Origin of the sequence: Microbacterium sp. Mcb102, from assembly GCF_024519805.1 — a bacterium.
Lineage (GTDB): Bacteria > Actinomycetota > Actinomycetes > Actinomycetales > Microbacteriaceae > Microbacterium.
In genome coordinates this window covers 55,691-112,973 of record NZ_JALJRG010000007.1, presented here as the reverse complement: position 1 = coordinate 112,973, position 57,283 = coordinate 55,691, and the positions used below count along the sequence as shown (strand labels likewise).

Sequence of the window (57,283 nt, the reverse complement as noted above, 5' to 3'; positions counted from 1 at the left end):
CTCGACACGGAGATTGCCGCCCCCATCGCGGCCGAGATCCGTGCGCACGGCGTCGACGTGCGTCTCGGCGTGGAGGTCGTTCGAGCCGGTTCCGGAAGCGTCACGCTGAGCGACGGCGCCATCGTCCCCGCAGAGCTCGTCGTCGACGCCTCCGGGGTGGTGCCGGAGACCTCGCTCGCGGCCGACGCCGGAATCCTGCTCGGCGAGACCGGAGGTATCCGGGTTGATGCTTCCTGCCGCACCAGCGCTCCCGACGTCTACGCCGTGGGAGACGGAGTCGAGAAGCTCGACCTCGTCGGCGGAGACGCGGCACTGATCACCATGGCCGGTCTCGCGAACCGGCACGGGCGAATGGTGGCAGACCTCATCGCGGGGCGCGCGGAGTCGGCGCGACCCGCACTCGGCACCGGGATCGTCCGCGTGTTCGGGATCGTCGCAGCGAAGACGGGGTGGAGCGAACGGCAGCTTCGATCGGCGGGACGCGAGTTCTACGTCGTGCACGTGCACCCGGGATCCCACGCCGGCTACTACCCCGGAGCCGAGACCCTGTCGATGAAGCTGCTCGCCGACTCGGACTCCGATGCCATCCTCGGTGTGCAGATCGTGGGACGCGACGGTGTCGACAAACGCATCGACGTGGTGGCGACCGCCATGCAGGCCGGCATGCCGGCCGCCGAGCTCGCGCATCTCGAACTCGCCTACGCGCCGCAGTTCGGCTCGGCGAAGGATGCGGTGAACATCCTCGGCTACGTCGCGGAGAACACTCGCACCGGAACGACTCCGACGGTCCAATGGCATGAACTCGAAGCCGCGCGGAGGGCGGGAGCGACGCTGATCGATGTCCGCGCGCCGTCGGAGTTCGCTGCCGGCGCGATCCCCGGTGCGATCAACATGCCGCTGGATGAGATCCGTGACCGGCTCGGCGAACTCCCCGGCGGTCCGATCGTGGTCCACTGCCAGGTGGGCCTGCGCGGGCACATCGCCACCAGACTGCTCCGGCAGCGCGGGGTCGACGCGCGCAACCTCGATGGAGGTTACCGGACCTGGAGCGATGGCGTGCAGGGTCGCGACTAGATCAGGCGGGCGGTCGTCCCGCGCACGTTCAGCTCGTACGGCAGGGCCGACGGGATGTGCACCTCGTCCGGGGTGGTGAGCTTCGCCAGCACCGCATCCGCGGCCCGCTCGCCCTGCCCGAGCGGGAACTGGTCGACGGTGGTCAGGCGGAAGAATTCGCCGAGCTCGTGCCCGTCGATGCCGACGATCGACAGCTCATCCGGCACGCTGAAACCCAGGTCGCGGGCCGCGAGCAGCGCCCCGATCGCCATCTCATCGGATGCCGCGAACACCGCGGTCGGTCGGGGGCCCGGCCGTCCGAGCAGCTGCTTCGCCGCGCGGTAGCCGCCCTCGACCGTGAAGTCCGCCGGCTCCAGGAAGGCGTGGTTCAGAGGGATCCCGGCCTTCGCCAGGGCCTTCTCGAACCCGAGGCGGCGGTTGGTGGGGATGTGGAAGTCGATGTCGAACTCGGGGTTGGCGCCGATGTGCGCGATGTCGGTGTGGCCGAGGCCGATCAGGTGCTCGGTGGCGAGCTGGGCGACCGCCACGTCGTCGACCGTGAGGGTGTCGAGCTTCGGGTTCGGGCCGCCGATCGCGATGACCGGCAGGCCGAGGTCGAGCAGATGCTGTGTCTCGTCGGCGTCGAGTTCGATCGACACCGCGATCACGGCGTCCACACGCTGCCGACGCAGGAACGTGTCGAACACGTGTCGACGCACGTCCTTGTCGGCGGTGATGTTGTAGAGCGTGATGTCGTAGCCGGCGCGCATCAGCGCGGCCGAGACGCCCGACAGCACCGTGCTGAAGAACCACCGGTCGAGGAACGGGACGACCACCCCGATGTTGCGGGTGCGCCCCGATGCGAGGCTCGATGCGCGCGAGGAGACGACGTAGCCGAGCGACTGCGCCGCGGCCTGCACCCGCTCCCTGGCGGACTCGGACACGTGGCCGCGGCCGCTGAGCGCGCGCGAGACGGTCGCGGTGGAGACCCCGGCGAGCCGGGCGACCTCATCGATGCTGGCCATGTGTTCCTCTGAGAAATCGTTCCGGTCGCGGCTCCCGTTGTCTCACGACGTGGCGAGCGACGGGATCCGCGACCGGAACGGGGTGTGGGGCGGGTCAGACCGTGGTGTACCAGACGGCGGTGTCGACCGGGATCGACGAGCCGTCGAACGGCTGGCTCTTCAGCATCACGCTCGCGTCGGCCGGCAGCTCGATCGGTGCGGTGCCGAGGTTCGCGACCACGTGCACGTCGCCGCGGCGGAAGGCTACCGTGTCAGGGCCGGCATCCTCCCAGACCAGGGAACCGGCGCCGAAGCCGTGCTCGCGACGAGCCGCGAGCAGACGCTTGTACAGGGCGAGCGTCGAGCCGGGGTCGACCTCTTCGACGTCGCGGGCGTACGTCGCCCACTCGGTCGGCTGCGGGAGCCACGACAGTCCGGTCTCGTTGAAGCCGAAGGCCGGAGCCTCCGCCTCCCAGGGCAGCGGCACGCGGCATCCGTCGCGTCCGTAGCGCTTGCCCCCGGTGCGGAACCAGGTCGGGTCCTGACGGAACTCGTCGGGGATCTCCATCGCTTCGGGCAGACCGAGCTCTTCGCCCTGGTACAGGTACGCCGAGCCGGGGAGCGCGAGCATGAGGGTGGTCGCCGCGCGGGCGCGGGCCAGGCCGATCGCGGTGTCGGGCTTGTTCGGGGTGTTCGGTCCGATGCCCTCGCCCTGGGGGTTGTCGGCCGTGAGCGCGAGGCGCGAGGCGTGCCGCACGACGTCGTGGTTCGAGAGCACCCAGGTGCTGGGCGCTCCGACGCCGCCGAACTCGTCGAGCGACTCGCGGATGACGTCGCCCAGTTCCTTCGCGTTCCACGGCGTCATCAGGTACGGGAAGTTGAAGGTCTGGTGCATCTCGTCCGGACGCACCCAGAGCGCGGTCTGCTTGAGCGTCGGCATCCAGGCCTCGCCGCACAGCGCACGGTCGCCGTCGTACTCGGCGAGCACCTTGTGCCAGTCGCGGTAGATCTCGTGGACGCCGTCCTGGCCCCAGTACGGCACGTTCGATTCGCCGCCGCCCATGGAGTCGGCGTCGGTCGGCGGGGTGTAGTCCGGAAGGCCCTCGGTCTTGATCATGCCGTGGGCGACGTCGACCCGGAAGCCGTCGACACCGCGGTCGAGCCAGAAGCGCAGGATGGAGCGGAACTCCTCCTGCACCTCTTCGTTGTTCCAGTCGAAGTCGGGCTGCGTGGCGTCGAAGATGTGCAGGTACCACTGGCCGGGGGTGCCGTCGGCCTCGGTCACGCGCTGCCACATGCCGCCGCCGAACACCGACTCCCAGTTGTTCGGCGGGAGCTCGCCGTTCTCGCCCTTGCCGTCGCGGAAGATGTACCGCGCGCGCTCCGGGCTGCCCGGCGCCGCCTTGAGTGCTTCCTGGAACCACACGTGCTGGTCGGACGAGTGGTTCGGGACCAGGTCGACGATCACACGGATGCCGCGGTCATGGGCCTGGGTGAGCATCTCGTCGAAGTCGGCGAGCGTACCGAACAGGGGGTCGACGTCGCGGTAGTCCGCCACGTCGTAGCCGGCATCGCGCTGCGGGCTGGTCATGAAGGGGCTGAGCCAGATCGCGTCGACGCCGAGTTCCTGCAGCGAGTCGAGGCGGCTGGTGATGCCCGGGAGGTCGCCGATGCCGTCGCCGGAGGCGTCCGCGAAGGATCGGGGATAGATCTGGTAGATGACGGCGCTGCGCCACCACTCGGAACCGGGGGCTGCGATCTGCTCAAGCTGTGCCATGCGAACAGGCTACTGCAAACGCTTACAGTCGTGCCAGAGCGGGTATCGAATCGGTTCGAAGACCTTGTCGGCGCGGGCGAGGAGTAGCCTGACGGCATCCGATGAGTGGAGGCTGTCATGGTTCCCGAGATCAACTACTGGGCGGTGCTGCTGGCCACCGCGTCGAGCATGATCGTCGGCTCGATCTGGTACGCCCCGAAGGTGTTCGGCACCCGCTGGTCGAAGCTGGCGAACGTCGACATGGACCGTCCGGCGGCCACGGCGATGTGGCCCATCATCACCACGGTCATCGTCAGCTTCATCACGGCATGGGTGCTCGCCGGGGCATCCGCCATCGCCTGGCATTTCTACGGCGGCGCGTTCTTCTGGGGCACCATCGTCACGGCGGTCACGCTGTGGGCGGGCTTCACCGCCGCACGTTTCATCACCCACGATGCGTTCGAGGGTCGCTCGACGAGGCTGACCACGCTGAACATCGCGCACGAGCTGGTCACGGTCGTGGTGATGGCCGTGATCATCGGCGTCTGGCCGCCGGCACTCGGCTAGGTCGTGCGGGGGCGTCGGCGGGGAGCCCGTCGACGACCCCGCGCGGTCACGGCGTCGGCATGCCGCCGTTGACGTTCAGCGTCTCGCCGGCGACATAGCTCGACTCCGCCGACGCCAGGAACACGTATGCCGGGGCGAGCTCGGCGGGCTGTCCCATCCGGCCGAGCGGGGTGTCCTCGCCGAAGCTGTCCAGCTTCTCCTGCGGCTGACCGTCGCTCGGCTGCAGCGGTGTCCAGATCGGGCCGGGCGCCACCGCGTTCACACGGATGCCCTTCGGGGCGAGCTGCTCGGCAAGCCCCTTCGTGAACGCGTTGATGGTCGCCTTGGTCGAGGCGTAGTCGACGAGGATGCCGGACGGCGAGTACGCCTGGATCGACGTGGTGTTGATGATCGTCGAACCGGCGGGGAGATGCGGCAGCGCCGCCTTCGTGATCCAGAACATCGCGTACACGTTGGTCTTGAACGTGTCGTCGAACTGCTCGTCCGTGATGTCGATCAGCGACTCCTGGTAGACCTGCTTCCCGCCATTGTTGACGAGGATGTCGAGCCCGCCCAGGGCGGCCACCGCATCGGCGACGAGTGTCCGGCAGTACTCGGGGTCGCGGAGGTCGCCCGGCAGAGCGGCGACCTTCACGCCGGCCTCGCGGAGGATCCCGGCGATGCGGCTCGCATCCTCCTCCTCTTCGGGCAGGTACGAGATCGCGACGTCGGCACCCTCTCGGGCGAACGCGATCGCTGTGGCCGCGCCGATACCGGAGTCGCCGCCGGTGATCAGCGCCTTGCGGCCGGTGAGCCGTCCGGTGCCGCGGTAGCTCTCCTCGCCGAGGTCGGCCTTCGGGGCCAGGTCGGCGTCGAGGCCGGGCTCCGGCATGTGCTGCTTCTCGGGTTCGATGTCCGCGTAGAGCTCGGCAGGGTTGGTGAAGGTGTACTGGTCGCGGGGCATGATGCGTCCTTTCGACAGCGGCTGATCGTCTCCGCCACCCGTGAGCTGCGTGTGCGACGCGGGCACGGGTCCGGGCGGCGCGTGGACTCCCAGAGTGCGGGCGACCTCCCCCTCGGGGCAAAAGCCTTGCGCACCTCGGCCCCGGTTGCTATGCGGCCGCCGTCGTGAGGCGTCTCCGCCGGGCGGAGAACTAGACCTTCGCCACTTCTGCGGGGATGTTCGATGTGCGAATGTTCCTATCGTGGCCGTCCGGCCGCCCACGGACCGCGAGCGGACCGTGTTCCTGCCAGAGGGGTTCCGATGCCCGGTTCGTCGCGTCGAAGGATGCCGTCGGTGGTCACCGCCGCGCTCGTCGCCGCGGTTCTCGCGGCCGCCGTGCCCGCCGTCTCGGGGGCCTTCGCCGCTGCCGACGGCTCCACGTCGGGGGAGGGCGCGCCCGACCCTTCGCGCTCGGTCGCCCTGGCCTACGAGTTCCTCGACGCGCGCGTGGATCAGTTCTGCGACGGCGCAGGCCGGTGCCTGCCGCGCAGCTATGAGGGCGGATTCTTCACCACGCCGAGCTGGGACTTCACGCCGTCGTTCGTCTACGACGACGCCTTGGTGATCATGGCGTACACCGCCCGCGGTCTGCCGGACGACATCCGACGAGCGCGGACGATCGGCGACGCCCTCCTCTTCGTGCAGGAGAACGACCCGATCGGTGATGGGCGCACCCGCGCATCGTACGAGCCGCACGGCATCCGGCAGGGGCGAGTGGAGATCACGGGTCCTGGCGCCTTCACCGGCAACCAAGCCTGGGTCGGGATGGCCCTCACTCGACTCGCGCACACGACCGGAGACCCGCGGTACCTCGAGGGGGCGCTGCGCGTCGGTCAATGGATCCAGGACAACACGGCCGACATGGCCCGGGCGCCGCACGGCTACACCGGCGGGCAGCGCGAGGACGGCACGTCACTGACCTGGAAGTCCACGGAGCACAACAGCGACGTGGCCGGATTCTTCACCCAGCTGGCGCAGCTCACCGGCGATACGGTGTGGGCGGATCGGGCGGCCGTCGCCGCGGGATTCGTCGCGGCGATGCAGAGCGCCGACGGCCACGTGAACACCGGCACCGGCCTCGACGGCTCGACGATCAACACCCGGCCGATCCCTCTCGACGCGCAGACGTGGAGTGCGCTCGCCACCGGCGACCCGCGTTACGGGGCGGCGCTGGATTGGACCCTGGAGAACCTGATCGCGACGGATGGACCCTACACCGGGCCCTCGATCAGCGAGGTCGACGTGTCGAAGGCCTGGTTCGAGGGCAGCGGACACCTGGCACTGGCCCTCCGGTTGCGCGACGGTGCCGGCGATGCCGCGACAGCGGAGACGCTGCTGGACAGCATCCGTCTGGCGCAACGCGACGCCCCGAACGGCGACGGCAAGGGGATCGTCGCGACCTCGAACGACGGTCTCGATTCGGGCTTCGGCGACCTCTACTACGCGAGCCTGCACACCGGCGCGACGGCGTGGTATCTGCTCGCGTCGGCGGAGGACAACCCGTTCGTGCTGCCGGTCGACCCGGCCTCTTGAGGACGAGCCGCCCCCGTGCGTGCAGACGCAAGGGGCTGGTTCGAACCGAAGGGGGTGGGTCGGGTTATGCGGCGACGCGGGCGACGGCGGCGATGGCGCTGGTGAAGAAGTCGAGTCCGTCGACGCCGCTGCGCATGGCGGCTGCGGTGTCGGGGCCGAAGCCGGCTTCGGTGGCGTGCTCGGGGTGCGGCATGAGGCCGACCACGTTGCCCGCTTCGTTCGTGACACCGGCGATGTCGCGGAGCGACCCGTTCGGGTTCACGCCGGCGTAGCGGAACGCCACGAGACCCTCACCCTCGATGCGGTCGAGGGTCTGCTCGTCGGCGATGTAGCCGCCGTCGGCGTTCTTGAGCGGGATCACGATCTCCTGGCCGTTGCGGAACGCGTTCGTCCAGGCGGTGTCGGAGTTCTCGACCGTGAGGCGCTGGTCGCGGCGCACGAAGTGCTGGTGGTTGTTGCGGATCAGTCCGCCGGGCAGCAGGTGCGCCTCGACGAGCATCTGGAAGCCGTTGCAGATGCCGAGCACGGGCATGCCCTTGGCGGCGGCATCCTTCACTTCGGACATGATCGGCGAGAGCGCGGCGATCGCGCCGGCGCGCAGGTAGTCGCCGTAGCTGAAGCCGCCGGGGAGGACGAGCGCGTCGACGCCCTCGAGGTCATGCGAACCGTGCCACAGGGCGACGGGCTCGGCGCCGGCGATGCGGACGGCGCGCTGCGCGTCGCGGTCGTCGAGCGAGCCGGGGAAGGTGATGACGCCGATGCGCGTGGTCACTCCGCGACCTCGATGCCGACGACGTCTTCGATCACGGAGTTGGAGAGCACCTCGTCGGCGATGCGCCGGGCCTCGGCGAGGACCTCGTCGGTGACCTCGCCCTCGACGGTGAGCTCGAAGCGCTTGCCGATGCGGACGTCGGTGAAGCCCTCGACGCCGAGGCGGGCGAAGGCGCCGGAGACGGCCTTACCCTGCGGGTCGAGCAGTTCGGGCTTGGGCATGACGTCGACGACGATGGTGGGCATGACGGCTCCAAGAGTCGCGGGCGGACGGGCGCACCCAGTCTACCGTCCCCGCCCGTCGACTCTCCTCCGCCGAGTGCACGGCTTGCTGCCGAGTGCGCGGCTTGTTCGCGTGAGGAGGCCGTGCGCTCGGCGAGAAGCCGTGCACTCGGCGATGGGGCGGAGTGGGGCGGAGTGGGCGGAGTGGGCGGAGTAGGCGGAGCGGGGGCCCGGGCTACGCGGAGTGGAAGACGGTGTGCAGGTCACCGACGGCCTCGCGACCGCCGAGGCCGTCGATCTCGAACAGCACCGAGATGCCGACGACATGGCTGCCGAGGCGCTCGACGAGTTCCCGTCCGGCGGCGAGGGTGCCGCCCGTGGCCAGCACGTCATCGATGAGCAGCACCCGGGAACCGGCGGGCAGGTCGTCGTGCATCTCGATCGTTGCGGTGCCGTACTCGAGGGCGTAGTCGACGGATGCCGCGGGGCGAGGCAGCTTGCCGGCCTTGCGGATCGGGATGAGGCCGACACCCGCGGCGATCGCGGCGGCGCTGGCGAGGATGAAGCCGCGCGCCTCGATGCCGGCGATCACGTCGAACTGGCCGGCGAAGGGCTCGATGATCGCCTCGGTCGTGACCCGCAGCGCCTCGGCATCGGCGAGGAGCGGCGTGATGTCGCGGAATATGATGCCCGGCTGCGGGTAGTCCGGCACGTTGCGGATCAGGGTTTCGGCGCGGACGAGGGCAGGAGACAGGGCGGCTTCGGGCACCGGACAAGGGTACGCCGCTCGACCTGATCTGGACGATTCGCCGACCGGGCGACGATCAGCCGAGGTTTCCGCGGCATCCCTCCGGTGGGTCGTCACCACCTCGGCCGATCGTCACCAACCTTGGCCGATCGTCGCAACCGGCGCGGCTTGACACCGTGGGAGCGCTCCCATAGAGTGACTGCTCAGTCCGTGGGAGCGCTCCCACGGCGTCCCGAAAGCAGCAAGACCGCACGACCCCCACCACAAAGGAGTGAACCGTGAACACACGTGCCCGCCACCGGATCCTCGCGATTGCCGCCGTGGCATCCGTCTCCGCCCTCGCCCTCGCCGGCTGTTCCGGCAACGCCGACGGCGCCCCCGAAGGCAGCGCCGACGAGGATGTCACGCTGACCGTCACCACCTTCGGCACCTTCGGCTACGACGACCTGTACAAGGAGTACGAGAAGGCGCACCCGAACGTGAAGATCGAGGCGACCAACATCGACACCGGCGGCAACGCCCGCACCGATGCCTTCACCAAGATCGCCGCCGGCTCCGGCCTCAGCGACGTCGTCGCGATCGAAGAGGGCTGGCTCGGCGCCATCATGGACGTCTCCGACACGTTCGTCGACCTCCGCGACTACGGCATCGAAGACCGCAAGGCCGACTGGGTCGACTGGAAGTACGGTCAGGCGACGGATGCCGAAGGCCGCGTCATCGGCTACGGCACCGACATCGGCCCGAGCGGCATCTGCTACAACGGTGCCGCGTTCGAGGCTGCCGGCCTGCCGAGCGACCGCGAGTCCGTCGCCGAGTTGCTCAACGGCGACTGGGAGAACTACTTCAAGGTCGGCGCCGACTACACGGCCAAGACCGGCAAGGCCTGGTACGACCACTCCGGCTTCGTCTGGAACGCCATGGTCAACCAGCTCGATGAGGGCTACTACACGACCGACGGCAAGCTGAACGTCGAGGACAACGCCGAGCTCAAGGAGCGCTTCGAGCTGCTGGGTGCGGCGACCGAGGGCGGCCAGTCCGCTGCACAGACGGCCTGGGACTGGAACGGCGGCAAGTCGTTCGTCGACGGCACCTTCGCGACCTTCGTGTGCCCGGGCTGGATGCTCGGTGTCGTGCAGGGTCAGGTCGAGGCCGGCGGCGGCGACGCCTCCACCGGCTGGGACTTCGCCGACGTGTTCCCCGGTGGCGCGGCCAACTGGGGTGGCGCCTTCCTGTCGATCCCGGAGTCTTCGCAGCACAAGGAGGCTGCCGCTGAGCTCGCCGACTGGCTGACGCAGCCCGAGCAGCAGGTGAAGCAGTCCGCCGCCGCGGGCAACTTCCCCTCGACGATCAAGGCGCAGGAGACCCTGGCCGCCGACGCGACGCCAAACGAGTTCTTCAACGATGCTCCGACCGGTGCCATCCTCGCGGAGCGCGCCAAGGGAGTCGTCGCCCAGTTCAAGGGCGCCGATGACTCGGTGATCCAGGAGAACGTGTTCGGCCCGGCCCTCAGCAGCCTCGACCGCGGTGAGACCGACACGCAGGGTTCCTGGGACCAGGCGATCAAGCTCCTGAACGAGCTCGTCGACTGATACCCAGCGGACGTTTCGTCTCGCTCGGCTCCGCCGCGCTCGCTCAACGACCAGTCTTCATCCGGTCGTTGAGCGAGCGCAGCGAGACGAAACGTCTCCCTGCACCTCAAAAGGACACCCCATGACTCTCACCGCCCCGCCTGCGGAGCAGCAGCGCACGGCATCCGGTTCGGCGCCGGCCGCCCCGCCGAAGCGCCCCTGGCGCCACCGCGTCTCGCGGTTCGACCAGAACGCCTCCCCGTACTTCTACATCTCGCCGTTCTTCCTGCTGTTCGGGCTGGTCGGCCTGTTCCCGCTGCTCTACACCGTGTGGGTGGCCGTGCACGAGTGGGACCTGCTCAAGGGCGAGGGCGACTTCGTCGGCGTGGGCAACTTCGTCGAGATCCTCGGCGACGCCATGTTCTGGAACTCGATCGGCAACACCCTGAGCATCTTCCTGCTCTCCGCGATCCCGCAGCTGGCCGTCGCGCTCGTGATCGCCTACCTCCTCGACCGGGGGCTCCGCGCCCCGACCTTCTGGCGGATGAGCGTGCTGATCCCGTTCGTCGTCACCCCGGTCGCGGTCGCCATCATCTTCTCGAGCATCTTCAACGAGGCGGACGGCCTCGCCAACAACCTCCTCAACCTCATCGGCATCGCCGACCAGGAGTGGAAGCACAACACCGCCCTGTCGCACATCGCGATCGCCGTGATGGTGAACTTCCGCTGGACCGGGTACAACGCCCTGATCCTCCTCGCCGCCATGCAGGCGGTGCCGCGCGACCTGTACGAGTCGGCCGCCCTCGACGGAGCAGGCGCCGCCCGCCGCTTCTTCTCGATCACGATCCCCACGATCCGTCCGACCCTGATCTTCGTGATCATCACCGCGACGATCGGCGGCCTGCAGATCTTCGCCGAGCCCCGCCTGTTCGACGTCTCGACCGCGGGCGGCATCGGCGGCAGCGACCGGCAGTTCCAGACCACGGTGCTCTTCCTCTGGGAGCTGGCGTTCTTCCGCCGCGACCTCGGCGAGGCGTCTGCCGTCGCCATCCTGCTGTTCCTGCTGATCGTCGGCATCGGAGTGATCAACTTCCTCATCTCCCGGCGCATCTCCACGGGGGACGGGCCGAAGAACCGTGCGGCCCGACGCCGAGCCCGCACTGCCGCTGCGGCGGCGGCCACCGCAGCCGCGTCCACGACGATCGCCACCACCACCGAGGAGAACGCGCGATGACCGCCACCCAGGCGCTGAGCGTCCCCGAGAAGATCCGCCGGCGTCGTGCCGTCGGAGGAAACGCCGGCATCGGCAGCCGCCCCGGATTCCTGACCTACGGGCTCCTCGCCGCGTTCATCATCGGCAGCGTCTACCCGCTGTGGTGGTCGGTCGTGGTCGCCAGTGGCACGAACGCCACCCGCGGCGAGACCCTGCCGCTGATCCCCGGCGGGAACTTCCTGGCGAACGCCGCCAAGGTCTTCGATGCGATCCCGTTCTGGCTCGCGCTGGGCAACTCGTTCCTGATCTCGGGCATCATCACGATCTCGGTCGTCACGTTCTCCACCCTCGCCGGCTACGCCTTCGCGAAGCTGAAGTTCAAGGGCCGCGACGGGATGATGATCTTCGTTATCGCCACGATGGCGATCCCGACGCAGCTGGGGATCATCCCGCTGTTCATGCTCATGCGGGAGCTCGGGTGGACCGGCTCGATCGGCGCGGTCATCGTCCCGACCCTCGTCACCGCGTTCGGCGTCTTCTTCATGCGGCAGTACCTGGTCGACGTCATCCCGGACGAGCTGATCGAAGCCGCCCGCATGGACGGCGCGAACCAGTTCCGCACGTTCCTGACCGTCGGACTCCCCGCGGCCCGACCGGCGATGGCGATCCTCGGACTCTTCACCTTCATGACGGCGTGGACCGACTACCTGTGGCCGCTGATCGTGCTCTCCCCTCAGAACCCGACCCTGCAGACGGCGCTCAGCCAGCTGCAGTCGGGCTACTACATCGACTATTCGATCGTGCTCGCCGGTGCGGTGCTCGCGACCCTCCCGCTGCTCGTGCTCTTCGTGGTCGCGGGTCGGCAGCTGGTCAGTGGCATCATGGCGGGCGCGGTGAAAGGATGACCCGTATGACCCGCTCCTTCCCCGAGAACTTCCTCTTCGGCGCTGCGACCGCGGCGTACCAGATCGAAGGGGCGGCGTTCGAGGATGGGCGCACGGCATCGATCTGGGACGCGTTCGCCCGCGTGCCCGGCGCCGTGATCGGCGGCGACAACGGCGACGTGGCCTGCGACCACTATCACCGCTACCGCGACGACGTCGCCCTCATGACCGAGCTCGGGCTGCAGACCTACCGCTTCTCGACGTCGTGGTCACGGGTGCGGCCGGACGGCGGTGCCGTGAATCCGGCGGGCGTCGACTTCTACGAGCGCCTGGTCGATGAGCTGCTCGCGGCCGACATCCTGCCCTGGCTGACGCTGTACCACTGGGACATGCCGCAGGCGCTGCAGGATGCCGGTGGCTGGACGAACCGAGACACGGTCGACCGGTTCCTCGAGTACGCCGGCACCATGCACGACGCGCTCGGCGATCGCGTGAACGTGTGGACGACGCTCAACGAGCCCTGGTGCTCGTCCTTCCTCTCTTACACCGGAGGGGAGCACGCTCCGGGGCACACCAGCGTCGCCGAGGGGCTGCTCGCCTCGCATCACCTGCTGCTCGCGCACGGCAAGACCGTGCAGGAGCTGCGGGGACGCGACGCCTCGCTCAACCTCGGCATCACCCTGAACCACACGGTCGCCGATCCCGCCGATCCGCAGAACCCCGCGGACGTCGATGCCGCCCGCCGCGTGGACGGGCAGTTCAACCGCTGGTTCCTCGACCCGATCTACCGCGGCAGCTATCCGGCCGACATCGTCGAGGACATCCGCGCGGTGGATGCGGACGCCGTCGCGCAGTTCGAGGCCGCGGTCCACGACGGCGACCTCGACACCATCTCCCAGCCCATCGACACGCAGGGTGTGAACTACTACCACGGCGACTTCCTGTCGGGCACGGCTCCGGCTCAGGCGCCGGTCTCCGGAGGTCCCGCCACCGAGCGGCCCGGGCGCAGCCCCTACCCGTCGAGCGACGGCATCCACTCGGTCGAGCGCGGGCTGCCGCGCACGGCGCAGAACTGGGAGGTGCAGCCCGAGGGCCTCACCCGGGTGTTGCAGCGGGTCTGGAGTGAATACGCCGAGCCCGCGGGCACCGTGCTGTACATGACCGAGAACGGCGCCGCCTACGACGACGTCGTGGTGGTCGAAGACGGCGAGACGCGCGTGCACGATGCCGACCGCACGGAGTTCCTGCGCCTGCATCTCGGTGCGGTGCTCGATGCCGCGGAGTCGGGTGTCGACGTGCGGGGCTACTTCTACTGGTCGATGTTCGACAACTACGAATGGGCCTGGGGTTACGACAAGCGCTTCGGCATCGTGCGCGTCGATTACGACACCCAGGAGCGGAGCCTCAAGGACTCCGGTCGGGAGTACGCGCGCATCATCGCGGCCCGCTCGCTCTAGCCGCAGGGCGTTCGAATCGGGTTAATGGTCCCATCCGGGGCCCGGATGGGACCGTGTGCGCGATTCGAAGCGCGAACGTCGGTGAGAATAGGGCGATGGAAGAGTGCGTACGTTGATGTCGCCACGAGCGACCATCGAAGAGGTGGCCGCGGCAGCCGGTGTCTCCCGGTCGACCGTGTCGCGGGTCGTGAACGGGTCGACGGCGGTGAGCCCGGAGGCGCTCGCCGCGGTGCGCGCCGCGATCGACGAGCTGAACTACGTGCCCAACCGCGCGGCGCGCTCTCTCGCCTCGCGGCAGACGCACGCGATCGCCCTGATCGTGCCGGAAGACACGAACCGCTTCTTCGGCGACCCGTTCTTCGCCGCGATCGTCGCCGGCATCACGGGTGCCCTCGGCGGATCCGACTACCTGCTCAACCTGCTCATCGCGAGTGACGACCCGGGCGACAAGATGACCGGCTTCGTGCGCAACGGCGGCGTCGACGGCGCACTGATCGTCTCGCATCACACCAGCGACGCGTTCATCGACCGGGTCGCGGACGCCGTGCCTGTCGTCTACGGCGGTCGGCCCGTGCGCCGGCTCGAGGGCGACTACGTCGTCGACGTCGACAACGTCGCGGGTGCCCGCACCGCGACCCGTCGACTGATCGACATCGGACGCACGCGGATCGCGACGATCTCGGGCCCGCTGACCATGGTCTCCTCCGGCGACCGCATCCAGGGTTTCCGGGCCGCCCTCGCCGAGGCCGGGCTGACGCCGTTCGCCGAGGAGCAGGGCGACTACAGCGAGGCCAGCGGAGCCGATGCCGCACGGCGCATCCTCGAAACAGGTCGACCGGACGCGATCTTCGTCGCCAGCGATCTGATGGCGCGCGGCGCGCTGACGGTGCTGCGCGCCGCCGGTGTGCGCGTCCCCGAGGACATCGCCCTGGTCGGGTTCGACGACTCGTCCGTCGCGATCACGACCGATCCGCAGCTCACGACGATGCGTCAGCCGATGTACGCGCAGGGCGAGACCATGGCCCGCGTGCTGCTGTCCCGTCTCGCCGGGCAGGATCCGCCGCAGACGACGATCCTGCCGACCGAGCTCGTGGTCCGCGCCTCGGCCTGAGGTCGGTCTTCGGCCATCCGGTGAGACACGGGCGCGCCCCTGACGCCCCCTCCTGGCCAGGGACGCACCCGTGCGTTTGTGTTGCACGACGTCGTGATCGGCGGCGAATCGCCCCCCGAAGGATGGATGCCGCGGCGTGGCGCCTCGGATCTCCGAAGTCGTGCTCGGCTGAGCGAGCCAGCCGAAGATCGAATCCATTCATAGGTTGAACGGACATTCAGTGATTAATCTATACGGAAGGGGGAGCATTCGGGAAAAACAGGCCGGCTGAGCTCAGGAGGTGGATGCCGCGTGGCACGCTCCGACGAGCAGAACCGGCTGGCCCGAGAACGCGCCAGGGAGGCCATCCTGGAGGCCGCCATCGAGGTCTTCAGTGAACGAGGTGTCGCGGGCGCGAGCATCGCCGCGATCACGACGCGGGCGGGGGTCGCCCAGGGCCTCGTGAACTACCACTTCGGCGGCAAGGAGCAGCTCGTCGCCGCCGTCATCGACCGATGGTTCGAGACGGTGCTCGGCTTCGCCCGCGTGGAGGGCACCCCGGACGAGATGCTCGCCGCCGTGATCGACGGAGCCCTCACGGCCACCGCCTACGCGATCCCTCTGCAGCGAGCGGTGCTGGCGATGCAGCAGCAGCCGGCCACGCATCGACTGTTCGCTGAGTCCGAGGCTCGGCACGAAGTGCGCGCAACCGCGGCGGAGGATGCCGTGCGACAGCTGTTCCGCGCGCGCGGCGCCGAGGATCCCGCACTCGAAGAGGTCATGCTCCGCAGCACCCTCGAGGGTGTCTTCGTGAAGTTCGCCGTGTTCGGCGACACCTACCCGCTCGAGGAGGCCCGGCGCTGGGTGCACCGCCGCTACGGGCTGCCCGAGCCGACGACGCCCATCGCTGCGCCGGTTCCGCTTCGCGACGGCGAACCACGCCCGCGTGCGACGGCGGCTCTGCGGGCGGAGCCGCAGGGGTGATCGCATGACGTCGATCGACCTGAACTCGGACCTCGGCGAGAACGTCGCCGACCGGATCGTCAGCGATGACGCGAGCATGCTCCGCCTCGTCACGAGCGCGAACGTGTCGTGCGGGTTCCATGCCGGTAGCCCGGAGGGCATCCGACAGACGCTCGCCGCCGCCGTGGAGGGCGGCGTCGTGATCGGGGCGCATCCCGGCTATCGCGACTACGAGAACTTCGGTCGCACCCGCCTCGACCTCGACTCGGCCACGCTCCAGGCGCACGTCGAGTACCAGCTCGGAGCTCTCATGGGGCTCGCCGCCGCGGTGGGCGGGACGGTCTCCTACGTCAAACCGCATGGCGCGCTCTACAACGCCATCGCCCGTGACGAGAGGCAGTCGAAGGACGTGGTGGCGGCGATCCGCGCGATCGCCCCGAGCCTGGTGCTGCTGGGACTCTCCGGGGGTGTCGTGCTCGATGTCGCCGAGCGGGCCGGGCTCGCCGTCGCCGCCGAGGCCTTCGCCGATCGGGCCTATCAGCCTGACGGGCAGCTCGTGTCGCGCACCGAGGCGGGTGCCGTGCTGCACGACCCGGCCGCGGTGGCGGAGCGGATGGTTCGCCTCGCCGCCGACGGTGTGATCCGGGCGATCGACGGCACGGACGTGCCCGTGGTGGCGCATTCGATCTGCGTGCACGGCGACAGCCCCGGCTCAGTGGCGATGGCCGCCGAGACCAAGCGGATGCTGCAGGACGCGGGCATCACGATCGCACCGTTCGCGGGCTCCCGATGAGGCGACCGGCGCAGGTCGGCTGATGCGCATCCTCACGGCATCCGATCGCGCTCTGCTCGTCGAGGCGGCCGACCTCGACGAGGCGATGCGCCTGAACCTCGCGTGGGAAGGGCTGCCCGGCGTCGTCGAGCGCGTCCCCGGAGCTCGCACGGTGCTCGTGCGGTTCGACCCGCTGCGCGTTTCGGCCACCGAGCTCGCGCGCACGTTGGCGGCGACGGAGGTCGACGCTGCGCATCCGTCCGGCACCGGGGAGGTCACGATCCCCGTGCAGTACGACGGTGAAGACCTCGACGAAGCGGCATCCGCGCTCGGCGTCTCGGCGGAGGAGCTCGTGAACCGGCACCTCGCCGCGGACTGGCGGGTCGCGTTCTCGGGGTTCGCTCCCGGATTCGGATACGTCGTGAGCAGCGATCCGCTCTTCGACGTGCCGCGCCGCTCGTCTCCGCGCACACGTGTGCCCGCCGGTTCGGTCGCACTCGCCGGAGCGTTCACCGGCGTCTATCCACGAGAGAGCCCCGGTGGCTGGCAGCTGATCGGCCGCACGGATGCCGTGATGTGGGACATCGACCGCGATCCGCCAGCCCTGCTGGCTCCGGGGACCCTGGTGCGGTTCGAACGGGTGCGGGACCCGGCTCGACTGGGCGCGGCTCACGTGGGCCGAGACGGAGACGGTCCGGCCCGCGCCCGGCGCGTCGCGGAACAACACGCCCCAGCGGACGCGGATGCTCCGGGTTTCGGCACGGCATCCGCGGTCGAGGTCGTCCGGCCCTCGCTGCAGCTGCTGGTGCAGGATGCTGGGCGCCCGGGCTTCGCGGCACTCGGGGTGTCGGCATCCGGGGCCGCCGACCGGCGCGCGATGCGGGATGCGAACCGCGCCGTGGGGAACGCCGCCGCAGCCGCGGTGCTCGAGAGCGTCGGGGGAGCGGTGCTCCGGTTCCACGGGGCGGGTGTCGCGGTCGTCACGGGTGCGATCGGCGCGCTCGCCCTGACCGGAGCCGAGGGCATCGCCCGCCCGATTCTCCACGGTGAGCCCTTCGCCACGTTCGACGGCGACGAGCTCCCCCTCGGGTATCCGGACCGCGGTCTGCGCTACGTCATCGGGGTCCGCGGCGGAATCGATGCAGCACCCGCACTGGGCAGCCGTGCGACCGACACCCTCGCAGGACTCGGCCCGGAGCCGCTCTCGGCCGGAGTCGTGCTCCCGATCGGTGATGCCGCGTCGCACCCCGTCGAGCCTGGTGCCGTGCCGCGCGACCTCCCGGCCTCCGGTGACCTCGTCGAGCTCGAGATCACGCTCGGGCCTCGTCACGACTGGTTCACGGCGGAGGCACTCCAGGTGCTCACGACCCAGGAGTGGACGGTCACGCCGCGCTCCGACCGCGTCGGCATCCGTCTTCGGGGCGAGGTGGCGCTGGAGCGTTCCGTCGGCGGCGAGCTGCCCAGCGAGGGAGCGGTCACCGGCGCGATCCAGGTGCCGCCCGACGGGCAGCCGGTGCTCTTCCTCCCCGACCATCCGCTCACCGGCGGGTACCCGATCATCGGCGCCCTCACCGACCGCAGTCTCGACCTCGCGGGTCAACTGCCGCCGGGTGTGCGCCTTCGATTCGTCCTGCAGCCGCGCTCGGCCGGCTGAGTGCCGCCGCCGATCGGTTCACAACTCAGGAAGAACCGAGTGAATCCGACGAGAACCGCCCTCACGGGTGAGTCTCGGCGAGGTTCTCCTGAGTTGCGAACGCGATGCGCGTCCCGCTAGGCGGGGTCGCCGCCGAGCGGACCGACCGCCTCGAGCGGCTTCGGGTCGTCGGCGCCGGTCTTGCGCAGACGGGCGATCAGGTTGCCCAGGTGGTAGATGAGGATCGCCGCGACCGTGGCGATGACGATGCCGCCGAGTTCGAAGCCGGATCCCTCGTCCTTGATCATGAACCCGCCGACGGCCATGATCAGGGCGACGGCTGCCGTGTACTGGTTGACCGGGCGCGAGAAGTCGACGCGGTTGTCGACCCAGATCTTGATGCCGATGACGCCGATGAGGCCGTACAGCGCCGTGGTCACGCCGCCGAGCACTCCGGCGGGCACCGAGTTGATGACCTCGCCGAACTTGGGCGAGAGGCTGAGCAGGATCGCGGCGATGCCGGCGACCCAGTAGGCGGCCGTGGAGTACACGCGGGTGGAGGCCATCACGCCGATGTTCTCGCCGTAGGTCGTGGTGCCCGAACCGCCGAAGAAGCCGGCGAGGGTGGTCGAGACGCCGTCGGCGATCAGCGCCTTGCCGGTCTGCTGGTTCACGCTCGCGTCGCCCGTCATGGTCGCGACGCCGCGCACGTGTCCGACGTTCTCGGCGATCAGCACGAGCACGACCGGGAGGAACATGGCGAGGGCGGTGAGGGTGCCGGGCTCGGTGAAGTTCGGGAAGGTGAAGGTGGGGAGGCCGACCCAGTCGGCCTTCTCCACGGCCGAGAAGTCGAGCTCGCCGCGGAACGCCGCGAAGATGTAGCCCGCGATGACGCCGAGGAAGATCGAGATGCGGCCGAGGAACCCGCGGAACACGACGGCGAAGAGGATCGTGATGGCGAGCGTGAACGTCGCGGTCACGGGGGCCTTGGCGTAGTTGTCGTGCGCGGCGCCGGCGAGGTTGAACCCGATGAGGGCGACGATCGTTCCGGCGAGCACCGGCGGCAGGAAGCGGTCGACCCACTTGACGCCGACCGTGTGCACCACGACTCCGATGATCGCGAGCAGCACGCCGACGGCGACGATGCCGGCCAGGGCGGTGCCCATGTTCGCGGAGGCGGTGGCCGCCGTGACCGGCGCGATGAACGCGAACGACGAGCCCAGGTAGCTGGGCAGCTTGTTGCGCGTGACGAGCAGGAACAGGATCGTGCCGACGCCGCTGAACAGCAGGGTCGTCGCGACCGGGAAGCCGGTGATGATCGGCACGAGGAACGTCGCGCCGAACATCGCGACGACGTGCTGGAGTCCGATCGCGATCGTCGCAGGCCAGTTCAGGCGCTCGTCGGGACGGACGACGGCGCCGGGCTCGACCGTGCGGCCGTTTCCGTGCAGCTTCCACAGGGCCATGCGGGCTCCTCAAGGTTCGGGGGATGGCTGGAGTGCCGGAGCAACACTATCGATTCCTGAGTTTTCCCTGAGCGCTTCTACCATGGTAGACGCAGAGGTAGAATGGTAGACATGAGCCTCAATATCAAGAATGAGACCACGCATGAGCTCGTGCGTCGGCTCGCGGCGTTGACCGGTCAGAGTCAGACGAGTGCCGTCGAGGATGCGGTGCGGCGCCGTCTCGCCGAGTTGGAGCAGCAGCAATCGGCCGACGAAGAGGAGCGTCGTCGCCGCATCCGTGCGGTGATCCGCCGGGCGCAGCAACTTCCCTCCACCGGGCGCACGACCGAGGAGATCATGGATGAGCTCTACGACGAGACGGGGATGCCGCGATGATCGTCGACTCCTCGGCGTTGGTCGCGGTGCTGATGGCTGAGCCGGAAGCCGAAGAGATGAGCGACCTGTTGGAGTCGCGGCCCTTCGCCTTGTCCGCGGCCACGCTCACGGAGTGCACGATCGTCCTCCGCAGCAGGGGCGGCGAAGCGAAGGCGCTTGCGCTCGACGAGCTTCTGGAGGTGACGCGATCGGAGGTCGTTCCCGTCGATGAGGTGCAGGCGCGCCTGGCGAGCAGGGCACACGCCCGCTACGGCCGAGGGTCAGGGAGCCGCGCTCGCCTCAACTACGGCGACTGCTTCTCCTATGCGCTCGCGATCACCCGCGACGAGCCGCTGCTCTTCAAGGGAGACGACTTCGTCCACACTGACGTGCGGCTCGTCGAACCGGTCTGACGGGTCAGGCGCCGAGGCGGTCGATCAGCTCGCGGTAGCGGTCGGCGGTGCGCTCGACGACATCGGCGGGAAGCGCCGGCGGCTCGCCCTGCTTGTCCCAGTTCGCGGCCATCCAGTCGCGCACGATCTGCTTGTCGAAGCTCGCCATGCGTGCGCTCGGGGTGCTGCCGGTGCGCCAGGCCTCGGCGTCCCAATAGCGCGAGGAGTCGCTCGTGAGCACCTCGTCGGCCAGGCGCAGGGTGCCGTCGGCATCCGTCCCGAACTCGAACTTGGTGTCGGCGAGGATCAGGCCCTTCGCCTCGGCGATCTCGGCGGCACGGGCGTAGATCGCGAGCGAGGTGTCGCGCAGCTCGGCCGCGCGCTCCGTCCCGACCAGTTCGACGGTGCGCTCGAACGTGATGTTCTCGTCGTGCTCGCCCATCGGCGCCTTGTAGGCCGGGGTGAACAGGGGCTCCGGCAGCCGGTCGCCGTTCTGCAGGCCGGCGGGCAGCGGGATGCCGCACACGGTGCCGCTCTCCTGGTACTCGGCCCAGCCGGAACCGGTGATGTAGCCGCGCACGACGCACTCGATCGGCAGCATCTCCAGCGACTGCGCGAGCATGGCGCGGTCGGCGACTTCCTCGGGCAGCTCGCCCTCGGCGATGTGGTTGGGGAAGTCGGAGAGCTGAGCGAACCACCAGCGGCTCAGTCGCGTCAGCAGAGCGCCCTTGTCGGTGATGCCGGGGGAGAGAACGAAGTCGAAGGCGCTCACGCGGTCGGAGGCCACGACGAGGATGCGCGTGTCTGCCGGATCCTCGGAGGCGTAGAGGTCGCGGACCTTGCCCGAGTAGATGTGCCGCCAGCCGGGGATGCTCTGTGCCGTGCCTTCTGAAGGAGTGCTCACCCGCCCATTATCCCGGTTCCGTCCGACCGCGACCGCAGCTCGCGGCCGCACTCGGCTGATCCGCCCCGGTCACCGGTCTTGTCGCTGTCGGCGGTCCGGCGTATAGTCCACATGGACTATTTGAGCGCGACACCCGGGGAGGGGCCATGCAACGACTGACCCCGATGGGGGCGATGATCCTCTCCCTGCTGCGCGAGGGCGACATGCACCCCTACGAGATGGTGCGTCTCATGCGGGTTCGCCGCGACGATCGGCTGCTGACCCTCACGAACGGCACGCTCTATCACACGGTCGCCCGGCTCCAGCGGGCCGGGCTCATCGACGAGGTCGGCAGCGACCGCGAGGGGAACCGCCCCGAGCGCACGACGTACTCCCTGACGGACGCCGGTCGAGACATCCTCATCGCCTGGCTGCGGCGCGAGCTGTCGACGATCGATCGTCCCGCCGAGTTCCGGATCGCGCTCGCCGAGGCCCACAACCTCGAACGCGGAGATGTGCTCCAGAGCCTGCGCTCGCGTCGCGTCGCCCTCGACGAAGAGCACATCGCGTATCGCGATGGACTGATCGACGCGAGACGCGATGGCGTGCCCGAGCAGGTGCTCGTGGAATACGAACGGCAGGAGGCGCTGCTCGAGGCCGAGTTGCGCTGGCTCGATGCCCTGATCGCCCGCCTCGAAGCCGAAGACCTGCCGTGGGGACCCGCGGCATTCCCGAACTCAGAACGCTACCGCGCTCAGCGAAAGGCTGCACAGCAATGACAGACACTCCCCGCGACGGAGACCGCCCGCCGGTGTCCGTGCCCTCCACCTCCGGTCCCTCGACCGGAACGTACTCCGTGGGGCACAAGCCCACCAGCCCCTGGCCCGCCCTCTGGGCACTGGTCATCGGCTTCTTCATGATCCTCGTCGACACCACGATCGTGTCGGTCGCGAACCCGGCGATCAAGGCGGCGCTCGACCCGAACACGAACAACCTCGACAACGTCGTGTGGGTCACGAGCGCGTACCTGCTCGCCTATGCGGTGCCGCTGCTGATCACCGGACGCCTCGGCGACCGCTTCGGGCCGAAGAACATCTATCTGATCGGCCTCGCGATCTTCACCCTCGCCTCGCTGTGGTGCGGACTGTCGAACTCGCTCGAGGGCCTGATCGTCGCGCGTGCCGTGCAGGGGCTGGGCGCGGCGTTCATGACGCCGCAGACCATGGCCGTGATCACGCGCACCTTCCCGCCGGAGCGCCGCGGTGCCGCCATGGGCCTCTGGGGTGCGACGGCCGGTGTCGCGACGCTCGTCGGTCCGCTCGTCGGCGGCCTGCTCGTCGACGGTTTCGGCTGGGAGTGGATCTTCTTCGTGAACATCCCGGTCGGCATCGTCGCGTTCGTGCTCGCCTGGCGCCTGGTGCCGAAGCTCGCGACCCATCCCCACCGTTTCGACATCGTCGGCGTCGTGTTGAGCGCCGTGGCGCTCTTCCTCATCGTCTTCGGCCTCCAGGAGGGCGAGAAGTTCGACTGGGGTGTGATCTGGGGTCCCATCTCGGTGTGGGGTCTGATCATCGTCGGACTCATCGTTCTCGGGCTGTTCATCCTGCAGCAGGCCAAGACACGCAGCGAACCGCTGGTACCGCTCGAGCTGTTCCGCGACCGCAACTTCTCGGGAGCGAACGTCGCCATCGCCGCTGTCGGCTTCACGGTGACGAGCATGTCGCTGCCGATGATGTTCTTCCTGCAGACCGCGCGCGGGCTCACCCCCACGGAGGCGGCGCTGCTGCTGATCCCGATGGCGGTGCTCTCGGGTGCGCTCGCCCCGGCGGCGGGCAAGCTGCTCGACCGGGTGGATCCGCGCATCATCCTCATCCCGGGTCTGCTCTGCGTCGCCGGTGCGCTGATCTGGTATTCGGCCCTGATCAACATGGACACCCCGATCTGGATGTTCCTGCTCCCGTCGGCGCTGATGGGCATCGGCAACGCGGGCATGTGGGGCCCTCTCGCCACAACCGCGACGCGCAAGCTGCCGCCGCGCCAGGCGGGTGCCGGCGCCGGCATCTACAACACCACCCGGACGATCGGGTCGGTCATCGGCTCGGCATCCATCGCCGCGTTCATGCAGTCCCGCCTCGAGGCGAACCTGCCCGGTCTCGCCGATGCGCCGGCCGGCATCTCGACCGGGGGAACGCTGCCGCCGCAGGTGGCCGACGGGTTCGCCGCGGGCATGTCGCAGGCGATCCTGCTGCCGGCGTGCGTCATGGTGATCGCGCTCGTCGCCTCGCTGTTCCTCGGTCGCTACGACAAGGCGGATGCCGCGGCTCCCGCGGCCGCGCGTCCCGAGTAGTCGAGGTCGGGAGGGTGCCGTGTCCGGCAGTTTGCGGATACGGCGCCTTTGTGATGGCATCGGGCGATGACGATCGCTCTCGTTCGACCGACCATCGACCTCTTCGACTCCTGGGCCGCTGCTGTGGCCGAGTTCGACGGCGGACACATCGACGGAGGCGGTTACGAGCAGGGGATCGTGCCCGACCGGGCGGCGTGCGAGGCGTTCGTCGCGAAGGCCGAGCTGTACGCCACCCCGGGTGCAGTGCTTCCTGCGGGGCTCGTGCCGTGCGACTTCTTCTGGATCACCGAGGGTGACCGCGTCGTGGGGTTCATCGCGTTCCGTCGTGAGCTCAACGACTGGCTGCGTCGCTTCGGCGGCCACATCGGCTACGCGACCGTTCCCTCCCGGCGCCGGGAGGGAATCGTCCGCGAGGCCCTCCGGCTCGTGCTCCGCTTCGCGAAGTCCGACGGATATGACCGCGTGATGCTCACCTGTGACGACGACAACGTCGGCTCCATCCGCACGATCGAGGGCGCCGGTGGAGAGCTCGAAGACGTGGTCGATGCTTCGGAGCCGGGACAGCCGCGCGTGCGGCGGTACTGGATCGAGCTGTCGCCGTCCTGAGCGCGGATCAGCCCTTCCTCACGGTTCGAGCAGACCGGTCGAGGCGGGGGTACGCCGAGGCGGCGGCTAAGGTGGATCCTCGGCGATCGTCCGGTCGCATCATCCGATCCCGAGGAGCACACGTCGTGATCCGAAATCCCTCCGCCGTGACCGGCCGTCTGCGTCGATCCGCGCGCCGCCTCGGCGCGGCAGCGCTCGTCGCCTTCGTCGCCGTCGGAGCCCTCCTGGCCGGAGCCGCCCCCGCCACCGCCGCGGACGACGGTGAGAAGTACGTCATCGGAACCGACACGACGTTCGCGCCGTTCGAGTTCACGAACGCGGACGGCGACCTCGTCGGCATCGACATGGACCTGCTCCGTGCGATCGCGAAAGACCAGGGCTTCGAGGTCGAGATCCGCCAGCTCGGATTCGACGCCGCCGTGCAGGCGCTGCAGTCGAACCAGGTCGACGCCGTCATGGCCGGCATGTCGATCACCGAGGCGCGCCAGGAGACGTTCGACTTCAGCGAGCCGTACTTCACCAGCGGCATCCAGCTCGGCGTACTCGAGGCGAGTGACATCCAGTCGCTCGACGACCTCGACGGCAAGGCCGTCGCCGTCAAGACCGGTACGCAGGGTCAGACCTTCGCCGACGAGAACAAGGATGAGTACGGCTTCACGGTCACCCCGTACCAGGACACGACCGACATGGTGGATGCCGTGAAGGCCGGCCAGGCGGTCGGCTACTTCGAGGACTTCCCGGTGCTGGCCTACGGCATCCAGCAGGGGTCCGGCTTCCGTCTGATCGGCAAGCCCGAGCTGGGCGGCGAGTACGGCTTCGCGGTCAACAAGGGCGAGAACCCCGAACTGATCGAGATGTTCAACGCGGGACTCGCGAACCTCCAGTCCTCGGGCGAGTACGACGAGATCGTCGACACCTACCTCTCCGGTGGTGAGGAGTCCGCGCAGCCGACGGACATCATCTCGGTGGCCGTCGAATATTGGCCTGCGCTCATGCAGGGGCTCTGGCTCACCATCCTCGCGACTCTCGTCGCGGTCGTGGCCGCCTTCATCCTCGGCATCATCTTCGGCTTCGGCCGTCTCGCGAAATTCGCTCCCCTGCGGTGGATCTCCACCGCGTACGTCTACGTCTTCCGTGGCACCCCGATCCTCATCCAGGCGTTCTTCGTGTTCTTCGCGATCCCGCAGCTGATCCCCGACCTGAAGTTCGATCCCTTCGTCGCCGGTGCGATCACGCTCTCGCTCAACACGGGCGCGTACATGACCGAGATCATCCGCGGCGGCATCCAGGCGGTCGATCCCGGTCAGAACGAGGCCTCACGTTCGTTGGGGCTCAGCCACTGGAAGACGATGCAGAAGGTCGTGCTCCCGCAGGCGTTCCGCATCATGATCCCGTCGTTCGTGAACCAGGGCATCATCACCCTCAAGGACACGTCGCTGATCAGCGTCATCGGCCTCGCGGAGCTGACGTTCGTGTCCCGCCAGATCATCGCGTCGACGTACCTGTCAGCGCAGGTGCTGACCATCGTCGCCATCATCTACTTCATCGTGATCACGCTGCTGACGTTGCTCGCGAACCGCCTGGAGAGGACGTTCAACGCATGAGCAAGATCGTGGTGCAGGACCTGCACAAGTCGTTCGGCGACAACGAGGTGCTCAAGGGCATCAACCTGGCGGTGGAAGACGGCGAGGTCGTCGCCGTCATCGGCCCGTCGGGTTCGGGCAAGTCCACCCTGCTGCGCTGCCTCAACAAGCTCGAGGAGCCGACCTCGGGACACGTCATCATCGACGGCGTCGACCTGACGGACAAGAGTGTGAAGCTCGATGAGGTGCGTCAGCGCATCGGCATGGTGTTCCAGCACTTCAACCTGTTCCCCCACATGACCGTGCTCGAGAACATCACCCTCGCGCCGGTCGAGTGCGGCAAGATGACGAAGGCGCAGGCGCGTGAGCGGGCGCTGGCTCTTCTGGAGCGGGTCGGCCTGTCGGAGAAGGCCGACGCGAAGCCGGCATCCCTCTCCGGTGGACAGAAGCAGCGCGTGGCGATCGCCCGCGCGCTCGCGATGGACCCCGAGATCATGCTGTTCGACGAGGCGACGAGCGCCCTCGACCCCGAGATGGTCGGTGAGGTGCTCCAGGTGATCCGCGACCTGGCCTCGGGCGGCATGACCATGGTGCTGGTGACGCACGAGATGGGCTTCGCCCGCGAGGTCTCCGGCCGCACGGTCTTCATGGACGGCGGCGTCGTGGTCGAAGAGGCCGCGCCCGCCGAGTTGTTCGGCGCCCCGAAGAACGAGCGACTGAAGGACTTCCTCTCGAAGGTGCTCTGACCTGCATCGTCGTCGCGGAGAGAAATCTTCGCGCTGCTGCATCCGAAACGGCGTCTCGCACGGAATCACTCCCTGAAGGGTGGCACACGGCCACCCCCGTTCAAGGAGGAATACAGTGCGCAAGACAGCAGCCGCCGGCCTCGCCGTCGGAATGATCGCCGCCCTCGGGATGGCGATGCCCGCCGGAGCGGCCACCGACGACTCCGCTCAGCTCTCGGTTCTCCACGCCATCCCCGATACGCCGGTGGACGTCTATGTGAACGGCGAGCTCACGCTCGATGACTTCCAGCCCGGCGATCTCGCCGGCCCGCTCTCGCTCCCCGCGGGCGACTACGAGGTCGCGCTCACCGCCACGGACGCGGCCGATGCCAGCGCCCCCGTGCTCGGACCGGCCACCCTCACCCTCGCGGCCGGGATGAACTACACCGCGGTCGCGCACCTCACCGAGGCGGGAGAGCCCGGACTCAACCTGTTCGAGAACGACACGTCGCCCACGGCCGCGGGTCAGGGTCGGTTGACCGTTCGCCACGTCGCCGCGGCACCGGCGGTCGATGTGCTCGCGGGCGGATCGCCGGTGATCGATGGTCTGAGCAACCCGGATGAGGCGTCCCTCGACCTCGCGGCCGGCACTGTCTCGGCATCGGTCGCGCTGGCCGGGACCACCGACCCGGTCATCGGACCGACAGACGTGGCCGTGCAGGACGGCGTGCTGACGATCCTGTACGCGTGGGGCAGCGCCGAAGACGGCAACCTCGCGATCGCCGCGCAGACGATCGAAGGACTGCACTCGAACCCGGGCGGCGTTCCGTCCGGCACCGCCGGATACCTCGCTGCGAGCGACACCGCGGCGACGACGACCGGAATCGCGGCGGTTGGCGGCCTCGCCATCCTCTTCGCGATCGGCATCGGCCTGTCGGCACGTCGCCGTCGGGTCTCGCAGGAGGTGCGCCGCTGATGGGTCGGGGCACGTCATCCCGCACCGGACGGTGGGCGGCCCCCGCGCTCGCCTTCCTGGTGGGGATGGCGTGCCTCGTCGCCTGCGCTCCGGTGGGGGCGGGAGGCCCCTCCTCTGCGCCGTCTCCCTTCGTCGCGTCCGAGCGACCGTCTCCCGCTCCCACGTCCACCCTCCGCCCCGAGGTCAGGTCCGGCGCCCTCCCCACGGCGGCGCCGGCCCTGGCGCCCCAAAGGCTGCGCATTCCGGCGCTCGGCGTCGACATGACCGTGACGGATGTCGGCATCGAACCCTCCGGTCAGATGGAACTGCCGGTCGACCCCGCCACCGCGGGCTGGTACCGCTACGGCCCCGACGCCGACAGCACGCAGGGCAACGTGATGCTCGCTGCGCACGTCGATGCCGTCGGCTACCCGATCGGCCCCCTCGCCCAGCTGCGCAGCCTCGCGGGCGGCGAGACCGTCGAGGTGCAGGCCGCAGACGGCTCGACCAGGACCTACGTCGTCGAATCGCTGACGTTCTACGAGAAAGCCGCCCTCCCGACTGCCGAGCTCTTTGCGCGAGAGGGGGCACCGGCGCTCGTGATCATCACCTGCGGCGGTCCGTTCGATGCCGCTTCCGGTCACTATCGCGACAATGTCGTCGCGGTCGCGAGGCCGGCATGAGACCCTCGGAGCATCCACGAACGCGGTGGGTGCTGCGTGAGGAAGGAGGCGACCGTGGAGCATGACGCGGATGCCGACGCCGACGCGCAGTGGGGCGTCCGATTCGTCGCGGGGGACGAAGCCGCGCTGGCCGAGATCTACCGCCGGTGGTCTCCCGTGATCTTCACGCTCGCGCTCCGTTCGCTCGGCGACCGCCGCGATGCGGAGGACGTCACTCAGCGCACGTTCGTCTCCGCGTGGACCTCGCGGGCGGGCTACGACTCGGCGAAGGCGAAACTATCGACATGGCTGGTCGTGATCGCCCGCCGACGGATCGCCGACATGCACGAATCGCGCGCACGGATCAGGCGACTGCACGAGGAGATGAAGCGCCTCACCTCGCCGGACGACATGGTGAGCGCCCCGGTCGACCTCTCCGAGACGCTGCTGCTGGCCAACGAGATGCAACAGCTCCAGCCGGATGCGCGGAATGTGATGCGCCTCGCGTTCTACGACGATCTGACGCACGAGGAGATCTCCCAGAGACTCGACATGCCGCTCGGTACGGTGAAGAGCCACATCCGCCGAAGCCTCACTCGTTTGCGCGACCGATTGGAGGTCAGCCATGTCGCACCTCGACCCTGAGCAGCTTGCCCTTCTCGCGCTCGGCGAGCCGGTCGCGTCGGCGGAGGAGAGCGCCCACATCGCCGCCTGTGCGGCGTGCGCGGCCGAACTGGAGCAGATGGCCCACGCCGCGATGGTGGCCAGGACCACCATGGCCGAGGGCGAGCTCGAGCAGCCCGGAGCCGACGTCTGGGATCGTATCCACGACGAGCTCTCGCTGAGCGCAGCCGTCGCGGCCGACCCGCTCGCCGCTTCTCAGGATCGGGCGGACACCAGCGCCGTGTACACCGATTCGTCCACCGCCGGCCCGGACACTGCTCCGGCAGCTGTCTTCGCTGTCCCCGAGGACCCGGCCCCGGCTCCTGAGGCGCGTGACGTCAGCGCGGCCGGTCGCGTCCCCGCATCATCCCGGGTGCGCCGACGTCGTTCATCGGCCCGGCTCTGGATCCTCGCGGCGTCGCTCGCGCTCGTGGTGGCCGGCGGGTCCGTGACGTGGGCCCTCGTCTCCTCGAACCTCACGCCCGTGCCGGTGGCCACGGCCGAGCTCGACCCCTTCCCCGATCATCCCGGTGCGGCCGGCTCGGCAGAGGTCAGCGAGGACGACGAGGGTGGGCGTGCGCTCACGGTGACGCTCGACGGAGAAGCGCGCGCGGACGAGTATCGCGAGGTGTGGCTCATCCGCAACGACGGAGCCGCACTGATCAGCCTGGGTGTGCTCGAGTCGTCGTCGGGCACGTTCGCGATCCCGGCCGGCGTCGACCTCGCGGAGTACGACCTCGTCGACATCTCGTTCGAGCCGGTGGACGGCGACCCCGCGCACTCCGGCGACTCGATCGTCCGCGGTCAGCTCGAGAGAAGTTGACCGGCGGAACGGCCGTCCCGCCGGCTAGTCCGCGACGCGGGCGGCGATGTCGGTGCGGTAGTGCGAGCCGTCGAGACGGATACGGGCGATGGCCTCGTACGCACGGTCGCGCGCGGTGCGGAAGTCGGAGGCCACGGCCACCACGTTCAGCACTCGGCCGCCGGTCGCGATCAGCGATCCGCCGGGAGCATCCGGGCTCGCGGTCGCGGCGTGCACGAGGCGCACGCCCTCGACGGCCGCGGCATCCGCGAGGCCCTCGATCGGGCGTCCGGTCTGCGGTGCCTCGGGGTAGCCTTCGCTCGCCAGCACGACCGTGATCGCCACGTCGTCGCTGAACTCGGGCTCCGGCTGGTCCTCGAGGGTGCCGGATGCCGCGGCGAACAGCAGCTGCGACAGGGGAGTGACCAGTCGGGGCAGCACGATCTGCGTCTCGGGGTCGCCGAAGCGCGCATTGAACTCGATCACGCGCACACCCGCCGGGGTCAGGATGAGACCCGCGTAGAGAAGCCCGATGAAGGGCGTGCCCTCCGCATCGAGCTGCCGCACCACGGGAAGGGCCACGTCACGCGTGACCTCTTCGACGAAGGCCTGCTCGCTGCCGAACTGCTCGGCGAGCCACGGCAGCGGGGAGTACGCACCCATGCCGCCCGTGTTGGGTCCGGCGTCGCCGTCGAGTGCGCGCTTGAAGTCCTGCGCGGGGCTGAGCGCACGCACGGTGTCGCCGTCGCTCAGGAAGAACAGGGAGACCTCGGGGCCGGAGAGGAACTCCTCGATGAGCACCGGGCCCGCGGGGAGGTACTGCTGCGCGTGGGCGAGAGCCTCGGCGCGGTCGGACGTGACGATGACGCCCTTGCCGGCTGCGAGGCCGTCGGCCTTGACCACGTACGGAGCGCCGAGATCGTCGAACGCGGCCTCGACCTCGGTGGTGCTGGCGGCACGGACGGCACGTCCGGTGGGCACTCCGGCGGCATCCATCACCCGCTTCGCGAACGACTTCGAGCCCTCGAGCTGGGCCGCAGCCTTGCCCGGTCCGAACACCGGGATCCCACGGACGCGCAGGGCGTCGGCGACTCCGGCGACGAGCGGGGCCTCCGGCCCGACGACGACCAGGTCGATCGCGTGCTCGTGGGCGAATGCGGTGACCGCTCCGCCGTCGAGAGGATCGACCGAGACGGGGGTCGCATCCTGCGCGATGCCGGCGTTGCCAGGAGCGACGAAGATCTCGTGCTCCGTCTGCTCGGCCCGCAGGGCGAGGATGATCGCGTGCTCACGGGCACCGGAACCGAGGACGAGAATCTTCACCCGTCCAGACTACCGAGGCTCGCGGGGCGGGTTTCGGCGTGTGGCGCGTTCACAACTCAGGAGAAACTGCCCTCCGGGGCGCGCTTCGGCGGCGTGTCGTCGTCTATCGGCACGTTTTTGAGGAGTTGTGAACGGGTGGTGGCCCGGAGTCTGGGCCGCAGACCGCCGCAGACCGCCGCAGACCGCCTCAGACCTCGACGGTCCGCTCCACCGTGGCGTCCCAGGGCACCGTCCAGCCGGTGGCGTCGAAGAGGGCGTCGAGCACCATCGCGGTGAACCCCCACACGATCGTCCCGTCGACGTCGAACGCCGGTCCGCGAAAGGTGCGGCCCATCCGGGTGAGCGTCGAGGTGAACCGGGTCGCGGGGTCGAGCAGCTGCGCGACGGGCACCCGGAACACCTCGACCGTCTCGGCGTGGTCGACGGCCACGACCCTCGACGGCGACTGCCACCAGGCGAGCACCGGTGTGACGAGGTGGTTGCTCGCGGCGAGAGGGATCACGGGCAGCGTGGCCAGGATCTCGACGCCGGCCGGATCGAGCCCGGTCTCCTCCTCGGCCTCGCGCAGCGCCGTGGCGACCAGATCGGCGTCATCGGGCTCCACTCGGCCGCCGGGGAAGGAGACTTGTCCGGGATGGGACGAGAGAGTGGGCGCTCGCCGCTGCAGCAGCACGTCGAGGTCGCGGGCGACAGCGGCATCGGCCGTCGGGGCGGGGACGCGGTCCAGCACCCCGAACAGGATGAGCACCGCGGCGTCGTGCGCGTTGTGCGGGTCGGCGAGCGGCGGGATCCGTACGCCCCACGAGTGGTCGGCGACGGCGGCGAGCAGCTCGGCGCGGGTGCCCTGCGGATGCATGCTCATGCGTCCGAGCTTAGGACGCGTCGGGCGTTCGTGGCCCGCGTTTCCCGGCCCGCCGAGCGCGGCGAGCGACGCCGCCGAAAGGTGCGGGTCACGCCATCGACAACGGCAGCGACAACGACGAAGCGGGGGCGGGGTCGCTGCGCAGCCGCGCGTGCAGTTCGACGTCGAACCGCTCGGCGCCGTATCGGAGCTTCTCGCGTTCGACCCCCTCCGCCCGAAAGCCGGATGCCGTCGCCACGCGGCACGAGGCGGGGTTGTTCACGCGGTGGCCGAGTTCGAGTCGATGAAGCCCGTGCCGAAACGCCCAATCGGACACCGCGAGCACGGCGTCCGTCGCAAGTCCGCGGCCGCGGGCGGCGGGTGCGAGCCAGTACGAGATCCAGGCCGTTTCGTGGCGGAGCTCGATCGCGGTGGCTGCCACGTTGCCGACGGCGACACCGTCGTCCACGATCGCCCAGTTCCTCGCCCGCTCGTCGAACAGCAGCGATTCGTCGATGTAGGCGCGCGCCGCCGCGGGCGAGGTGAGCTCGGCGGATCCGAACTGGGTGGCGAGGTCGGGCGCCGTCTGCCACGCCTGTTGCAGAGCTTCCGCGTCGGCGGGCGTCCAGGGGCGAAGGGCGATGCTCATGCCTCCATGATCCCCGTTTCGTGGGGTCCGCGTCGCCGACGCGGACGCGCGCCGAAGGTAGGCTCGCGGGATGAGGCGATGGCGGGGATTCGCGCTGGGCGCGGTGCTGATGGCGGTGCTCACCGGGTGTTCCGCGACGCCCGAGGTCGACACCGACGCCGTGCAGGATTGGATGGCGACGCAGGACTCCCGCGAGGTCGCCGGGTCTCTCGCGACGCTCGCCGGGTTGGCGTCCCCGCTCTCGGATGTCGTCGGCGAAGGCGGGGTCACCGCCGCGTTCGATGAGCCGACGGCGATCGTCTCGGTGCTGTTCGCGTGCTTCGGTCCCGAGACGATGAGCGCCGACATCGCGCTGAGCGGATCGGATGCCGGCGGCTCCGCGATGTCGCAGACGATCCGCACCGACGACCTGGTCTGCGACGGCGAGCCGCAGCGCATCGACATGGGTATGGATGCCGCGACCGAGGTCACGGCGAACGGGCTGGGTCGGGACGCGGTCGGGGCCTGGTCGGTCGTTGTCGTGGGGGAGAGCTGAGCGATGGCCAGGAAGATCGACATCATCGACGGACGTTCGGCACTGGATGCCGTTCGCGACGCGGATGCCGCCGGCGCGAAGCCGCAGCGGACCGACCTCGCCACCGCCGTGCGCTACCTCCTGCAGCTGCTCGACGAGAAGGCGCCGGGCAACAGCGTCGAGGTCCGAGTGCCTCCGTTCGGCGCGGTGCAGGTGATCCAGGGCCCCCGCCACACGCGCGGCACACCGCCGAACGTCGTCGAGATGGATGCCGCGACCTGGATCGCGGTGGCCACGGGCGCAGAGGCGTGGACGGATGCCGCGGCCGCCGGTCGCATCCATGCCTCCGGCACGCGCGCAGATCTCAGCGACGTGCTCCCGGTTCGTCCGTAACGCGAGCGCACGCAGAGGTGACGGCGGTCCGCCCCGGAGGGGTGCGGGTCATGCCCGGTCGTGGAGGGTGATCCGGTAGCCGTCGGGGTCGGAGAAGGTGAAGGTGCGACCGAAGGGGCCGTCGATCGGGTCGGCCACGATGGTGTGGCCGCCGGCGACGAGTCGATCGTGGATCGCCTGGACGTCGGTGGCGTGCAGCCAGATCGCGGCGCCGATTCCCGGCTGCGCGACATCGGTCAGGTCGGTGCCGGGCGCGATGTCCCGGAGCGCGAACGCGATCGGCGTCGTCTGGAACACGACGGCGTGCGGGGGGCCCGCCGGCGAGCGGATGAGTCCGAGGTAGTTCTCATAGAACGCCTGCGAGGCGGCGAGGTCGCGCGCCTGGAGGGAGAGGAAGTCGGGGCCGGTGACGGGCATGACGAGAGTCCTTCGTTTCGTGTCAGTTTTCTGACATGAGCAAGCGTATGTCAGACTACTGACATGAGTCAAGATCGCGCCGGCATCGAGCTCGACACGTCGCTGGGCTACCTGCTGAAGGAGGCGTCCAGCGCTCTCCGCGCCTCGATGGAGGAGGTACTGCGCCCGCTCGGCATGACCATCACGCACTATTCCTGCCTCGAGCTGCTCTCCCAGCGCCCCGGCCTCTCGAACTCCGAGCTCGCGCGCGGCGCGTTCGTCACCCGCCAGTCGATGAACGTGCTGCTCCAGGCCCTCGAGCGGGACGGCTTCGTGACCAGGCCCGCCGAGCCGCCGGTCGGGAAGGCCCTCCCCGCCCGCCTCACCGACCGTGGCCGGCAGAGTCTCGCGAAGGCGACCGCCGCCGTCCGTTCGGTCGAGGTCCGGATGCTGTCGGGCATGACCGAGGCCGAGCAGGCGGGCGCGCGGAAGATCCTCCGGGGCATGATCCGCTCCCTGCGCGACGAGGAGTAGTCCGGCGCGCGTGGCCGGGACGCGACTCAGCGCCGAGCGACCACCAAAGGCACCCCGGTGGCCGGATGCGGGAACACGTCGACCGCCTGGCCGTAGACCTGCTCGATCCGCGCGGCCGTCAGCACCTCGGCGGCCGTGCCCGTCGCCGCGACCCGGCCGTCGGAGAGCAGCGTGACCCGGTCGGCGTGGGCGAGTGCGGCATTGAGGTCGTGCAGCACGATCGCCACGGCGATGCCGTCATCCGCCCGTCCACGGATCAGCCGCATGACATCCTCATGATGCTTGAGGTCGAGGGCGGCGGTCGGCTCGTCGAGCAACAGGATGCCGGTGCTCTGAGCGATCACCCGGGCGAGAGCGACGCGGGCGCGCTCGCCGCCGGAGAGCGAGGGCACCGCGCGGGCCTTGAGCGCCGTCACCTCGGTCTGCGCCATGGCGGCGGCCACCCGCTCGTCGTCGTCGTCCGCCGCCGGCGTGCGCGCCCACGGCGTTCGGCCCATGCGCACCACCTGCTCGGCGCTGAAGGGGAAGGTGACCGCGTTCTCCTGCAGCAGCACGGCGCGTTCGCGGGCGAGCAGGCGTGGCTTGATCTGTGCGATGGGCTGATCGTCGATCTCGACCGTGCCGGCCTGCGCGGTGACATCGCCGGCGAGCACTCCGAACAGGGTGGACTTGCCGGCGCCGTTGGGCCCGACGAGTGCATGGATCTCGCCGCTGTGGATCTCGATGGAGGCATCGTCGAGGATCGTCCGCCCCTCGCCGACGTGCACCGTGAGCCCCGTGCCGCGGAGCCGCGCGGTCATGCCCATCCTCCCGAGCGACGGCGTGTGCGCACGAGCAGCCACAGGAAGAACGGGCCGCCCACGAGCGAGGTGATCATGCCGATCGGCAGGTCGGCGAGCGGCACGGCGGTGCGAGCGACGAGGTCGGCGACCGCGATGAGCAGTGCGCCGCCGAGCGCCGAGGCGATCACGAGCGGCAGGTGGGCGGGGCCGATCAGCATGCGCATCAGGTGCGGTACGACGAGCCCGGCGAAGCCGATGATCCCGGCGAAGGCGACGGCCGCGCACACCAACAGGGCGACCGTCACGATGACCACGATCCGCAGCAGCTCGACGTTGACACCGAGGTGACGCGCGGTGCGCTCGCCGAGGGCGAAGAGATCGAGGCTGGGTGCCACGATCAGTGCGACGACCACGCCTATCAGCACGAGTGGGGCCACCAGCTGGATGTTCGACCACAGGGCGCCGTTCAGCGAACCCAGCTGCCAGAACACGATCTGCTCGCGGGTCGACGTGGTGCCGAGGAAGGTGAAGAAGGCCATGCCGGCGCCCGCGATGGCGTTGATCGCGATGCCGGTGAGCAGCAGCGTCACGACCTCGGTGCGGCCTCCGGATCGGCTGATGAAGTACACCGAGAACACCGCGATCAGTCCGCCGAGGAAGGCGAAGGCGGGCGTGGTCCACATGCCGAACGTCGCGAGTCCGAACGTGATGCTCGCCGCCGCTCCGAGCGCCGCGCCCGAGGAGACACCGACGACACCGGCATCCGCGAGGGGGTTGCCGAAGATCGCCTGCATGAGCACGCCCGAGACGGCGAGCGCGGCGCCGACGAGGAGCCCGAGCACGATGCGCGGCATCCGCAGGTTGAAGATCACGCCGTAGTCGGTGGATGCCGAGGGGGCCCAAGCGGTGTCGATGCCGATGCCGCGCAGCAGCACGCCGACCAGCGAGGTGGGGGACAGGTCGTACTGCCCGCTCGTGATCGAGACGACGCAGGTGATCGCGAGTGCGACGACCAGGCCGACCGTCACCAGGGCGAACCGGAGCCCCCGGTGCCTGGTCGGCGTCGGAGTGACGACCTCGCCGGTCACTTCGCGGGCTCGGGGGCGTACAGGGCGCGGGCCAGGGCGCCGATCACATCGGCGGTGCGCGGGCCGAAGCTGAGGATCTCGCTGTCGGCCATGTCGATCACCCGACGGTGCGCTCCGGCCGGTGTCTCGGCGACGGCCGGGATCCGCTCGATCAAGCCGTCGATGCCGCCGACCGACTCGAGTCCGTCGGTCATCATCACCAGCACGTCGGGCTGCGCCGCCACGAGGGCCTCCGCGGTCATCGGCTTCATGCCCTCCCAGCCGATCTCGGCCGCGACGTCGACCCCGCCCACCGCGTCGATGAGGGAGTCGGCGCCGGAGTCCTCCCCGAAGATGTAGTACACGTTCGCGCTGCCGCGCACATAGAGGAAGAGCATGCGCGCGCGATCGGACTCGTCGGCGGGCACGACCTCGGCGATCTCGGCGAGTGTCTCGTCGACCGAGGCGTCGAGCTGCGCGATGAGCGCCTCGCCCCGGCTGGGCACCCCGAGGGCGGTGGCGATCTCGGTGACCAGCTCGTCGGTGGTGTCGAGTCGCCGATCGCTGGAGATCACCACGACCGCGATGCCCGCGTCGCGCAGCTGTTGACGGACCTCCTTCGGACCGATCGTGGTGTCGGTGAGGACGACGGTCGGCGCGAGCTCGAGGATCGCCTCGGCGTTCAGTGTGTGTCCGGTCTTGGTGACGACCGGGAGGTCTTCCGTGCCGGCGAAGACCGTCGACGCGTCGCGGCCGACGACCTGGTCGCCGAGTCCGAGGGCGAAGACGGTGGAGGCGATCGTGCCCGAGATGTCGATCGGGAGGATGCGGTCGACATCGGTGATCTCGATCTCGCGGCCTTCGCTGTCGGTCACCGTGACCGGGAGCTTCGGCGCGGTGTCGTCGTCGACGGCCTCGATCGCGCGGCTGGAGAGGCACGCGGTGGAAGGGCCCTCATATCCGCGCACGTCGTCGATCACGTCGAGCGAGGAGAGCGGGACGGATGCCTGCGGGCAGGTGTCTTCGGCGGTGGCGGGTGGTGCGGCGGTCGCTCCGGGCTCGGCGCACGCGGTGAGACCCATGGCGAGAGCGGCGACGAGGAAGACGGCAAAGACGCGACGCATTAGGCAAGGCTATCCTAAAACTTGACGCGCGCTGATCCACACCTCTACGCTCAGGAACGGCGGCTTGCTTAGCCAAGCCTAACCAACATTCGACCCTTCGTCCCGACTGCATTGCGGCACCGCCGGCGCGCGCTCTTCTGCGTGCCCGGAGCCGTGGAGAACCGTGAACGCCACAGCCACAGCATCCTCAGCGAGCACCCGCATACGCGTGCTGCTCGCCGCTTTCGTCTCCTTCCTCCTCGTCGCGGCCGGTGCGGTGATCGTCCCGCCCGCGCATGCTGCCGGCGCCACGGTCACGGCGACGGTCGCCTCCGCGGCCACGTCCGGCGTGAGCGTGCACGTGCAGGCGAGCGGCCTGCCCGAGGTCGAAGGCGCCTACGCGGCCCTCATCGTCAAGGGCACGGAATCCGGCCTCAGCGGCGGTGGCGGATACGCGGCGTTCGTGATGCCGACCGTCGCCGGAGGGGCGAGCACGTTCACGCTCGATGCGCCGGCCGGCTCGCTCGATCGGACGAAGTCCTACGAGGTGCTCGTGTGGCAGAAGCACTCGAACCCGAACGAGACGACGATCTACGGCCGCGGCGACGTCGCGATCTCCGCGGGGCAGTGGGACGCCGTGTTCGGTCCCGTGCCCACCGATCCCGGTACCGATCCGGGGACGGACCCCGGAACCGACCCGGGAACCGACCCGGGTACGGATCCCGGAACTGACCCGGGAACGGATCCCGGTACCGACCCGGGTACGGATCCCGGTACCGACCCCGGAACAGACCCCGGTACGGACCCGGGCACTGACCCCGGTACCGACCCGGGTGAGACGCCGTTCTCCCCGGCGATCGAGTTGTTCCTGGCTGACGGCACGACGCCGGCCGGCACCTCTGCTCTGAAGGCCGGCGACAAGATCGTCGTGAAGGGCTCGGGTTACGACCCGGCGGCCAACGTCGGCGGGCGCGGGGTTCCGATCCCGAAGGATCTGCCGCAGGGCACGTATGTGGTGTTCGGCAACTTCGCCTCGGCGTGGCAGCCGTCCACCGGTGCCGCGTCGTCGACGCGCTCGGTCGGAGCACAGGTCTGGGCGCTCTCCGAGGGTGTCCTGAACCAGGTGCCGCAGCAGTATCAGGGTGCGATCCGCTCACAGTGGGTCGGCATCGCGGATGACGGCACGTTCCAGGCGACCCTGACGCTGAAGGACGCGGCAGCGACCCCCGGCTCGTACGGCGTCTACACCTACGGTGCCGGCGGAGTTACCAACGCCGCACAGGAGCAGAGCATCGCCCTGACCTACTCCGAGACCGCTCTCGCCTCCGCGGCGGTGAAGACCGCGACCGCGAAGGACGGGCTGACCGTCACCGCATCCGCCTCGAAGCTGGGCGCGATCACCGGCGCGTACGCCGCACTGATCGAGGCCGGAACTGAGGCGGAGGTCACCTCGGGCGGCGGGTTCCTTGCGATGCAGTACGTGCGGGGAATCACGGGCGGCGCGTTCACCGTCGATCTGACGGCGGCCGCCGACACGCTGGACCGCACCAAGTCCTACGAGGTCATCGTCTGGAAACAGCACACGATGCCGAACGCCGACACCATCTATGCGCGCGGCGCCGTCACGATCAGCGATGCCGAGTGGGACGCGCTCGTCGAGCCCACCTTCTCCCCGGCGATCGAGGTGTTCCTGGCCGATGGCACCACGCCGGCCGGCACCGCTGCTCTCAAGGCGGGCGACAAGGTCGTGGTGAAGGGCTCCGGCTACGACCCGGCGGCCAATGTCGGCGGTCGCGGGGTCCCGATTCCGAAGGACCTGCCGCAGGGTACCTACGTGGTGTTCGGCAACTTCGCTTCCGCGTGGCAGCCGTCCACCGGTGCAGCGTCGTCGACGCGCTCGGTCGGAGCGCAGGTCTGGGCGCTCTCCGAGGGTGTGCTGAACCAGGTTCCTTCGCAGTATCAGGGGGCGATCCGCGCACAGTGGGTCGACATCGCGGATGACGGCACGTTCGAGGCGACCCTGACTCTGAAGGACGCGGCAGCGACCCCGGGTGCGTACGGCATCTACACGTACGCAGCGGGTGGCGTGGTCAACGCCGACCAGGAGCAGAGCGTCGCGCTCAACTACGGCGACACTGCGGGCCTCACCGCCACGGTGAAGGCGGCGACGGCGAAGGACGGCCTGACCGTCACGGCGGCGGCCTCGAAGCTCGGTGACATCACGGGTGCATATGTCGCGCTGATCGAGAAGGGCACCGAGGCGGATGTGACGGCCGGCGGCGGATTCCTCGCGATGCAGTACGTGCGGGGCATCATCGGCGGCGCGTTCAGCGTCGACCTGACGGCTGCGGCCGACACGCTCGACCGCACGAAGTCCTACGAGGTCATCGTCTGGAAGCAGCACACGATGCCGGGCGCCGACACCATCTACGCCCGTGCCACCGCGCCGGTCAGTGATGAGCAGTGGAACGCGATCTTCCCGGAGGGCCCCGCCCTCGGCGCGACCGTGAAGACGGCGACGGCGAAGGACGGCCTGACCGTCACGGCCGCGGCCTCGAAGCTGGGCGACATTGCCGGCGCGTATGCCGCGCTGATCGAGAAGGGCACCGAGGCGGATGTGACGGCCGGCGGCGGATTCCTCGCGATGCAGTACGTGACGAAGATCACGTTCGGCGCGTTCGCGGTCGATCTCACGACGGCGGCGAAGAACCTCGACCGCACGAAGTCGTACGAGGTGATCGTGTGGAAGCAGCACACGATGCCGACCGCCGACACGATCTACGTGCGTGGCGATGTGACGATCACGGACGCCCAGTGGCGCACGCTGTTCGGCGAGAAGCCCACCGACCCGAAGCCGCCGACGACGCCGACGTCTCCGCCGGCCAGCGTGCCCGGTGGATCGCTCCGCTGGGCGATCTCCTCGGACTTCGCCAAGTACGTCACGGGCGGCATCGCGCAGGGGGCGATCTCGGTCTCCGACGGCGCGACGCGCTCGGGCAGCCAGTTCCAGTTCGGGCAGACCGTCGGGGGAGACTTCGACGTGAAGACCGGGCTCGGCAGCGTCGTCTACCGGGGATCGGTGCGCTTCACGGGACACCACGGTGTGCTCGACGTGACCGTGTCGAACCCGCAGATCCGCATCACCTCGGCGGGCGCGGCGACACTGTCCGTGACGAGTGGCGGTGCCCAGGTGCCGTTCGCGACGCTCGACCTCTCGCGGGCCGCGCGCGTCTCGGCGAACGGTGCCGTCACCTACACCGCGGCTCCGGCATCGCTCACCGCGGCCGGACGCGATCGGGTGCTGTCGGGGTACTCGACCGACCTGAACCCGGTCACGTTCACGATCGGCTCCGTCGCGGCGGCGCCTGCCGGGAACACGGGCACCGTGGCTGCGGCCGCCGTGAAGGCGAAGACGACCCTGCCCGCGGCGCCGCCGGCATCGGACGGCATCGACGTCGACGCGGAGAACCTCGCTGCGCTCGAGTCCGGGCAGTCGGCCACGATCACCGCATCCGGATTCCAGCCGAACGAAGAGGGCATCAAGGTGGTCGTGTACTCGACCCCGGTGCTTCTCGACACGGTGACCGCGGATGCCGCGGGCGTCGCGACCTGGTCGGGCACGCTGCCCGCCAGCCTCGAAGACGGCGCGCACACGCTCACCCTGCAGGGCTCGGTCGACCGTGGTCTGGCGTTCACGCTCACCCGCGCGAAGACGGTGATCGGTGCGTGCACGGTCGAGGGCGCCACGCTTCAGTGGGGCTACAAGGAGTCGTTCCGCACGTACATCGAGGGCATCGCGAAGGGCGGCTGGACCCTGACCGACGTCGAGTACCGCTACCCGGACTACGTGTGGGAGAGCGGCACCGGGTCGTTCGACGACAAGACGCTCGCCGGTGTCATCACCTATGGCGGCAGCATCACCTTCACCGGCCACGACGGCGCGCTGAACACGACGCTCGCGAACGCGCGGCTCGAACTCGCCGGAGACAAGGGCTACCTCGTCTTCGACGTGAGCGGCACCACGCAGGGTGGCGAGAGCGTCGACCAGAAGGCCGTCCGCCTCGCAGAGTTCGCCCTCGGTGATGCCGCGGTCGTCGACGGGAAGCTCTCGTTCGACGCCATCCCGACGACACTCACCGAGGCGGGGGCGGCCGCGTTCGGCACCTACGCCGCCGGCGAGGCGCTCGACCCGGTGACCGCGGTCATCCCGGTCGACGCCGAGTGCGGCGTCGCGGTGGAGGAGGAGGCCGAGGTCGACTCCGAAGCCACCACCGCCGTCACCGCCGTGACCGAGCCCGCAGACGAAGACGGCGCCCCGGTGTGGCCGTGGATCGTCGGCGGCCTGGTGGTCGTGGCGCTCGCGGCGACCGGCGGTGTGCTGATCGCCCGGCGCAACCGCAAGGACGAGACGGCCGAGACGACGACCGAGGTCTGAGTCGAGAGCCCCGGTACGGATGTCGGGAGGAAGTACGGATGCAGGGAGCAATCGGCCTGATCGCTCCGGCATCCGTACTTCCTCCCGACAAATGCTCGCCTCGCAGGGCCGGGACCGGCGCGACGCCCGCTGAACCGGTTCCCGCCATCCGCCGACGGTGGGACAATGGACGTATGGCCCCCACCGACTCCCACCAGACCGTCGAAGCGACCGTGCGCCGTGTGCCGCGGTACGGCGTGCTCATGGGCATCGGCGTCGTGCTGGGCATCATCGCCGCCGGCATCCTCACCTGGACGGGCAGCTTCGATGAGTCGCAGGCCCTCGACATCGTCTACCCGCCGGGGCAGGTCTTCGGCTTCCTGCTGCTGTGGACCGTGCCGATCGGCATCGCTCTGGGTGGCGTCACGGGCCTCGTGATGGAGCGCATCGCCCGTCGGCACGACCGCGTCGTGCAGGTCGACCGCGAGACCGTCGTCGAGGACTGAGAGCTACGCCAGCTCGGCGATCACGGGGCGGATGGCGGTGTCGAAGGCCACCACGTCGCGGCGCAGACCGTCGGTCACCGCGACCGTGAGGTCTCCGATCCACCAGATGCCGCGCTGCGACAGCGGCAGCACCTGCACGTTCAGCTCGAACGAGTGCGCGCGACGGCCGACCTCGCGCTCGAACTCCGCGATCGCGCTCGCATAGGCGCGGTAGGCGTCGCCCCCGGTGTGGCTCTTCATCGAGCTCACATACCGGTCGTGCGCGGCGTGCGCGTAGAGGAGAGCGGATGTCGCCTGCGGGGCGATGGCCGTGGCGAGCTCCTCCGCGCCGGTGGCGGGCAGGGCCACGAGGGTGTCGAACCCGTCGATGAGTTCGAGCGGCACGTCCGAGGGATGTGCGCGTGGTTCGACCGTCATGTCCCAGTAGCGCCGCCACTGCTCCTCCACCGCGGGCGAGGCATCGGTCGCGTCCGGCGCGCGCACGGCGAGATCGCGGAGGGCGGGAAGGTCCTCCGGCGCCCGGATCCCGAGCTGTTGGCGCAGCGCGAGCGCGACGAGCACCGGAACGCTCGCGTCTTCGCGGATGAGCCACTGCGGCTTGTCGGCCATGGCCCCATCGTAGGCGGGGAGAGCGTCCGGATCCGAGGTCGTCTCTCGCGGAGAGTCGGACTGCCTGTGGGCGGTAGGCTGGGGGCGTGGCTGCCTCCCCCACCAATCCCTATTCCGAAGCCGGCGTCGACACCGCTGCAGGTGATCTCGCCGTCGAGCTGATGAAGTCTTCCGTGCGCGCGACGCACGGCCCCGAAGTGCTCGGCGGTGTCGGCGGGTTCGCCGGCCTGTTCGACGCCAGCGCGCTGCGCGACTTCCGTCGCCCGCTGCTCGCGACCAGCACCGACGGCGTCGGCACGAAGGTCGCGATCGCGCAGGCCATCGACAAGCACGACACGATCGGGCAAGACCTGGTCGGCATGGTGGTCGACGACATCGTCGTGGTGGGCGCGAAGCCGCTCTTCATGACCGACTACATCGCCTGCGGCAAGGTCGTTCCCGAGCGCATCGCCGACATCGTGCGCGGCATCGCCGAAGCGTGCTCGGCCACCGGCACCGCGCTGGTCGGCGGCGAGACCGCGGAGCACCCCGGACTGCTCGGCCCGCGCGACTACGACGTCGCGGGTGCGGCCACCGGCGTGGTCGAGGCGGATGCCATCCTCGGCGCGGATCGTGTGCAGGACGGTGACGCCGTGATCGCGGTCGCCTCCAGCGGACTGCACTCCAACGGCTACTCGCTCGTCCGCCACATCGTCACGCGTGCCGGCATCGGCTACGGCGACAACGCCGCCGACTTCGGCACCACCTGGGGGGAGGCCCTCCTCGAGCCGACCCGCCTCTACACTCTTCCCCTGCTGCGTCTCATCGAGCAGCTCGGTGGCGGTGTGCACTCGCTCAGTCACGTCACCGGCGGCGGCATCGCGGCGAACCTCGCGCGCGTGCTCCCGCAGGGCAGCTGGGCCGAGGTCGACCGCAGTAGCTGGTCACCGAGCCCCGTCTTCCGGGTGCTCAGCGACATCGCCGGCTCCACGCTCGAGTCCGCGGAGGGCACCTGGAACCTCGGCATCGGCTTCCTCGCCGTGGTGGCCGCAGACAAGAAAGATGCCGCGATCGCGGCGCTGAACGCCGAGGGCATGCCCTCGTGGCAGGTCGGGACCGTCGGCTTCGGCCCGCGTCCGGCCGGCGAATTCGAGCAGGGCGCCAAGGGCGTCGACGGTGGAGCAGTGCGCCTGGTCGGCGCCTACGCGGACGGAGCGAAGTAAGAGCCCATGTGCGGCATCGTCGGAATGGTGGGCTCTGCCCCGGTCAATCAGGACATCTACGACGCACTCCTGCTGCTGCAGCACCGCGGCCAGGATGCGACGGGCATCGCCACCGCCGAGGCGAACGGCGTGATGCACAACGCCAAGGCGCAGGGCATGGTCCGCGAGGCGTTCCGCACCCGTGACATGCGGGCGCTGCTCGGCAACGTCGGCCTCGGCCACGTGCGCTACGCGACCAAGGGCACGGCATCGAACGAAGAGGAGATGCAGCCGTTCTACGTGAACGCGCCGTACGGCATCATCCTCATCCACAACGGCAACCTCACGAACACGCGTGAGCTCACGGCCGACATGGCCAAGCGCGACCGCCGTCACCTCAACTCGTCGAGCGACACCGAGCTGTTGCTCAACGTGCTCGCCGGCGAGCTGCAGAACACGACGTCGACGGTCGACCTCGACGCCGAGCGGGTGTTCGAGGCCGTCGCCCGCACGCACGAGCGCATCGAAGGCGCCTACGCCGTGATCGCCGTGATCGCCGGATACGGGCTGCTCGCATTCCGTGACCCGTTCGGCATCCGTCCGCTGATCCTGGGGCGTCGTCCCTCGACGGTCCCCGGTGCGGAGGGCAAGGACGAGTGGGTCGTCGCCAGCGAGTCGCTCGTGCTCGAGAACGGCGACTACGAGGTCGTCCGCGAGGTCGAGCCCGGCGAGGCTGTCTTCATCACCAACGACGGCGAGCTGTTCTCCCAGCAGTGCGCCACGGCCGCGACGCTCGCGCCCTGCGCCTTCGAGTACGTCTACCTCGCGCGTCCCGACTCGGTCATGAACGGCATCTCGGTGTACGAGTCGCGTCTGCGCATGGGCGACCGTCTCGCCGACACGATCGCCAAGCACGTGCCGATGGACAAGATCGACGTCGTCATGCCGATCCCCGACTCCTCGCGGCCCGCCGCGATGGAGGTCGCGCGCAAGCTCGGCATCGAGTACCGCGAGGGCTTCTACAAGAACCGCTACGTCGGTCGCACCTTCATCATGCCGGGGCAGGCGGTGCGCAAGAAGAGCGTGCGCCAGAAGCTCAACGCGATGTCGACCGAGTTCCAGGGCAAGAACGTGCTGCTGATCGACGACTCGATCGTGCGGGGGACGACCTCCAAGGAGATCTACTCGACCACGTTGGCGGTGTCGACGTTCCTGCCCCCGCTGGCGGCCGTTCCGGTTGCCGACACCCTCGGCTGGCGGGTGTCGCTGGGGATGTGGGGCATCGTCGCGGGGATCGCGCTCGTGCCGTGGGTCGCGCTGCTGCTCAAGAACGGGTCGCGCCGCGACGAGCCGGTGAAGACCGAGCTTCTCGTCCCCGACCCCACCGACGGAGTCGACGACTTCCAGGATGCGGTGGCGACCGCGACCGGCCCGATCTCCTCCCAGCCGGCGAACCGGCGTCACTTCGCTCGCCTGTGGCGACTGCCGCTCGCCTGGGCGCTCGCGGTCGTCTTCGGCGCCTCGTCGACCATGGCCTATGTCTCGTTCGCCTGGATGCCGACCATGCTGGTCGACATCGGCGGGGTGACCCCGGCGACCGCCGGGTTCCTGCTGTCCCTGTTCGCGCTGATCGGCCTGCCCTGCTCCCTGCTGGTGCCGATCCTCGTCGTCCGCTTCCAGGCCACGCGCCCACTCTTCTTCGTCGCCGTCATCGGCGGTCTGGTGGGGCTCACCGGTCTCCTGCTGTTCCCGACGGTCGCGCTGCCGCTGTGGGTGAGCATCTTCGGGCTCACGGCCATCATGTTCCCGCTGAGCCTCGTGCTGCTGAGCATCCGTGCCCGCACCTCGGAGAGTGCCGTCGCGCTGAGCGGTTTCGTGCAGAGCATCGGCTACGCGATCGCCGCCACCTTCCCGCTGCTGATCGGGCTGCTCCACGAGACGACCGCCGGCTGGCAGATCCCGTTGCTCGTGATCGCCGGTGTGCTGATCGTCGCGATCCCCGCGGGCATCGTCGCCGGGCGGCGCCGCACGGTCGAGGACGAGTGGGAGCGCCGCCACGGACGCTGGTGACCTGCCGCCCTATCCCGCCGAAGCTCAGGGGAGCGGGATGGAGTTCCCGTCGTAAGTGCCTTCAAGGTTGACAACTGCGATGCCTGCCGCGACGAGCGCCACGAGCACGACCGTGAGGATAACCATGGACACCACGAGGACGATCGCTTCCGTGCGGGGCGGCCGTCGCGTCAACCGGAAGATCACGAAGGCGAGCAGAGCGGCTTCCACGAGAAACGCCCACGGGGTGAACAGTGCGAGAACGCCTCCGCACACGGCGAGGGTGAGGATCGACCATCGGGAGGAGCCTTGCCCAAGTTGAGCAGATGTCGTGCGCTCGACTCTCATACCGTTCGAACGGTTGCGACATAAGCCGAGGGCTTGCCGCCGTTGGTCGTGATGAGGTGCTGCTTGTTGAAGGTGATCGGTGAGCCCTTGACGACAAAGCTCATGTGATGGATCACGCTGCACGTTCCCCGACCGCTACTGATGTAGCTCGAGCGGTTGACCGAGTCGGAGACACCGACCCCAGAATGCCACCCGTCGCAGCTCAGAACCCGCGTCACGCTGGTCGACGTCGCTTCGTACTTGAACTCATTAGTAAACGTCTGGACCGGAATCCCGAGCATGTACGCGGTCTGAGAGTCTTTGGCCATGTAGCCCCTCGTCGTAGTAGCCGTCAGCGCGTCCCCCTTGACGGCAGGGGTCGCAGGAACCGCTGTGATGGCCTCAGATTCCGCACGCAGATCGAAGACTGAGTCTGGCTCAGTCGCCAGTGAGGAAAGAAGCGCGTGCTGATCAACCGCGCCTAGAGAGTCGAACTTCGCTTCGAGGGCAAGTGCCGTGGCGGTAGAGACGCCCAAAGACTCCGTGAAATCGGCGAACGAATCCTTTGGCAGCTCATCCGCCTGCGCGGGCGTAGCAGCCCCGAGCAGCCCCAGCAGAGCAGCTGCAGCAGCCGACCAGATACCAAGGTTCTTTCGAGAAAGCATCGTTACCTCCATTTGTGAACGAAACCCGCGTCACAATAAATGTAACATGTTACTGGCTCTAGGACGGTTCGTGGTGGCTCTCGGCGCGAACGCTTCGAGTGCAGGAATGAAGTTCCGTAGCGTGGGGGCGATCCCCGAGGCTGACTGTGCGCTTCAAGCGGCCGCGGTCGTCGACAGCCTGGTTGTTCGCCCTACGGCGCCGAGCGCGGAGGTGCGGTGGACGAGCGCACGATGAGCTGAGGATCGGTCGACGGCACCTCGCCGACGGCCTCGTGCCCCTCGATCTGGGCGATGACGCGGAGAGCGGCCGCCCGCCCCATCGCCTCGAACGGCTGGCGGACGGTCGTGAGCGCGGGCGAGGCGTAAGCCGCCAGGGCGATGTCGTCGACGCTCACCACGGAGACGTCGTCGGGCACGCTGCGGCCGGCCTCGTGCAAAGCCCGGATCAGACCGAAGGCCATCTCGTCACTGCTGACGAACACCGCGGTGACCTCGGGGATCGCCGCGATCGTGCGGCCGGCGCGGTAGCCGGACTCGGGCGTCCAGTCGGCGGGGATGACGGGCGGTGGTGCGATGCCGCGATCGCGCAGTGTCTGCTCCCAGGCCTCGCTGCGCTGCTGAGTCTCGGTCCAGTAGTCGTCGCCCGACACATGCCAGACGGTCGAGTGTCCGAGGTCGAGGAGATGCTCCACGGCGAGACGGGCGATCGCGCGCTGGTCCACGGCGAGCGGGGCGTCCTCGTCGAGTGAGGTGCGCTCACTGCGGGTGGCGGGGGTGCGCTCGGTGCGGGCCCGCATCGCGGGGCTGTCGAGTTCGACCGGCACGCCGAGGATGATGCCTTCGGCGCCCTGACGTTCGAGCCGATCGAAGGCCTCCAGGAAGGACTCGGCAGAAGCATGATCGGCGACCGCCGCCGTGGTCACGGTGTATCCGTTCGCCGCGGCCGCCTGCTGGATGCCGACGCCGAGAGCTGCGGACGAGTAGCGGTCGGTCGAGACCACGATCACGCCGAGCACGCGTGTGCGGCCGGAGGCGAGGGAAGCGGCGGCGGCGTGCACGCGGTATCCGAGCTCTTCGACCGCGGCCATCACTCGCCGGGCGGTGTCGGGGCGGACGGTGTCCTGTCCGGACATGACGCGCGAGACGGTCTGCGTCGAGACGCCGGCCAGCTGGGCGACATCGACCTGGCTGGGCGCGCGGTCGTCTTTGGGGCGGCGTGGTGACATGTGACCAATGGTAGCGATCAATCGGCGGAATATCAGGAGGCGGTGGCCGTGGTGATGCGATAATGTGAACGCAAACACTCGTGCTTGGAGCGCTATGCCTGACCTTCTCGCCTCGGCTCTCGACGGCTCTTCCGCTGCCGTCGACGCCCCGGACGCCGCGTCGCCGATCGACGTGCCCACCCTGACCTGGCGAGACGGGGAGATTCTCCGCGCGGGTGTCTCGCACCGCATCCTCGCCGGTTCGATCCACTACTTCCGCGTGCATCCGGACCAGTGGGAGGACCGGCTCCGGCGACTGGCGGCGATGGGCGCGAACACCGTCGACACGTACGTCGCCTGGAACTTCCATGAGCGTGCAGAGGGCGACATCCGCTTCGACGGCTGGCGGGACATCGAGCGCTTCATCCGCCTCGCGGGCGAGGTCGGTCTCGACGTGTTCCTGCGGCCCAGCCCATACATCTGTGCGGAGTGGTCCAACGGCGGCATCCCGTTCTGGCTGTCGGGGCGCGTCGCGGCGTTGCGCACCAGCGACCCCGAGTTCCTCGCCGCGGTCGACGCCTGGTACGACGAGCTCATCCCGCGGCTCGTCGCCCTCCAGGCCTCACAGGGCGGACCGATCGTCGCCATCCAGGTCGAGAACGAGTACGGGTCCTTCGGTAGCGATGCCGCCTACCTCGCCCACCTGCGTGACGGGCTCCGCCGTCGCGGACTGATCGAGATGCTCACGACGGCCGACGGCATCACGGGCGACATGATCGAGCACGGCAGCGTGCCGGGAGCGATGGCGACCTTCACCTTCGGCACGGGTGTCGCCACGGCCGTGGAGCTGCGACGCGGTGGCGACGCGCTCATGTGCAGCGAGCTGTGGGGCGGATGGTTCGACCACTGGGGCGAGCGGCACCATGTGCGATCCGCCGCCAGCGCCGGTGGGACCGTCGACGAGCTCCTGGCCGCCGGCGGATCGGTCAGTCTCTACATGGCTCACGGCGGCACGAACTTCGGGCTCTGGAACGGTGCGAATCACGACCGGGTGCTGCAGCCGACCGTGACGAGCTACGACTCGGATGCGCCGATCGGCGAGGACGGCACTCTCAACGAGAAGTTCCACGCCCTGCGCGCCCTGTTCGCGCCGTTCCATGCGGGCGAGCTGCCTCCGATTCCCGCGCCGCCGCGTCGACAGGCTGCGGCGTCTGCCGCCCTGCATCCGCGTGCGTCGCTGCTCGACCTCGTCGCGAGCCTTCCGGTGACCGGGGGCGTCGCGCCGCGACCGCGCACGTTCGAGGAGCTCGGCGCCGAGGACGGTCTCGTCGCCTACGAGGCCGAAGTGTCGTCCCCCGCCGATGCGACGCTCACGATCGACGGGCTCCACGACCGTGCCGTGGTCTTCCTCGACCGTCGACCGCTCGGGGTCCTCGAGCGTGACGGCGAGACGACGCTGGCGCTTCCCGGCGTCGGGGGGTCGGGAAGCCTGACGATCGTCGTCGAGAGTCTCGGACGCATCAACTACGGGCCGTACACCGGCGAGGGCAAGGGCATCATGCGCGGCGTGATGATCGGTCGCCGCCTGGTCAACGGCTGGACTCATCGCCTCGTCCCGCAGGAGGCTCCGGCCTCTGTTGCGCAGACGGATGCCGGTGCGTCCGACGGTGTGGCCGTGGCCTCCTTCGACATCGCCGAGCCTCTCGACGCGTGGCTGGCCTTCCCCGGCGGATCGAAGGGGATGGTCTGGTTGAACGGATTCCTCCTCGGCCGGTATTGGAAGGTGGGTCCGCAGGAGACGCTCTATGCGCCCGCGCCCCTGTGGCGCGTCGGACGCAACGAGATCGTGGTGCTCGACACCGACGGCCTCGGTGCGACGGTCGAGATCCGCGAGGAGCCCTCCTTCGGCGAGACCGAGGAGTTCATCGGCTCCTGAGCCTCGCGCGCACGCTCGTAGTGCCGAGTGCACGGCTTGTTGTCGAGTGCACGGCTTGTTGCCGCGCGTAACCCGTGCGCTCGCGAGCAACCCGTGCACTCGCGGGTAAGTCGGGAGCGGGGCGGGAGCGTAGGCGACTTTCGGCTAATGTTTGCGCTCGCTCGTGCCTAATGCTTGATTCCGCGGGATTCACGCCTCTAGAGTGATAGCGCAAACATCGATGCGAATCGATGGCATCCATCTGCGACGCATCGGGGCGTCTGTTCTCCCGAGTGTCGCTCCGCTCGAGAGGCAAGACGTGTCGAAACCTTCCCGACCGCCCCGCACCGCCGTTGCCGTCAGCTCGCTGCTGGCGACGGCGCTCGCATTCGGCGGTGTGTTCGCCCAGGCGCCCTCCGCACAGGCCGCCGACCTCATCCCCGTGCCCAAGTCCGACTATCGCCTGCACGCGGTGTCGAGCGAATCCGATCCGTATCCGGCGCCGCCGTCACTCGACGGCACCGCGCTCGGCGCGTTCGACGGTGACTTCGGCACGCAGTGGACGTCCCGGTACTCCGTCAACGCGCCGTTCCCGCACTGGATCTCCGTCGACCTGCAGCGTTCGCTCTCGGTGAAGGCGCTCGACTACTCGGTGAAGCGGGGGCAGAGCGTCGCCGCGAAGACGGTCGAGGTCTACGTGACGGACGATGCCGCCGTCGCACTGACCTCGCCGGCGGAGGGCGGGTGGGGGTCTGCCGCCGCAACCGCGACCCTGCACGCCCCGACCGCGAACGACGAGAAGCAGCGCATCGCGCTCGACGCCGCGAAGGACGGCCGCTACGTGGCCCTGCTCGTGATCGACGCACAGGGAACCACGGGCGGGGGTGCGGGCGAGATCGAGATCCTCTCGGACGAGGAGCTTCCGCCGATCGTCACCGAACCCGAGAACCCCTCGGTGGGCGAGACGATCGAGATCACCCGGGGCGGGACGACCGCGACCGTGGCGAAGGCCTTCCCGCAGATCACCGGCTACCGTGTCGGCAGCGCGACGTTCGGTGGACAGCGCACGTCATCCGAGAAGTGGGCGGTCAACGGCACCGCCTACGCCGCAGTGACCACTGCCACCGCGACGGCATCCGGGGTCGACTATGTGTCGGTGCTCGACGGGATCGACGTCACGGTCCGCAGCACCATCCGCGTCACCGATGCGGGAACGGTCGAGTTCGAGGTCACCGGCGTCGACGGTTCGGCCGCTGTCAACACCCTGGGTCTGCCGGACAACGCCTTCCTCTCCGCCAGCGCGTCAGATGCCGGATCGGTCCTCGACCGCACCGTGATCAGCCCCGACAGCACGAAGAACGCCGACGAGCACATCACGGTGAACGGCTCGACGCCGACCGGCCAGAAGGGCGCGGCCTTCGCGTTCCTCGGCAACGGCGCGCTCGTGGGCAGCGTGATCACCAATGCGACCACGCAGGCCTCCGGAGGCACCGCCTCCTGGAACACCCGCCTCACCACACGCGTGACCGAGGCCGCAGGCCGCACGGCCGAGATCGGCTCCAACGCCTGGCTGATCCACCCGACCACCGCGGTCGACGATCGGGTGCAGACGTACGCGCTGCCCCGGGTGACCGTGCTCTTCACCGCTGACCGCAACGACGACTCCGCGGTCGACTGGCAGGACGCCGCGATCCGCTACCGCGAGGTCGACACCCCGCGACTCGGAGCCGACCGCGTCGCCGAACGCGTCGTCAGCCGCATCCCGTTCAACTTCGCCTCCAGCGCGACGAACTACTTCGACCTGGTGCTCGACAACACCAAGCGCATCGCGAACCAGACCGACGGCCTCGGCCAGTGGGTGCTCAACAAGGGCTACGGCAGCGAGGGCCACGACTCGGCGAACACCGACTACGGCGGGAACTACAACGAGCGTGCCGGTGGTCTCTCCGACCTGAACAACCTCGTCGACGACGGCGCGAAGCTCAACGCCGACATGAGCGTGCACGTGAACGCCACCGAGATCTATCCGCAGGCGAACGCCTTCGACTCCGCGATCCTCGACGGCGCCGCTCCCTATAAGCCGGGCTGGAACTGGCTCGACCAGTCGTACTACATCAACCAGCAGACCGACCTGGGCACCGGACGGGTGCTCGACCGCTTCCAGCAGCTGCGCGACGAGGTCCCCGGCCTCAGCGGCGTCTACATCGACGTGTACTACTCCAACGGCTGGGTCGCCGAAGAGCTCGCAGACGAGCTGAACGGCATGGACCTTGAGGTCGCGACGGAGTGGGGCGACAAGTTCGTCGACAGCACGGTCTGGTCACACTGGCCGAACGACCTCGCGTACGGCGGCAAGGACAACAAGGGCATCAACTCCACCATGGTGCGCTTCATCCAGAACGGTCAGGCCGACGTCTGGAACGACGACGCCCTGCTCGGCCAGCAGCGACTGATCGACGCCGAGGGCTGGGTCGGCAACCGCAACTGGGACGGCTTCGTCGACAACATCTGGAAGCAGAGCCTGCCGACCAAGTTCCTGCAGCACTTCGACCTGCTCACCTACGACGCGGGCGCCGAGGCGACCCTCACGGATGACGTCACTGTGCGCATGGACGGAACCACCAGGGTCATCACCATGGACGGTGCCACGGTGCTGCGCGGCGACTCCTACCTGCTGCCATGGCAGTCGCTGGAGTCGAACGAGGATGCCGGCTCGCCGGTCGATGCCGACAAGATGTACTTCTACTCGGCCTCCGGGGGAGACAAGACGTTCGGGGTCACCGAGGCCTTCCGCGGCAACACCGCCTTCGACGTGTTCGAGCTCGGCGAGCGGGGACGCGTCAAGATCGGCACGGTCGACGCGGATGGCGGCGAGCTGACGCTCAACGGCGACAAGGGTAAGGCCTACGTCGTGGTGCCGCAGGGCGGTGCGCAGCGGGCGGCCGTCGAGTATCACGATGCCGGCCTCGACGACCCGGGGTTCAACTCCGGTTCGCTCGACGTCTGGAACCGTCAGGGTGATGTGACGATCGAGCGCACCGACCTCGGCAACGCGAAGAACGAGTCCCGTGGCGACAACATCGCCGTGCTCGGACCATCCGCATCGTCGATCTCGCAGACCGTGACCGGGCTCACCCCCGGACAGCGGTACGCGTTCTCCGCGCAGGTGCAGATCGACCCGACCGCGACCCGTGACGTGAGCGTCTCGGTCGACACGGGATCCGGTGCGGTGACCCGCTCCTGGAACCTCTCGCCCACCTACAACTACATGCGCGCGGATTCCAAGGCAGGCCAGTACTATCAGCGCGGCTCGACGTCGTTCCTGGCTCCGGCATCCGGTGAGGTCACGGTCTCGATCGGTGCCGTCGCGGGTGACGCGAAGGTTCGCATCGACAACGCCCGCGTCTCGGCCGACACCACGGCGCCGTTCGCGGCCGGCACGGTGTACTCGAACGACTTCGAGGGCAACGAAGCCGGATGGGGCCCGTTCGTGAAGGGCGATGCCAACGGCATCGACGATCCGCGCACGAGCATCTCCCGCCGCCATGACCCGTATGCGAGCAGCGACTGGCGCAACACCGCCAAGCCGTTCGACGCGGGGCCCCTCGCCGGGCTCGCGGTGGACACGACGCTCACGGGCGATCACTCGCTCATGTCGCACTCCGAGAACAACGGGGTCGTCTACCGCACCGACCCGACCCTCGTGCCGCTGCAGGCGGGGCACTCCTACCGCATCGGCTTCGACTACCAGGTCGGCGCGAGCGGGGCGTACCGCTGGCTCACCGGAACGGATGCCGTGGCCGGGGGCAAGATCACCTCGACCACGCTCAGCCGCACCGGGATCACGCAGGCGCTGGAGACGGCCGAGTTCTCGCAGGACGTGATCGTCGGATGCGGCGACTACACCTGGGTGGGACTCGAGCGCGTCGGCGGACCGGACGTGGACTTCGTGCTCGACGACTTCACGGTCACCGACCTCGGCCCCACGACCGGCGGCACTCCCTGTGCGACCGTGTCCGGCGAAGCCGGCGTCCTGAGCCCCGGTGCCCAGACCGCGTTCACCACCACCTTCACCAACAGCGAGCCCATCGCGGTCGAGAACATCGGCGTGCAGCTCGAGGTGCCGGAGGGCTACGTGGTCGAGGTCGCCGACGAATCGACGAACCTGTTCGACGAGGTCGCAGCCGGCGACAGCGTGCAGACCACCTGGCTCGTGACCGCGCCGGCGGATGCTGCCGGTTCGACCGTCGGCATCGGGATCGCCGCGACGTACCTCGCGGACTGCGATGTGCGCACGGTCAGCACGACCCAGGAGGTGTCGGTGTCCTCGCGGGCCCGTATCCCCAACGCGCAGATCACCGCGTCGGCGAACTCCGAGGAGACATCCGGGGAAGACGGCGCGGCCGCGAACATGCTCGACGGCGACGCCGGCTCGTTCTGGCACAGCCGGTGGAGTTCGGCCGCGACGTCGTACCCGCACGTGCTGACGTTCGACCTCGGTGACGCGGAGCTGGTCGACGGCATCTCGTACCTGCGCCGTGGGGCCAACCAGAACGGTCCGATCAAGGGCTACGAGGTCGCGGTGTCGACCGACGGCCAGGCGTACACTCCGGTCGCGACCGGGGAGTGGAAGAACGTCGCCGAGTGGCAGGACGTGGACTTCGCGGAGACCACGGCCCGCTACATCCGCGTCACCGCCACCTCGTCGATCTCGGGCACGCAGTTCGCCGCCGTCGCCGAGATGGCCGTGTACGGCACCTCGGCCGCGCAGGAGGGGCACACCCCCGAGACGCGGCCGACGGACGATCTGAGCGAGTGCAACCCGGTGACGGATCCGAAGCTCGGACTCGACGCCGACTCGGTGCGGGCCGGCGAGACGGTCGGCATGGCACTCACGGGCTTCGCGCCGCGGTCGACGGTCTCGGTCTGGCTCGATGACGTGAAGCTGACGGATGCCGAGGTCGATGCGGAGGGCGCCTTGACGACCCGACTGCTGATTCCGGCCGATGCCGCGGTGGGGAAGCACCGGGTGATCGTGCAGGATGCGGCCGGCGCGGAACTCGCGAGCGCTGCGCTGAAGGTCAAGAAGGCCAAGCCGGGGAAGGATGCGCGCATCACGGCATCCATCGGCTCGGTCGCGGCCGGAGCGAGCGTGACCGTGCAGCTGACCGGCTTCGACCCCGACGCGCTCGTGCAGCTCTGGCTGCACTCCGAGCCGGTGCGCATCGGCGAGGTGACGACGTCGGCTGCGGGCGACGCCGTGGCCACGGTGACGATTCCCGCGGCGACACCGGCGGGGGCGCACGCTCTCGTCGCGACCGATGCCCAGGGCGTCGAGCTGGCGCGGGCGGACCTCGCGGTCACGGCCGGTGCGGCGGGCGGCGGCGGCGACCTCGCGACGACCGGCCCCGACGGAGCCCTCTGGGCCGGGGCGGCAGCGGTCGGTCTGGCCGCGATCGCTCTCGGCCTGGTCCTCTGGCTGCGGAGGCGCCGCCTGAGCTGACCTCGCTGACGCACGACGGCCCGGAGGAGTCTCCTCCGGGCCGTTCGTGCTGTGCTCCTGCGCCGCACCCGCGCCCTGTGCCGCTCGAGTGCACGGCGTGCGCTCGAGCGCACGGGGTAGACGCGCGAAGATCCCGTGCACTCGCGAACCGCCCGTGCACTCGCGAACCGCCCCTGCACCCGCACCCGCGACGCCAGAGACACCGCACCGCGGGTCATCTCGCCGAGTGCACGGCTTGCCCTCGAGTGCACGGCCTAGGCGCGTGAGCAGCCCGCGCGCTCGGCAGCAACCCGTGCACTCGCGAGGCTTCCGCGGGTGCACACGCAGAAGTCCGCCCTCAGCAGGGGGGCTGAGGGCGGACGGGAGGCGGGAAGGAGAGCGAACGAGAGAGGGGGCGGATCAGCCCTTCACAGCGCCGGCGGCGAGGCCGGAGCGCCAGTACTTCTGCAGGGAGAAGAACAGCAGGATGAGCGGGATCACGCCGAGCAGAGCACCGAGCATGACCGCTCCCTTGTCGGGCGCGAAGTAGCTGACCATCCCGTAGAGGCCGAGTGTCACCGGCTTCAGATCCTGGCTCGAGATCATCATGAGCGGCAGCAGGAAGTTGTTCCAGGTGGCGACGAAGATGAACAGGAAGATCGTCACCATGGCCGGACCGAGCAGCCGCAGCACGATCGTGAAGAAGATGCGGCCCTCGCCGGCACCGTCGATGCGAGCGGCCTCGAGCAGCTCGGTCGGAACGGACGACTGTGCGTAGACCATGCCGAGAAACACGCCGAACGGCGACACCGCCGAGGGGATGATGATCGCCCAGATCGTGTTGGTCAGTCCGAGGGCGTGGAACTCGATGTACAGCGGGACGGTCAGCAGAGCGACCGGCAGCAGGAGCCCCGCCATGATGACGCCCACGGCGATGCGCTTGCCGGGGAAGGCGAACTTCGCGATCGCGTAACCGGCCATCACCGCGAACAGCGTGCCGATCACTCCGGCGCTGACGGAGTAGAGCATGGAGTTGCCGACCCAGCGCCAGAACAACCCCTGGGTCCAGCCCATCAGGCTGTCGTAGTTCGTGTCGAGGTTCCACTCGGCGAACCAGAAGCCGAACGTCGATGTGAGGTCGGCGTTGTTCTTGGTCGACGCGACGATGAGCCAGTAGACCGGCACCAGGAAGTACAGCGTCGCGACGACCAGCGCGATGATGCCGAACGCCCGGGCGACCGGGGTGGGCGCGATCGAGGGCGGCGGAGCATCCACGTCGGGCGCGCGGCGGGGGCGTCGGCGCGGGGATGCCTCGGTGGTGATGAGGCGCGTGGTGGTCATGCGTCGCCCTTCCGGCGCTGCAGCAGCGCGTACACGATCGCGAGCACGCCCGCGATCAGAGCCATGAGCAGGGAGTAGGCGGACGCCGGGCCGCTGCCGGACGGCGAGATCTCGCCCATCATCGTGTTGTAGGTGAGCATCATGGGGGTGAAGTCCTTGCCCATCCACGAGTTCGCGGCCTGCAGCACCACCGGCTCGTTGAACAGCTGGATCGTGCCGATGATCGACAGCAGCACCGCGAGGAGGGCCGCTCCCCGCACCAGCGGCACCTTGATGCGCATCGAGATCTGGAATCCGGATGCCCCGTCGAGGCGGGCCGCCTCGTACAGGTCG

At 69.3% G+C, this 57,283-nt stretch carries 52 protein-coding genes and 1 pseudogene (2 of these 53 cut by a window edge); 32 read left to right on the top strand and 21 right to left on the bottom strand.

Annotation, left to right across the window (positions count from 1 at the left end; translation table 11 throughout):
* Positions 1-1,074 carry the 3' portion of an FAD-dependent oxidoreductase gene (locus OC372_RS16370; RefSeq protein ID WP_262002861.1) on the top strand. 573 nt of this gene lie to the left of the window's left edge, so only the last 1,074 of its 1,647 coding nucleotides appear in the window; the start codon falls outside the window, past its left edge; the stop codon is at positions 1,072-1,074.
* Here the strand turns inward: OC372_RS16370 and OC372_RS16365 are convergent.
* On the bottom strand, positions 1,071-2,078 hold the full coding sequence (locus OC372_RS16365) for a LacI family DNA-binding transcriptional regulator (RefSeq protein WP_262002859.1): 1,008 nt from the start codon (positions 2,076-2,078) through the stop codon (positions 1,071-1,073). The two genes, OC372_RS16370 and OC372_RS16365, sit on opposite strands and share 4 nt — an antisense overlap.
* Positions 2,079-2,172: 94 nt before the next feature.
* Complete coding sequence (locus OC372_RS16360) at positions 2,173-3,834, bottom strand: glycoside hydrolase family 13 protein (RefSeq protein ID WP_262002857.1); 1,662 nt, start codon at positions 3,832-3,834, stop codon at positions 2,173-2,175.
* Between the two features lie 117 nt (positions 3,835-3,951).
* On the opposite strand from OC372_RS16360, the gene OC372_RS16355 reads away from it, so the two are divergent.
* The gene (locus OC372_RS16355; protein WP_029263063.1) at positions 3,952-4,380 is read left to right on the top strand and encodes a DUF1761 domain-containing protein; all 429 of its coding nucleotides are present in this window, start codon (positions 3,952-3,954) and stop codon (positions 4,378-4,380) included.
* A 46-nt stretch (positions 4,381-4,426) separates the two neighbouring features.
* On the opposite strand, the gene OC372_RS16350 is transcribed toward OC372_RS16355, so the two are convergent.
* The gene (locus OC372_RS16350) at positions 4,427-5,323 is read right to left on the bottom strand and encodes an SDR family oxidoreductase (protein WP_262002855.1); all 897 of its coding nucleotides are present in this window, start codon (positions 5,321-5,323) and stop codon (positions 4,427-4,429) included.
* 324 nt (positions 5,324-5,647) lie between these two features.
* On the opposite strand from OC372_RS16350, the gene OC372_RS16345 reads away from it, so the two are divergent.
* Complete coding sequence (locus OC372_RS16345; protein WP_262003144.1) at positions 5,648-6,895, top strand: hypothetical protein; 1,248 nt, start codon at positions 5,648-5,650, stop codon at positions 6,893-6,895.
* A gap of 64 nt (positions 6,896-6,959) precedes the next feature.
* On the opposite strand, the gene purQ is transcribed toward OC372_RS16345, so the two are convergent.
* The 3 genes from purQ to OC372_RS16330 all read right to left on the bottom strand — a co-directional run bounded on the left by purQ (position 6,960) and on the right by OC372_RS16330 (position 8,657).
* A complete protein-coding gene (gene purQ, locus OC372_RS16340; RefSeq protein WP_262002853.1) occupies positions 6,960-7,667 on the bottom strand; it encodes a phosphoribosylformylglycinamidine synthase subunit PurQ in 708 nt (235 codons plus the stop codon).
* Positions 7,664-7,912, bottom strand: a complete 249-nt coding sequence (purS, locus tag OC372_RS16335) for a phosphoribosylformylglycinamidine synthase subunit PurS (protein WP_017204254.1) — start codon at positions 7,910-7,912, stop codon at positions 7,664-7,666. The genes purQ and purS overlap by 4 nt, the downstream gene beginning before the upstream one ends.
* A gap of 211 nt (positions 7,913-8,123) precedes the next feature.
* Complete coding sequence (locus tag OC372_RS16330; protein ID WP_029263067.1) at positions 8,124-8,657, bottom strand: adenine phosphoribosyltransferase; 534 nt, start codon at positions 8,655-8,657, stop codon at positions 8,124-8,126.
* Between the two features lie 257 nt (positions 8,658-8,914).
* Here OC372_RS16330 and OC372_RS16325 point away from each other — a divergent pair, with 257 nt between their 5' ends.
* From OC372_RS16325 to OC372_RS16290, 8 genes are all read left to right on the top strand, one after another.
* Positions 8,915-10,225, top strand: a complete 1,311-nt coding sequence (locus tag OC372_RS16325; RefSeq protein ID WP_262002850.1) for an ABC transporter substrate-binding protein — start codon at positions 8,915-8,917, stop codon at positions 10,223-10,225.
* 121 nt (positions 10,226-10,346) lie between these two features.
* On the top strand, positions 10,347-11,438 hold the full coding sequence (locus tag OC372_RS16320) for a carbohydrate ABC transporter permease (RefSeq protein ID WP_262002848.1): 1,092 nt from the start codon (positions 10,347-10,349) through the stop codon (positions 11,436-11,438).
* Complete coding sequence (locus tag OC372_RS16315; RefSeq protein ID WP_091032633.1) at positions 11,435-12,322, top strand: carbohydrate ABC transporter permease; 888 nt, start codon at positions 11,435-11,437, stop codon at positions 12,320-12,322. Before OC372_RS16320 ends, OC372_RS16315 begins: the two co-directional genes overlap by 4 nt.
* A gap of 5 nt (positions 12,323-12,327) precedes the next feature.
* Positions 12,328-13,758 (top strand): glycoside hydrolase family 1 protein, encoded by a 1,431-nt coding sequence (locus tag OC372_RS16310; protein ID WP_262002845.1) that lies wholly within the window; start codon positions 12,328-12,330, stop codon positions 13,756-13,758.
* A 115-nt stretch (positions 13,759-13,873) separates the two neighbouring features.
* On the top strand, positions 13,874-14,869 hold the full coding sequence (locus tag OC372_RS16305; RefSeq protein WP_029263072.1) for a LacI family DNA-binding transcriptional regulator: 996 nt from the start codon (positions 13,874-13,876) through the stop codon (positions 14,867-14,869).
* Between the two features lie 291 nt (positions 14,870-15,160).
* Entirely contained in the window at positions 15,161-15,832 is a 672-nt protein-coding gene (locus tag OC372_RS16300) for a TetR/AcrR family transcriptional regulator (RefSeq protein WP_262002843.1), read from the top strand.
* Positions 15,833-15,836: 4 nt separating this feature from the next.
* A complete protein-coding gene (locus OC372_RS16295; RefSeq protein WP_262002841.1) occupies positions 15,837-16,604 on the top strand; it encodes a LamB/YcsF family protein in 768 nt (255 codons plus the stop codon).
* 22 nt (positions 16,605-16,626) lie between these two features.
* On the top strand, positions 16,627-18,237 hold the full coding sequence (locus OC372_RS16290; RefSeq protein ID WP_262002840.1) for an urea amidolyase family protein: 1,611 nt from the start codon (positions 16,627-16,629) through the stop codon (positions 18,235-18,237).
* Between the two features lie 116 nt (positions 18,238-18,353).
* On the opposite strand, the gene OC372_RS16285 is transcribed toward OC372_RS16290, so the two are convergent.
* Positions 18,354-19,682: a uracil-xanthine permease family protein gene (locus OC372_RS16285; RefSeq protein ID WP_029263076.1), complete on the bottom strand. Its 1,329-nt coding sequence runs from the start codon at positions 19,680-19,682 to the stop codon at positions 18,354-18,356.
* A 111-nt stretch (positions 19,683-19,793) separates the two neighbouring features.
* On the opposite strand from OC372_RS16285, the gene OC372_RS16280 reads away from it, so the two are divergent.
* Both OC372_RS16280 and OC372_RS16275 read left to right on the top strand, forming a co-directional pair.
* Entirely contained in the window at positions 19,794-20,057 is a 264-nt protein-coding gene (locus OC372_RS16280; RefSeq protein WP_105710732.1) for a type II toxin-antitoxin system VapB family antitoxin, read from the top strand.
* Positions 20,054-20,449, top strand: coding sequence for a type II toxin-antitoxin system VapC family toxin (locus OC372_RS16275; protein ID WP_105710733.1), 396 nt, complete (start codon positions 20,054-20,056; stop codon positions 20,447-20,449). Before OC372_RS16280 ends, OC372_RS16275 begins: the two co-directional genes overlap by 4 nt.
* A 4-nt stretch (positions 20,450-20,453) precedes the next feature.
* Here OC372_RS16275 and OC372_RS16270 read toward each other — a convergent pair whose 3' ends face one another.
* Positions 20,454-21,332 carry a phosphoribosylaminoimidazolesuccinocarboxamide synthase gene (locus OC372_RS16270; protein ID WP_262002836.1) on the bottom strand — a complete coding sequence of 293 codons (879 nt, stop codon included), beginning with the start codon at positions 21,330-21,332 and terminating at the stop codon, positions 20,454-20,456.
* A 146-nt stretch (positions 21,333-21,478) separates the two neighbouring features.
* Here OC372_RS16270 and OC372_RS16265 point away from each other — a divergent pair, with 146 nt between their 5' ends.
* From OC372_RS16265 to OC372_RS16225, 9 genes are all read left to right on the top strand, one after another.
* Positions 21,479-22,090 carry a PadR family transcriptional regulator gene (locus OC372_RS16265; RefSeq protein ID WP_105710735.1) on the top strand — a complete coding sequence of 204 codons (612 nt, stop codon included), beginning with the start codon at positions 21,479-21,481 and terminating at the stop codon, positions 22,088-22,090.
* The gene (locus tag OC372_RS16260) at positions 22,087-23,658 is read left to right on the top strand and encodes an MFS transporter (protein ID WP_262002833.1); all 1,572 of its coding nucleotides are present in this window, start codon (positions 22,087-22,089) and stop codon (positions 23,656-23,658) included. The genes OC372_RS16265 and OC372_RS16260 overlap by 4 nt, the downstream gene beginning before the upstream one ends.
* A 66-nt stretch (positions 23,659-23,724) precedes the next feature.
* Positions 23,725-24,264: a GNAT family N-acetyltransferase gene (locus OC372_RS16255; protein ID WP_029263082.1), complete on the top strand. Its 540-nt coding sequence runs from the start codon at positions 23,725-23,727 to the stop codon at positions 24,262-24,264.
* A gap of 125 nt (positions 24,265-24,389) precedes the next feature.
* Entirely contained in the window at positions 24,390-25,868 is a 1,479-nt protein-coding gene (locus tag OC372_RS16250; protein ID WP_029263083.1) for an amino acid ABC transporter substrate-binding protein/permease, read from the top strand.
* A complete protein-coding gene (locus tag OC372_RS16245; protein ID WP_029263084.1) occupies positions 25,865-26,593 on the top strand; it encodes an amino acid ABC transporter ATP-binding protein in 729 nt (242 codons plus the stop codon). The genes OC372_RS16250 and OC372_RS16245 overlap by 4 nt, the downstream gene beginning before the upstream one ends.
* A gap of 115 nt (positions 26,594-26,708) precedes the next feature.
* The gene (locus OC372_RS16240) at positions 26,709-27,548 is read left to right on the top strand and encodes a DUF4397 domain-containing protein (protein ID WP_262002829.1); all 840 of its coding nucleotides are present in this window, start codon (positions 26,709-26,711) and stop codon (positions 27,546-27,548) included.
* Entirely contained in the window at positions 27,548-28,210 is a 663-nt protein-coding gene (locus OC372_RS16235; protein WP_258134150.1) for a class F sortase, read from the top strand. The genes OC372_RS16240 and OC372_RS16235 overlap by 1 nt, the downstream gene beginning before the upstream one ends.
* 54 nt (positions 28,211-28,264) lie before the next feature.
* On the top strand, positions 28,265-28,834 hold the full coding sequence (locus tag OC372_RS16230; protein WP_262002827.1) for an RNA polymerase sigma factor: 570 nt from the start codon (positions 28,265-28,267) through the stop codon (positions 28,832-28,834).
* Entirely contained in the window at positions 28,815-29,675 is an 861-nt protein-coding gene (locus OC372_RS16225) for an anti-sigma factor (RefSeq protein WP_262002825.1), read from the top strand. The genes OC372_RS16230 and OC372_RS16225 overlap by 20 nt, the downstream gene beginning before the upstream one ends.
* Before the next feature lie 24 nt (positions 29,676-29,699).
* Here the strand turns inward: OC372_RS16225 and purD are convergent, their stop codons facing one another.
* The 3 genes from purD to OC372_RS16210 form a co-directional block, all read right to left on the bottom strand.
* Positions 29,700-30,977 (bottom strand): phosphoribosylamine--glycine ligase, encoded by a 1,278-nt coding sequence (gene purD / locus OC372_RS16220; RefSeq protein WP_105710740.1) that lies wholly within the window; start codon positions 30,975-30,977, stop codon positions 29,700-29,702.
* Positions 30,978-31,164: 187 nt separating this feature from the next.
* Complete coding sequence (locus tag OC372_RS16215) at positions 31,165-31,839, bottom strand: NUDIX hydrolase (protein WP_262002822.1); 675 nt, start codon at positions 31,837-31,839, stop codon at positions 31,165-31,167.
* An 88-nt stretch (positions 31,840-31,927) separates the two neighbouring features.
* Positions 31,928-32,467: a GNAT family N-acetyltransferase gene (locus tag OC372_RS16210; protein WP_262002820.1), complete on the bottom strand. Its 540-nt coding sequence runs from the start codon at positions 32,465-32,467 to the stop codon at positions 31,928-31,930.
* A 70-nt stretch (positions 32,468-32,537) separates the two neighbouring features.
* On the opposite strand from OC372_RS16210, the gene OC372_RS16205 reads away from it, so the two are divergent.
* Both OC372_RS16205 and OC372_RS16200 read left to right on the top strand, forming a co-directional pair.
* Entirely contained in the window at positions 32,538-33,002 is a 465-nt protein-coding gene (locus OC372_RS16205) for a hypothetical protein (RefSeq protein ID WP_262002818.1), read from the top strand.
* A gap of 3 nt (positions 33,003-33,005) precedes the next feature.
* Positions 33,006-33,374, top strand: coding sequence for a sterol carrier family protein (locus OC372_RS16200; protein WP_262002816.1), 369 nt, complete (start codon positions 33,006-33,008; stop codon positions 33,372-33,374).
* 48 nt (positions 33,375-33,422) lie between these two features.
* Here OC372_RS16200 and OC372_RS16195 read toward each other — a convergent pair whose 3' ends face one another.
* Entirely contained in the window at positions 33,423-33,791 is a 369-nt protein-coding gene (locus OC372_RS16195) for a VOC family protein (protein WP_262002814.1), read from the bottom strand.
* A gap of 63 nt (positions 33,792-33,854) precedes the next feature.
* On the opposite strand from OC372_RS16195, the gene OC372_RS16190 reads away from it, so the two are divergent.
* Complete coding sequence (locus OC372_RS16190) at positions 33,855-34,304, top strand: MarR family winged helix-turn-helix transcriptional regulator (RefSeq protein ID WP_262002812.1); 450 nt, start codon at positions 33,855-33,857, stop codon at positions 34,302-34,304.
* Positions 34,305-34,330: 26 nt separating this feature from the next.
* Here OC372_RS16190 and OC372_RS16185 read toward each other — a convergent pair whose 3' ends face one another.
* From OC372_RS16185 to OC372_RS16175, 3 genes are read right to left on the bottom strand one after another with little or no spacing between them, the layout of a single operon-like run.
* Positions 34,331-35,104 carry a heme ABC transporter ATP-binding protein gene (locus OC372_RS16185; RefSeq protein WP_262002810.1) on the bottom strand — a complete coding sequence of 258 codons (774 nt, stop codon included), beginning with the start codon at positions 35,102-35,104 and terminating at the stop codon, positions 34,331-34,333.
* On the bottom strand, positions 35,101-36,174 hold the full coding sequence (locus OC372_RS16180; protein ID WP_105710745.1) for a FecCD family ABC transporter permease: 1,074 nt from the start codon (positions 36,172-36,174) through the stop codon (positions 35,101-35,103). The genes OC372_RS16185 and OC372_RS16180 overlap by 4 nt, the downstream gene beginning before the upstream one ends.
* The gene (locus OC372_RS16175) at positions 36,171-37,277 is read right to left on the bottom strand and encodes a hemin ABC transporter substrate-binding protein (RefSeq protein WP_262002802.1); all 1,107 of its coding nucleotides are present in this window, start codon (positions 37,275-37,277) and stop codon (positions 36,171-36,173) included. Before OC372_RS16175 ends, OC372_RS16180 begins: the two co-directional genes overlap by 4 nt.
* Positions 37,278-37,440: 163 nt before the next feature.
* Here OC372_RS16175 and OC372_RS16170 point away from each other — a divergent pair, with 163 nt between their 5' ends.
* Both OC372_RS16170 and OC372_RS16165 read left to right on the top strand, forming a co-directional pair.
* Positions 37,441-41,691 (top strand): HtaA domain-containing protein, encoded by a 4,251-nt coding sequence (locus tag OC372_RS16170; RefSeq protein WP_262002801.1) that lies wholly within the window; start codon positions 37,441-37,443, stop codon positions 41,689-41,691.
* 173 nt (positions 41,692-41,864) lie between these two features.
* Positions 41,865-42,176 carry a hypothetical protein gene (locus OC372_RS16165; RefSeq protein WP_029263722.1) on the top strand — a complete coding sequence of 104 codons (312 nt, stop codon included), beginning with the start codon at positions 41,865-41,867 and terminating at the stop codon, positions 42,174-42,176.
* Between the two features lie 3 nt (positions 42,177-42,179).
* Here the strand turns inward: OC372_RS16165 and OC372_RS16160 are convergent, their stop codons facing one another.
* Positions 42,180-42,785, bottom strand: a complete 606-nt coding sequence (locus OC372_RS16160) for a zinc-binding alcohol dehydrogenase (protein ID WP_105710748.1) — start codon at positions 42,783-42,785, stop codon at positions 42,180-42,182.
* 86 nt (positions 42,786-42,871) lie between these two features.
* On the opposite strand from OC372_RS16160, the gene purM reads away from it, so the two are divergent.
* The 3 genes and pseudogenes from purM (at position 42,872) to OC372_RS16145 (ending at position 46,036) form a co-directional block, all read left to right on the top strand.
* Positions 42,872-43,987, top strand: coding sequence for a phosphoribosylformylglycinamidine cyclo-ligase (gene purM, locus OC372_RS16155; RefSeq protein ID WP_029263720.1), 1,116 nt, complete (start codon positions 42,872-42,874; stop codon positions 43,985-43,987).
* A gap of 6 nt (positions 43,988-43,993) precedes the next feature.
* A pseudogene (gene purF, locus OC372_RS16150) lies at positions 43,994-45,148 on the top strand (amidophosphoribosyltransferase); the annotation flags it as partial.
* Positions 45,122-46,036: a CynX/NimT family MFS transporter gene (locus tag OC372_RS16145; protein ID WP_262003140.1), complete on the top strand. Its 915-nt coding sequence runs from the start codon at positions 45,122-45,124 to the stop codon at positions 46,034-46,036. The pseudogene purF and the gene OC372_RS16145, both read left to right, overlap by 27 nt.
* 24 nt (positions 46,037-46,060) lie before the next feature.
* Here OC372_RS16145 and OC372_RS16140 read toward each other — a convergent pair whose 3' ends face one another.
* From OC372_RS16140 to OC372_RS16130, 3 genes are all read right to left on the bottom strand, one after another.
* Positions 46,061-46,246, bottom strand: coding sequence for a hypothetical protein (locus OC372_RS16140; RefSeq protein ID WP_146114823.1), 186 nt, complete (start codon positions 46,244-46,246; stop codon positions 46,061-46,063).
* Between the two features lie 113 nt (positions 46,247-46,359).
* Complete coding sequence (locus OC372_RS16135; protein ID WP_105710751.1) at positions 46,360-47,007, bottom strand: hypothetical protein; 648 nt, start codon at positions 47,005-47,007, stop codon at positions 46,360-46,362.
* 191 nt (positions 47,008-47,198) lie between these two features.
* On the bottom strand, positions 47,199-48,233 hold the full coding sequence (locus tag OC372_RS16130) for a LacI family DNA-binding transcriptional regulator (RefSeq protein ID WP_105710752.1): 1,035 nt from the start codon (positions 48,231-48,233) through the stop codon (positions 47,199-47,201).
* Between the two features lie 94 nt (positions 48,234-48,327).
* Between OC372_RS16130 and OC372_RS16125 the strand changes: the two genes are divergently transcribed.
* Both OC372_RS16125 and OC372_RS16120 read left to right on the top strand, forming a co-directional pair.
* Positions 48,328-50,148 carry a glycoside hydrolase family 35 protein gene (locus tag OC372_RS16125; protein WP_262002792.1) on the top strand — a complete coding sequence of 607 codons (1,821 nt, stop codon included), beginning with the start codon at positions 48,328-48,330 and terminating at the stop codon, positions 50,146-50,148.
* Positions 50,149-50,446: 298 nt separating this feature from the next.
* The gene (locus OC372_RS16120) at positions 50,447-55,630 is read left to right on the top strand and encodes an endo-alpha-N-acetylgalactosaminidase family protein (protein WP_262002789.1); all 5,184 of its coding nucleotides are present in this window, start codon (positions 50,447-50,449) and stop codon (positions 55,628-55,630) included.
* 399 nt (positions 55,631-56,029) lie between these two features.
* On the opposite strand, the gene OC372_RS16115 is transcribed toward OC372_RS16120, so the two are convergent.
* On the bottom strand, positions 56,030-56,950 hold the full coding sequence (locus OC372_RS16115) for a carbohydrate ABC transporter permease (RefSeq protein WP_105710754.1): 921 nt from the start codon (positions 56,948-56,950) through the stop codon (positions 56,030-56,032).
* Positions 56,947-57,283, bottom strand: partial view of a carbohydrate ABC transporter permease gene (locus OC372_RS16110; RefSeq protein WP_258134152.1) — the 3' end only. 641 nt of this gene lie beyond the right edge of the window; only the last 337 of its 978 coding nucleotides appear in the window; its start codon lies beyond the right edge, outside the window; the stop codon is at positions 56,947-56,949. The genes OC372_RS16115 and OC372_RS16110 overlap by 4 nt, the downstream gene beginning before the upstream one ends.

Excerpts from the sequence above, each read along its gene's own strand:
- OC372_RS16215 (WP_262002822.1), bottom strand. The coding sequence starts at position 31,839 with ATGAGCATGCATCCGCAGGGCACCCGCGCCGAGCTGCTCGCCGCCGTC.
- OC372_RS16225 (WP_262002825.1), top strand. The coding sequence starts at position 28,815 with ATGTCGCACCTCGACCCTGAGCAGCTTGCCCTTCTCGCGCTCGGCGAG.
- OC372_RS16315 (WP_091032633.1), top strand. The coding sequence starts at position 11,435 with ATGACCGCCACCCAGGCGCTGAGCGTCCCCGAGAAGATCCGCCGGCGT.
- OC372_RS16275 (WP_105710733.1), top strand. The coding sequence starts at position 20,054 with ATGATCGTCGACTCCTCGGCGTTGGTCGCGGTGCTGATGGCTGAGCCG.
- OC372_RS16115 (WP_105710754.1), bottom strand. The coding sequence starts at position 56,950 with ATGACCACCACGCGCCTCATCACCACCGAGGCATCCCCGCGCCGACGC.
- OC372_RS16210 (WP_262002820.1), bottom strand. The coding sequence starts at position 32,467 with ATGAGCATCGCCCTTCGCCCCTGGACGCCCGCCGACGCGGAAGCTCTG.
- OC372_RS16245 (WP_029263084.1), top strand. The coding sequence starts at position 25,865 with ATGAGCAAGATCGTGGTGCAGGACCTGCACAAGTCGTTCGGCGACAAC.
- OC372_RS16260 (WP_262002833.1), top strand. The coding sequence starts at position 22,087 with ATGACAGACACTCCCCGCGACGGAGACCGCCCGCCGGTGTCCGTGCCC.
- OC372_RS16190 (WP_262002812.1), top strand. The coding sequence starts at position 33,855 with ATGAGTCAAGATCGCGCCGGCATCGAGCTCGACACGTCGCTGGGCTAC.
- OC372_RS16355 (WP_029263063.1), top strand. The coding sequence starts at position 3,952 with ATGGTTCCCGAGATCAACTACTGGGCGGTGCTGCTGGCCACCGCGTCG.
- OC372_RS16345 (WP_262003144.1), top strand. The coding sequence starts at position 5,648 with ATGCCGTCGGTGGTCACCGCCGCGCTCGTCGCCGCGGTTCTCGCGGCC.
- OC372_RS16160 (WP_105710748.1), bottom strand. The coding sequence starts at position 42,785 with ATGGCCGACAAGCCGCAGTGGCTCATCCGCGAAGACGCGAGCGTTCCG.
- OC372_RS16235 (WP_258134150.1), top strand. The coding sequence starts at position 27,548 with ATGGGTCGGGGCACGTCATCCCGCACCGGACGGTGGGCGGCCCCCGCG.
- OC372_RS16280 (WP_105710732.1), top strand. The coding sequence starts at position 19,794 with ATGAGCCTCAATATCAAGAATGAGACCACGCATGAGCTCGTGCGTCGG.
- OC372_RS16360 (WP_262002857.1), bottom strand. The coding sequence starts at position 3,834 with ATGGCACAGCTTGAGCAGATCGCAGCCCCCGGTTCCGAGTGGTGGCGC.
- OC372_RS16290 (WP_262002840.1), top strand. The coding sequence starts at position 16,627 with ATGCGCATCCTCACGGCATCCGATCGCGCTCTGCTCGTCGAGGCGGCC.
- OC372_RS16320 (WP_262002848.1), top strand. The coding sequence starts at position 10,347 with ATGACTCTCACCGCCCCGCCTGCGGAGCAGCAGCGCACGGCATCCGGT.
- purS (WP_017204254.1), bottom strand. The coding sequence starts at position 7,912 with ATGCCCACCATCGTCGTCGACGTCATGCCCAAGCCCGAACTGCTCGAC.
- OC372_RS16310 (WP_262002845.1), top strand. The coding sequence starts at position 12,328 with ATGACCCGCTCCTTCCCCGAGAACTTCCTCTTCGGCGCTGCGACCGCG.
- OC372_RS16295 (WP_262002841.1), top strand. The coding sequence starts at position 15,837 with ATGACGTCGATCGACCTGAACTCGGACCTCGGCGAGAACGTCGCCGAC.
- OC372_RS16130 (WP_105710752.1), bottom strand. The coding sequence starts at position 48,233 with ATGTCACCACGCCGCCCCAAAGACGACCGCGCGCCCAGCCAGGTCGAT.
- OC372_RS16135 (WP_105710751.1), bottom strand. The coding sequence starts at position 47,007 with ATGCTTTCTCGAAAGAACCTTGGTATCTGGTCGGCTGCTGCAGCTGCT.
- OC372_RS16365 (WP_262002859.1), bottom strand. The coding sequence starts at position 2,078 with ATGGCCAGCATCGATGAGGTCGCCCGGCTCGCCGGGGTCTCCACCGCG.
- OC372_RS16255 (WP_029263082.1), top strand. The coding sequence starts at position 23,725 with ATGACGATCGCTCTCGTTCGACCGACCATCGACCTCTTCGACTCCTGG.
- OC372_RS16350 (WP_262002855.1), bottom strand. The coding sequence starts at position 5,323 with ATGCCCCGCGACCAGTACACCTTCACCAACCCTGCCGAGCTCTACGCG.
- OC372_RS16205 (WP_262002818.1), top strand. The coding sequence starts at position 32,538 with ATGAGGCGATGGCGGGGATTCGCGCTGGGCGCGGTGCTGATGGCGGTG.
- OC372_RS16175 (WP_262002802.1), bottom strand. The coding sequence starts at position 37,277 with ATGCGTCGCGTCTTTGCCGTCTTCCTCGTCGCCGCTCTCGCCATGGGT.
- OC372_RS16265 (WP_105710735.1), top strand. The coding sequence starts at position 21,479 with ATGCAACGACTGACCCCGATGGGGGCGATGATCCTCTCCCTGCTGCGC.
- OC372_RS16195 (WP_262002814.1), bottom strand. The coding sequence starts at position 33,791 with ATGCCCGTCACCGGCCCCGACTTCCTCTCCCTCCAGGCGCGCGACCTC.
- OC372_RS16125 (WP_262002792.1), top strand. The coding sequence starts at position 48,328 with ATGCCTGACCTTCTCGCCTCGGCTCTCGACGGCTCTTCCGCTGCCGTC.
- OC372_RS16165 (WP_029263722.1), top strand. The coding sequence starts at position 41,865 with ATGGCCCCCACCGACTCCCACCAGACCGTCGAAGCGACCGTGCGCCGT.
- OC372_RS16285 (WP_029263076.1), bottom strand. The coding sequence starts at position 19,682 with ATGGCCCTGTGGAAGCTGCACGGAAACGGCCGCACGGTCGAGCCCGGC.
- OC372_RS16200 (WP_262002816.1), top strand. The coding sequence starts at position 33,006 with ATGGCCAGGAAGATCGACATCATCGACGGACGTTCGGCACTGGATGCC.
- OC372_RS16305 (WP_029263072.1), top strand. The coding sequence starts at position 13,874 with ATGTCGCCACGAGCGACCATCGAAGAGGTGGCCGCGGCAGCCGGTGTC.
- OC372_RS16185 (WP_262002810.1), bottom strand. The coding sequence starts at position 35,104 with ATGACCGCGCGGCTCCGCGGCACGGGGCTCACGGTGCACGTCGGCGAG.